Below are 57,161 nucleotides of genomic sequence, written 5' to 3'. Positions count from 1 at the left end.
TCCGCGGCGATATCGAACGGCCAGATCTTCATGGCCGTGATGCCCTCCGACAGGAGGTCCTCGGCGAGTTCGTCCGCCCGTTCCAGAAATCCGTTCAGGTCGTCATAGTCGCGCCGCGGGCCGCCGATGCCGTAATTTGCCGTCTGCTGGCCCTTGGCGTCGCGCATATAGGTGTTGCCGGCGCAGGTGTTGTAAGTGCGGATCTCGCGGCGCGAGAAGCCGCCGAGAAGCTGGGCGATCGGCAGGTTCGTCGCCTTGCCGAAAAGGTCCCAGAGGCCGATGTCCACCGCCGAATTGCCCCGCATCTCGGCCCCGGTCGACCGGAAGCCGAGATAGCCCGTCAGATCCTTCGAGATGCGGTCGATCTCCAGCGGGTCGCGCCCGACGAGTTTCGGGGCCACCACCTCATGGATGTAGGTCTCCACGGTCTGCGCCATGAAGAAAGTCTCGCCAAGTCCGACAAGCCCCTCGTCCGTGTGGATGCGGACCCAGAGAATATTGGGAAAGTCGCGGACGCGGACCGTTTCTAATTCCGTGATCTTCATGCTCAATAAACTCCTGCCGCCAAAAGCGCCTTTACCGTCAGATCGAAATGCTCGACCATCGCCTCCTCGCCTTTCGCCGGATCGCCGTTAGCGATGGCCTGCGCGATGGTCATGTGGCCGTCGATACTTTCCTGCCGCGTCTCATTGCTGCCGCGGCTCGCCCAGCCGATCGGCCAGGTATGGCGCGTCACGACATGGAAGGAGCCGACGATCAGCGCGAACATCGGGTTGCGGGACGCCCTGCCGATCGCTTCGTGAAAGGCGATATCGTGTTCCATCACCCTGACGGGCTGGTCGAAATCCCGCTGCATCGCTTCGGCAAGCGCGACGATTTCGGCGGCTTCCTTGTCGGTGCGGCGCATGGCTGCCAGCACGACGGTACGGCGCTCGACAGTCCGGCGGACATCGAAAATCTGCTGGATCGTCACCTGATCGGTATGCACAGCATGGTCGGTCACCAGTGCAAGCACGTCCGCTTTGGGCGCGGCCACCCGAGGACGCCGGCCATTACCGATATCGATCAGGGTCAGCGCGGCAAGCGAACGATAGGCCTCGCGCACGACGCTGCGGGATACGCCCAGCTTTTCGGCAAAGGTCCCTTCGCTCGGCAGCGAGTCGCCGACCTGAAGACCGTTTTCGCGAATATGGGTCTTCACGGCGGTCATGACGCCGCCGAGCAGCCCCTCCGCGCCGGAACGCCCGGATGAGGACTGTTCCTCCGCCTTTAGCTCTATCAAGTTAACCTCCAACCTATCAGATAGGTCTGCCTTAACCTATGCGTAGATTTGCCTTCGGTTGTTGTCAATGCCGGATTGCAAATTCTGTTTGGGAGGGCTACGGAAGCAACCGCTCGACTGAAGCGCCCTAACGCGCATCGCCTGCGGCATCCAACGCGAAATAGGACGAAAACCGCTGCGCAAGCTCGCCCAGATCGACCATCGCGCGCCGCAGATGCAGCCGCATGATCTCCTGGGCCTGGGACGCGTCCCCTTCGCTCACCGCCTTGAGAACGCGCCAGTGATCCTCGACCAGCTGGTCGAGTTGCCCCGCCTGTATCGACAGACGGCGGACCCGGTCCATATGCTTCTTGGCATCCGAGATGAAGGCCCAGACTCCGTCGCGGCCCGCCAGGCTGCAGTAAAGCGCGTGCATGCGTTCGTCGCACTCGAAGAACAGGTCGGGGTTGTCCTCGAGTATGGCGAGCTCCTGCTCCTCAATGGCCTGCCTTATGCCCAGCAGGACGCGGCGGTTCGGCCGCTCGGCCGCCTCGGCAACGACCGCCAGCTCCAGCTGTTCGCGAACGAACTGGGCGGTCCTGACCGCGTCCATGCGGATCGGCGCCACCACGACGCCCGCCCGTGACCGGAGGTCGACAAGTCCTTCCGCACTCAGCCGCGACAGGGCCTCGCGCACGGGCGTACGGCTGACCCCGAGGAGCCCGGCCAGCGCATGCTCGCCGATCGGCTCGTTCGGCTTCAGTTCGAGCCCGATGATCTTGCGCGAAAGCGTGCGGTAGCAATGCTCCGCGGCCGAGATTTTTATGTCACGCGTCATCGAGAGCCCTGTGTATTTTTGCATGCAATCGTCAATAGCGCGCAGAATACTCGGACAGCGTTCGGTTTGCTACTCGCCATTGAAGCTCCCTTGACGCTTTCTGAGATCTTGCATACAAGAATGCAAACGTGGTTTGGGAGGATACCAATGGCCTATCGCAAGCGGGGACGTTCCGCGACATTGCGTAACGAATTCATGACGCGGCCATGAGTGCCACGGTTTCCCTGCTCCTCGATGCGAAGGACGTCGTCGGCGAGAGCGTTCTCTGGTCCGGGGACGAGAAGGCGCTTTACTGGGTCGATATCGTCCGCAAACGCATCCATCGGCTCGAACCGGAAAACGGCCGTCATGACACGTGGCCGACGCCGGACTTCGTGACGTCGATCGGCATGCGGAAGGATGGCGGGTTCATCGTCGGCCTCTGCCGCAACGTCTGCCTGTGGACGCCCGACGGACCTTTCGAGGAGTTTGCCGTGCCGGAGCCGGATCTGCCGGAAAATCGCCTCAACGAGGGTCGCGTCGCACCGGACGGTTCCTTCTGGGTCGCGACGATGCAGAGCAATCTTGACGCAGGCGGCTCACCGAAGGACATGGACCGGCAATCGGGCGCGGTCTACCGCATCGATCCCACCGGTCACGTGTCGCAGCTCACGCCTAACGAATACGGCATTACCAACACCATGGGCTGGACGCGGGACAACCGCTTCTTCTTCGCCGACACGCTCGCGAACGAAATCTACGTGTTCGATTGCGATCTTGCCGCCCGGAGGATCGACAACCGGCGCACCATCGTGGCCGGCTTCGCACGCGGCCTGCCGGACGGCTCCTGCCTCGATGCGGACGACCGGCTCTGGAACTGCCGGGTAGCGGGAGGCGCAGCCGTCGCGGGATTCGACGGAGCCGGCCGCCTCATGCAACTGATCGAGCTGCCGGCAAGCTGGCCGACGAGCTGCACATTCGGCAGCACTGACCTTTCCACCCTCTACGTGACCTCGGCGCGTTTCACCATGACGAACGATCATCTCGATATGCATCCGCTGGAGGGCGGGCTCTTCGCGGTCGAGGGCGTGGGGCGCGGCGTCGAAGAGCCGAAATTCGGGCAGGCGTCCGACAAGTTCCCCTCTGTTTCGGAGACAGCGTGATGAGCGATTTCAACGGCAAGAGCATTGTCGTCACCGGCGGCAGCCTCGGCATGGGTCTCGCCTGTGCCCATCGCTTTGCTGCGGGTGGCGGCAAGGTGACGATCGTGGCGAACGACAAGGCTTCGGTCGACGAGGCCGTGGCTTCCATCGGGGACAATGCCGCCGGGTTCGTCGGCGACGTCCGCTCCAAGGGCGACATGGAAGCGGCGGTTCAGGCCGCGATGTCGCGCCATGGGGGCGTCGATATTCTTGCCTGCTGCGCCGGCATCCAGCGCTACGGCACCGTGGTCGACACACCGGATGAGGTCTGGGATGACGTTCTCGACATCAACCTGAAGGGCATCTTCCTCGCCTCCAAGTTCGCAATTCCCGAAATGCGCAAGCGCGGCGGCGGCGCGATCGTCGCCATTTCTTCCGTGCAGGCCTATGCTTCGCAGACGGGCGTCGCCGCCTATACGGCGAGCAAAGGCGCGATCAATGCACTCGTGCGCGCCATGGCGCTGGATCACGCCCGGGACAATATCACTGTCAATGCCGTCTGCCCCGCCTCCATCGATACCCCGATGCTGCGCTGGGCCGCCGATCTGTGGAAAGGCGAAGGCACCGCCGAGGCGACCCTCGAAGCCTGGGGCAAAGGACATCCGCTCGGACGCGTCGGCAAGTCCTCCGAAGTCGCCGAACTTGTCGCCTTCCTTGCCAGCGACAAGGCCCGCTTCATCACGGGCGCCGACATCAAGATCGACGGCGGCGTTCTTTCCAAGCTCGGCATCGTCATTCCAGATTGACCGGAAGGCCCGTCATGAAACCGCTTCCCGATTTCCGCTCGAAAGACTTCCTGATCGCGCATATGCGCGAGATCATGGATTTCTACCATCCGATCTGCCTCAACGAGGAAGACGGAGGCTATTACAACGAATACCGCGACGACGGTTTCATCACCGACCGGAAGACCCAGCATCTCGTCTCCACCACGCGCTTCATCTTCAACTATGCGACCGCCGCGGTGCTGTTCGAGCGCCCGGACTTCGCGGAAGCGGCCGCCCATGGCGTAAAATACCTCGACGAGGTTCATCGCGATCCGGTGCATGGCGGCTATTTCTGGCTGATGCACGGCCGCGATGCGGCGGACGCGACGAAGCATTGCTACGGCCACGCCTTCGTGCTGCTCGCCTATGCGACGGCAATGAAGGCCGGAATTCCCGGTATGGACGCCCGGGTTTCGCAGACCTGGGATCTTCTCGAAAGCCGCTTCTGGGAGCCGGACCGCGAACTCTACAAGGACGAAATCTGCCGCGACTGGGGGGCGACTTCGCCCTATCGGGGCCAGAACGCAAACATGCACATGACCGAGGCGATGCTCGCGGCCTATGAAGCGACCGGCGAGATCCGTTACCTGGACCGCGCCGAAACGCTCGCGCGGCGCATCTGCGTCGAGCTTGCCGCCAACACTCAAGACGTGGTCTGGGAGCATTACCGCCAGGACTGGTCGGTCGACTGGGACTACAACAAGGACGATCCGAAGCACCTCTTCCGGCCCTACGGCTACCAGCCGGGCCACATGACGGAATGGGCCAAGCTGCTCCTGATTCTCGAGCGCTATCGCCCTCAGGACTGGATCCTGCCGAAAGCCCTCCTTCTCTACGAGACGGCAATCGCGAGAAGCGCCGATCTCGAATTCGGCGGCATGCATTACAGCTACGGCCCCGACGGCAAGCTCTACGACCTCGACAAATATCATTGGGTCCATTGCGAAACGATTGCGGCCGCGGCCGCGCTTGCCGGGCGCACCGGCCGGGAGCGCTACTGGCAGGATTACGATAGGCTCTGGCGCTACAGCTGGCGGCACCTGATCGATCACGAATATGGCTGCTGGTTCCGCATTCTCTCGCCCGACGGTGTGAAGCAGAGCGACATCAAGAGCCCTTCAGGCAAGACCGACTACCATCCATTCGGTGCCTGCTACGAAATCCTGCGCGTGCTGGGGGAGGCGCAATAGGAGGGGGCCGTTTCCCGCCCGCGCCGACCGGGCGGGCGGTTGCCTGCCGCATTCCGCTCTAACCTCCGCACCAGACAGCCTGCATTGGAGCCTCCCATGAAGCGACCCAAGATCTCCGACATTCGCGCGACCACCGTCACCGTTCCGCTGGAAGCGCCGTTGCGTCATTCCAACGGCGCACATTGGGGGCGGTTCGTCCGTACCATCATCGAGGTGGAAACCGATGTCGGCATCGTCGGCCTCGGCGAAATGGGCGGAGGCGGAGAAAGCGCCGAGGCGGCGTTCCGGGCGTTGAAGCCCTATCTCGTCGGCCACGATCCCTTCGAGCTGGAAAATCTCCGCTTCATGATCTGCAACCCGACCGCCAGCCTCTACAACAACCGCACCCAGATGCATGCCGCCATCGAATTCGCCTGTCTCGACATCATGGGGAAATTTCTCGACGTGCCCGTCTGCGATCTCCTCGGCGGCAAGATGCGCGATGCGGTGCCTTTTGCCAGCTACATGTTTTTCCGCCTTCCCAACAAGGACACTGGCGAGGGCGAAACGCGCACGGCCGATCAGCTCATCGAGCAGACACTGGCGCTGAAAAAGAAGTGCGGATTCACCTCGCACAAGCTGAAGAGCGGCGTTTTCCCGCCAGATTACGAGCTGGAGGTCTTTCGCGCATGGGCGAAGGCCCTCGGCCCCGACAGCGTCCGCTACGACCCGAACGCGGCGTTCAGCGTCGAGGAGGCGATCCGCTTCGCCAAGGGCATCGAGGATCTCAACAACGATTATTACGAGGACCCCACCTGGGGGTTGAACGGCATGCGGCGGGTGCGCGAGAACACGACCATGCCGCTCGCCACCAATACCGTCGTGGTGAATTTCGAGCAGCTCGCCACCAATATCCTCAATCCCGCCGTGGACGTGATCCTGCTCGACACCACCTTCTGGGGCGGCATCCGCCCCTGCGTGAAGGCGGCGGGCGTCTGCGAGACCTTCCAGCTCGGCATTGCGGTACATTCGTCGGGCGAACTCGGCATCCAGCTCGCCACCATGCTGCACCTCGGCGCGGTTCTCCCGAACCTCGTCTTCCACGCGGATGCGCATTATCACCAGCTCACGGACGATATCATCGTCGGCGGCCCGATGCGCTACCAGAACGGCACCATCGAGGTGCCGACGGCGCCGGGTCTCGGGGTGGAGCTCGATCGCGACAAGCTCGGGCAGTACGCCGACCTCCATAAGACGCTCGGCGGCTATCCCTACGACCGGGATCCCTCCCGCCCCGGCTGGTTTTCCGTCGTCCCGAACACGCGATGGGCAGACCCCAAAAACGATCGTGTCGTCGGCTACTGAGTCGGCAGCCTCCCGGACGCAAGGCAGCTTCGATCTTTCTTAGATTGAACGATCCAGGTGACTGGCTCCGAGGATCCTTCATCGTCAGCAGGAAACTTGGCCGCCATGGCTGAGATTGGTGCCATGACGAATGCTCTTCCGCAAACCAATCGCTATAGGTGTGTTGATTTCTGCTCCGCTTCTCGAAGGGGTCACGGCGCAGGTGAAACGAGCAAAATACACGCACTTGGGTGAACGGTTGGCGCTAGACACTGAAGGCTTCATCCCGCTTTGTGACGGGGCTGGCCGTTGCTTGTAGCCGATCTTCTCGCCGTCGGTTCACCTCCGGGTTGACGTCTAGCCTTTGCAGGTGGGCCCCGCTCAAATCTCGAGTTAGTTGCGTCCTGCGCAAGATAACGAATCTTAGAGACCCTTCAGGCAGCAATGCCGCTTCCCGGAAACGCCGTGATACATAGCCTTCGAAAAACAAGGTCATTTCACGCATCGCTATCCAAAATCTCGTCACCCTGACAGTTGTTGGACAGCTAATGGGGCACATCCAGTTCCTGCGAGTGCATCTGCTCGTGATCATTCGAAAGGTATATGAATGGAGAGGCGTGATTTCCTCAGGGGCTTGGCCTTGCTTGCCGCCTGCCCGCTCTGCGTCAAAACGGCCTACGCCGCAGAGGGGGTGCACTGGCGCTATGAGGGCGAAGAGGGCCCTGAGCATTGGGGCTCTTTAGCCACGGAGAACAGTGCCTGTTCGGCCGGCTCGCAGCAATCGCCGATTGACATCCGCGGCGCGGTCAAGGCCGATATTCCGGAGCTCACGGCGGACTGGAAGAGTGGAGGCACGATTCTCAACAATGGCCATACGATCCAGGTGAATGCTGCAGGCGGCACGCTCCGGCGCGGCGACAAATCCTATGATCTGGTGCAGTATCACTTCCATTCGCCGAGCGAGCATTTTGTCGAGGGCAAGAGCTTCCCGATGGAAGCGCATTTCGTCCACAAGAATGACGAGACCGGCACCCTCGGCGTGCTGGGCGTCTTCCTTGTACCCGGTGCGGCCAACTCGACCTTCGCAAGCCTGGCAGCGAAGTTCCCGCGGAACCCCGGCGAAGAATCGCCGCTCATCACCATTGACCCGAAAGGCCTCCTGCCATCCTCGCTTAGCTATTGGACGTATGAGGGATCGCTGACCACTCCTCCGTGCAGTGAGATCGTCGACTGGATGGTGGCGATGGAAGCGGTCGAGGTGGACCCGGGCGACATCAAGAAATTCACCGCACTGTATTCGATGAACGCACGACCCGCGCTTGCCGGCAATCGCCGCTACGTTCTAAGCTCCAGTTGATCAACGGTCACGGGCAAGCATGTATCTCGCTGTCGTAGCTCGGGTCCGGGCGCGGCTTATCGCCATGGCCGGCCTGACCGGTTGCAAATAGCGCTCACGTGACTACCTTCAACTGTGCAGCCTCCCCTGGGTGACAGGGAGAGACATGACCGGGAGCAAATCATGTGCCGAAACATAAAACCCCTGTTCAATTTCGACCCGCCGGCGACGGACGAGGAAGTCCGTGACGCGGCGCTGCAGTTCGTGCGCAAGCTGAGCGGAACGACCAAACCGTCCAAACGCAATGAGGCTGCGTTCGAGCGCGCGGTCGATTCGATCGCGGCATGCGCCCGCGAACTTCTGGACGCGCTGGAGACTTCGCAGCCTCCACGCAATCGTGAGGAAGTAGCGGCAAGAGCGCGCGAAAGATCGGCGATGCGTTTCGCTTGAAGCTATGATTGACCGCTTGCTTGCGCGGGGGCCGGAAGTCGCGTTTCCCGTCAAACGGATACGACGATTTTGCCGAACTGTTCGTTGGACTCCAGAAAACGGTGCGCCTCAACGATCTGGTCGAATGGGAACGTCCTGGCAATGATGGGTCTCAGAGGACCCGACACCAGACCCTCCAGGATGAATGCCTTGGCGGGCTCCAGTCGCTCCGGATCTGTGAGGAGTTCGTGGACCAGGTAACCACGTAGCGTCAGTGATTTGCTTAGCACGGCAAACAGCGGGAACGGAGTCTTCTCCGGGCTCAGCCCGCCATACTCGACAAGTATGCCGCCCGATGCCATCGCGGCCGCCAATGGCTCGAAGATCGGGCCCCCTACGGGATCGAACACGACGCGAATTCCCTGCTGCGCGGAAACTCGCTTCAGCTGCGCTTCCAAATCCTCCTCCATAGAGGCGATGACATGCGCCGCGCCGGCCTCGAGCAAAAGTTGCCGCTTGGCGGAGGTCCGGGTCACGGCTATTGGCATGGCTCCAACCATGTTGGCGATCTGGATTGCGGCAAGCCCGACACTGCTCGACGCCGCGGTGATAGCGACGAAATCTCCCCTGCGAAGCCCTCCGATATCGACCAGGCCGCCGTAAGCGGTGAGATACTGCATCCACACAGCGGCCGCCTCTTCAAAGCTCAGCGACGGCGGATGTCTGACGAGGAGTGCGGCAGGAAATATCGCAAGTTCCCCATATGCGGGCCACCGGGTCATCGATTTCGGCGGCAACAGGCTGACCGGATCGCCGGGAGCGAACCCTTGAACGCCCGGGCCGACCGTTTCCACAAAGCCTGCTGCCTCAAGGCCAAGGCCGGAAGGAAATGTCGCCGTCTCGATATAGGCGCCCGCGCGCAGCAAAGCCTCCGCCCGGTTCAGGCCCAGCGCCTTGACGCGAATGCGAACCTCATGGGGCCCGGGCTCCGGCACGTGCACATCTTCGATCCGCAGCACCTCCGGACCACCCAACTCGTAAAAGCGAACGACGCGCGTCATGGCAAGACTCCGAAACAAATGTATTGAATGAGCTATGACAGCAGTGGTTCAGCCGATAAATGGAGAGAAAGGCAGCACAGTAGAAACGGAGAGTTTTTAATATGGATCGCCTGACCAGCATGGCTGTATTCGTCAAAGCGGTCGATCTCGGCTCGTTCGCCGCCGCAGCGGAAGCCCTTGGACTATCCGGGCCGATGGTCGGCAAGCATGTTCGATCCTTGGAGGATCGGCTCGGCGTGCAGCTTATCAACCGCACCACTCGGCGACACAGCCTGACGGAGTTCGGTCATGTCTATTACGAACGCTGCCGGGTAGTGCTCGCGGAAGCGCAAGCAGCGGATGCGCTTGCGTCCGATCAGCGTTCCGAACCCCGCGGCAAATTGCGTGTGACGATGCCGGTCCATCTCGGTCGGCACTGCGTCACCCCCGTGCTGCTGGAACTCGCCCGAAAATACCCGGCGCTAGAACTTGACCTCTCGTTCAACGACCGCATCATCGACCTTGCCGAAGACGGCTTTGATCTCTCCATACGCACGGGGCCCTTGGGGGACAGGGCCGGATTGATTGGCCGTCGTGTCGCACGCCAGCCGATGATCGTATGCGCCTCACCCTCCTACCTGGAATCCAATGGCCACCCCGAAACGCCGGAGGACCTGGCGCAGCACTCGGCAGTCGTCTATCGCCGATCCGGGCCCGTCCCGCACTGGCTGTTTCCGAGACAGGGGCAATCCCCGGTGGGGGTGATGCCGTTCCACCGGTTCCGCCTCGACGACCTCGATGCGATCGCTGACGCCGCCATACGGGGAATGGGGCTTGCATGGCTTCCCTACTGGCTGGTGCGGGGGCGGATCGAGACGGGCACGCTCGTTCGGCTTCTGCCGGAGCATCCGCCGTTTCTTTATGAGTGCCATGCAGTGTGGCTGCAGACGCCGCACCTGCCGCGCAAAGTTCGCGTTGCCGTCGATGCCTTGGCGGCGCAATTGCCGAGTTTCATGACTCTGAAATAGAGTTGCTCGCCACGCTGCGTGGCAGGACATGACTGTCGAGAGCTGGAATGACGTTGCCGATGCGCTGAAGGCGGATTTTCAAGAATGGGCGCCGCGTATAATCAAGCCTCAGATCGGTCCGCTTTCACGTGGCGGTATACGCCACGTGTCAACCGGAGACGCAGGCCGTGGAGGCGCAGCCCCTCACCCGCGCAGGCCCGGCGCCTCTTGCCCGGTGCGCTCCACATATTCGCTGTAACCACCGCCGTATTGATTGATCCCCTCGGGCGTAAGCTCCAAAACGCGATTGGAAAGTGCCGACAGGAAACGGCGATCGTGCGAAACGAACAGCATCGTGCCCTGATAGGCCGAAAGCGCCTTGATCAGCATTTCCTTCGTATCGAGGTCGAGATGGTTGGTCGGCTCGTCGAGGACGAGGAAGTTCGGCGGGTCGAACAGCATTGCGGCCATCACCAGCCGCGCCTTCTCACCGCCGGAGAGCACCCGGCATCGCTTCTCGACGTCATCGCCGGAAAAGCCGAAGCAGCCGGCCAGCGCTCTAAGCGGCGCCTGTCCGGCCTTGGGGAAGCGGTCCTCCAGCCATTGCAGAATGGTGCTCTCGCCATCGAGCAGATCCATGGAATGCTGGGCGAAATAACCAAGCTTGACGCTGGCGCCGAGTGAGACGCTGCCCTTGTCCGGGTTGGTCGTGCCGGTGACCAGCTTCAGCAATGTCGATTTGCCGGCACCGTTGATGCCCATGATGCACCAGCGTTCGCGCCGGCGTACCATGAAATCGAGGCCGTCATATATCGTTCGGCTGCCATAGGTCTTGTGGACGCTCTTGAGGTTGACGACGTCTTCGCCGGAGCGCGGAGCCGGCAAGAACTCGAAGGCGACGGTCTGGCGACGGCGCGGCGGCTCGACGCGGTCAATCTTTTCGAGCTTCTTCACCCGGCTCTGAACCTGCGAGGCGTGAGAGGCACGGGCCTTGAAACGTTCAATGAACTTGATCTCCTTGGCGAGCATCGCCTGCTGGCGCTCGAACTGAGCTTGCTGTTGTCTTTCGTTCAGCGCACGCTGCTCTTCATAGAAGCCATAATCGCCGGAATAGGTCGTCAGCGCGCCGCCGTCGATCTCGATGATCTTGGTGACGATCCGGTTCATGAACTCGCGGTCGTGCGACGTCATCAGCAGAGCGCCGTCATAGCCTTTCAGGAAGTCCTCCAGCCAAATCAGGCTTTCGAGATCGAGATGGTTGCTCGGTTCGTCGAGCAGCATGACGTCCGGGCGCATCAGAAGGATGCGGGCGAGCGCCACGCGCATCTTCCAGCCGCCCGACAGCTTGGCGACGTCGCCGTCCATCATCTCCTGGCTGAAGCTGAGGCCGGCGAGCACCTCGCGGGCACGTCCCTCGAGCGCATAGCCATCGAGCTCTTCGTATCGCGCCTGCACCTCGCCGTAGCGTTCGACGATCGCATCCATTTCATCCATGCGATCCGGATCCGACATGGCCGTCTCGAGCTCGCGCAGCTCCGCCGCCACGGCGCTGACCGGGCCTGCCCCTTCCATCACCTCGGCGACGGCCGACCGACCGGCCATCTCGCCGACATCCTGATCGAAATAGCCGATCGTCATGCCCTTCTCGACCGAGACCTGTCCCTCGTCGGGCAGTTCCTGACCGGTAATCATCCGGAAGAGGGTCGTCTTTCCCGCTCCGTTCGGCCCGACGAGCCCGATCTTTTCGCCGCGGTTCAACGCTGCCGAGGCTTCGATATAGAGTATGCGGTGACTGTTGGACTTGCTGATGTTTTCGATGCGGATCATGCGGAAGACGGCCTATCTGGTTGCGGGCACCCCTATGCCACGGGTTGGCGTAGCTGTCACGCCGGCCGGACGCATCTTCTCCTCGGCGAGGCTATGCCACGCACGGCGGCTCCCAACTAGCCGACGCATGGTACACGCCGCTCGATATGCCCCCTCACCTCGCTGGCGTGAGCAACCTACAGGTCTAGGCCACCTGGTCTGAGCCCCCCGACCATCAGGCCGAATTAAGGTGTTAACCGAGACGAGCTATAAGCGCACCTGCGGATCAGACCTCGGCGCATCGGACGCGGGGTACTGACCGGACTTCAACCCCGATGGCCTGGGAAAACGATGCCTGCAACGACGACATATGCAACGACTGGTAACGCCTATATCGACGGGCTCCTCGGCGAGTGGAAATGGGCGATCAAGGATTTCACGTTCAGTTTCCCGACCAGCGCTTCATTTTACGGCGCCGGTTACGGCAATAGCGAGCCGCTGAAGGGCTTTGCGGTCTTGAACGCCGCACAGCAGGCCGCCACGCGAGCAGCCCTCGATCAGTTTTCCTCCGTCGCCAACGTCTCATTCACCGAGATCACGGAGAGTGCGACCAAGCACGCCGATCTCCGACTCGCCTCGTCCGACGCCCCGAGCACCGCCTGGGCCTATTTCCCCTCGACCGCGGGGGAAGGCGGCGACGCGTGGTTCAACAAATCATCCGGCCACTACAGCCGCCCGGTCAAGGGAAACTACGCCTATGTGACATTCCTTCACGAGACCGGCCACGCGCTTGGACTGGAACACGCCCATGAGGGTAACGTCATGCCCGTGAACCGCGACTCGATGGAATACACGGTCATGAGTTACCGTTCCTATGTCGGTGCCTCGACCACGACCGGCTATACCAACGAGACCTGGGGATATGCGCAATCGCTGATGATGTACGATATCGCTGCCTTGCAGCATATGTACGGCGCGGATTTCACCACCCACAGCGGAAACACGACATATCGCTGGAGCCCGACGTCAGGCGAGATGTTCACCAATGGTATCGGTCAGGGTGCCCCTGGCGGCAACAAGATCCTGCTTACGGTATGGGACGGCGGCGGAACGGACACCTACGATTTTTCCAACTACGCGACTGCACTGAAGGTCGATCTCCGCCCGGGCGAATGGACGACCACCTCGGCCGCGCAATTGGCGAAGCTGCACTACGACGGTTCGAAGGTGGCGATCGGCAATATCGCCAACGCCCTGCAGTATCAGGGCGACACGCGCTCGCTCATCGAGAACGCGAAGGGTGGCGCAGGCAACGACGCGATCACCGGCAATGCCGCTGCAAATGCTCTTTGGGGTAACGGCGGCAATGACAGGCTGATCGGCGGCGATGGGAACGACAATCTTGCTGGCGGTGCGGGCGCCGACCGGCTCGACGGCGGCAATGGCACGGATCTGGCCAATTATGCCAATGCCACGGCCGGCATCGTTGCCGATCTTTACTCGCCCGGCTCCAACACGGGGGAAGCGGCTGGCGATACATATGTATCAATCGAGCGGCTCTACGGTTCAGCCTTCAACGACACCCTGCGCGGAGACAATCGCGCAAACCTCCTGAACGGCCTTGCAGGTAACGACATGCTGAATGGGCGTGACGGCAACGACACCCTGATCGGCGGTAGCGGCGCCGATCGGCTGATTGGCGGCGGCGGCGCGGACACTTTTGTCTTCGAGACGACGGCGCAATCGGCGCCGGCCTTCAGGGACGTGATCGATGATTTCGCCTCCGGCGTCGATCGGATGGATTTGCGTTCAATCGACGCGAACAGCAATGCCGTCGGAGACCAGGCATTTCTATTTATCGGCAGCAATGCGTTCCACGGCAAAGCAGGTGAACTTAACTTCAGGAGTGGGATAGTGTCGGGTGACGTCAATGGCGACGGCCTTGCAGATTTCCAGATCAAGGTGATGAATCTTTCGGCTCTTTCCGGAAGCGATTTCCTGCTTTGAGGGGGTGGAAAAACCATGAGCGAATGGATCGATTTTGAGCGCTGGTCAGACTGCAAGAGCATGGAGCGGCCCGGGATCGTCTTCGAGGTCACCAACGGAGATCAGACGCTGCTCACTGATTGCGTCGTGCCGCTGCCGTTGCCGTCTGACTGGGTAGTTCATCCTCTGCGCTTTCGCGCCGTGCCGCAGCCTCGGCCTCGGCACTCTTCGCCGTTACCGAAGCCGGCAGGTCCGCAGGAGTAAACACAACACGGACCAGTTGCCGGTCGGCGGCCCGCTTGCGGAGTCGAAGCGCCATGGACGTGCTGCGCCGCAGCTATTAGACTCCTTCGGATCATACGCGGAAGCAATGGTTACCGCTGGCGGCCTGCTGGTCCCTCGCGCTATCCTCAGCATCCGCAAGGTCACGTCGACCATGATCCCAGGACTGACTGCGGCGGCCGTGTTACTCGCGTCGATCAGGTGAGTGAACAAGTCGCGGCTAGCTCAACCACGCTGCTGGAGGATTGATGAACACTCTTGCTCCCCGTCTCACGGACCTCGCTCACGGTGGCGGTTGCGGCTGCAAACTCGCGCCCTCCGTTCTACAGCAGCTTCTTGCCACTCAACCGGCTGCCCGACCTTTTGCCCAGCTCCTCGTCGGCAACGACATGGCCGATGATGCCGCCGTATGGCAGGTGGACGACAACACCTGCGTGATTGCCACCACCGATTTCTTCATGCCGATCGTCGACGATCCGCGAGACTTCGGGCGGATCGCCGCGACCAATGCTATTTCCGATGTTTATGCCATGGGTGGAAAGCCGATCCTGGCATTGGCGATCGTCGGAATGCCGATCAACAAGCTCGATTCGACAACGATCGCGAAGATTCTCGAGGGCGGCGCTTCGATCTGCGCCGAGGCGGGCATTCCCGTCGCCGGCGGCCATTCCATCGATTCCGTCGAGCCGATTTACGGCCTCGCCGTCATCGGCCTCTGTCACCCGAGCGAGGTTCGCCGCAATGGCGGCGTAAAAGCCGGAGACGCGCTCATCCTGACCAAGGGGATTGGCGTCGGCATCTATTCGGCAGCAATTAAGAAGAACGCGCTGCCGGCCGGCTGTTACGAGGAAATGATCGGCTCCACGACGCTGCTCAACCGCATCGGCGCGGACCTCGCCGCCGATCCCGATGTCCATGCGATGACCGATGTCACCGGTTTCGGAGTCCTCGGACACGGACTTGAGATGGCCCGTGCGTCTCAGCTTTCCCTCACCCTGAGCCTTCCCGCGATTCCCTTCTTGTCACAAGCTTACATGCTTGCCGAACAGGGTTTCATCACGGGTGCGTCGGGGCGCAACTGGGCAAGCTACGGCGCCGACGTCGTGCTTCCCGACGACCTCCCGGACTGGCAGCGACTGCTGCTTGCCGACCCGCAGACCTCGGGCGGTCTGCTGGTCGCATGTGCGCCGGAAAAGGCTGGCGCATTGGTCGAGAGTATCCGCCTCGCGGGTTACCCGCTTGCGGGCATTGTCGGAACCGCGGAAGCAGGCGCGGCTCAGATCAACGTGATTTCCTGATATCGATTGCTCGGGGAACAAGCGTTCCCGAACATCGTTGGTGGCGATGAAAAGGAGATCGCCATGAGCAACCTCGCACCGACCCGGCCTTCCGCACGTGTTCTGGCCGCTTTCTGCCTGCTGATCGCCCTCGCCCCCAACCCAGCATCGGCACAGAACGCGAATGAGAAAGCCGATTGCGCCGCGGCTGCCGGCAAGGCGGAGCCGGCAACGCCCCCCGACCGCGCCAGCGCTGACGGCACCGCGCCCGGCAACAGCGGGTCGACCGGCTGGACCGGAGGAACGGGCGGCGCGCATATCGGCACCAATCCCCAAGGGGGGACTGCGAGCTCGACAACCTGGCAGCCGCCGACGGCGCGCGGCATCGATCTCGCCGCGGCAGCCGAAACTCCGCCACCGAAAACCCAGGCACCGGGAGCCCAGACACCGACCGACTGCTGAGGTTACCGCCGTGGCGATCGTTAATTCTGTTTCCAAGCGTCGAGCATGGTAGTAATTTTGTCGGCGAGCGCATTTCACGCCGCTATCAGACGGGAGCTGAGGCCATGCTGAACCGCCGCCGATTTCTGACGAATGCTGCGACAGCAGCAATCGCGACTGCCTGGGTTTCAAGAGGCGGCACGCGAGCCCGTGCCGAGGAGGCCGGAAATGGTTCCCGCTGGCGTCGTTTCGAGATTATCACCAAAATCGACCTTCAGCCGGCTGAAGGCCCGGCGCAGCTCTGGCTGCCGGTAGTCCGGTCTGCCGGTGACTATCAGAAAGCGGACGCTCCGCGCTGGGTATCGAACAGCACCGACATCCGTATGGAGAAAGACCCCTCCTCCGGCGCCGACATTCTGCGCGTCATGTGGCAAGACGAGCCACGGCGCGCCATCGAGGTTACTCAACACGTGGCCACGCGCGATCGCCGCGTGGCAAGCAAGATCGCCGCAACGGAGGCGGAACTGCAGCATGAGTTGCGCGGCACTCCCAGCATGCCCGTAGACGGCATCGTCAAGACAACCGCCATGCGCATTGTCGAAGGCCGGGATCGAGCCGAAGATCGCGCTCGGGCGATCTACGATTGGGTGATCGACAATACGTTCCGCGATGCGAACATCGACGGCTGCGGCGTCGGCAACGCCAGGGACATGCTGGAAAGCGGCTATTTCGGCGGCAAGTGCGCAGACATATCAAGCTTGTTCGTGTCGCTCGCCCGAGCCGCCGGCCTGCCTGCCCGCGACGTCTTCGGCATCCGAGTGGCCGATTCCGCCGATTTCAAGAGCCTCGGCCGTTCCGGCGACATCACCAAAGCGCAGCACTGTCGCGCCGAAGTCTATCTCGACGCTCATGGCTGGGTTCCGGTCGATCCGGCTGATGTCCGCAAGGTTGTGCTCGAAGAAAACCTGCCGCTCGATAATCCCGCCGTCCGCGCTTTCCGCGAAAAAGCTTACGGCAACTGGGAAATGAACTGGGTGGGCTACAACACGGCGCGAGATCTCGTTCTGCCCGGAGGAGAGCTGCGACAGGGGTTCCTGATGTATCCTGCAGCAGTTACCTCGCGCGGCGAGCTGGACTGCCTCAATCCGCAGACCTTCGCCTATTCGATCACCTCCAGGGAAATAGCAGCCTGAGGGCCAGGCGACGTCCGAAAACGAAGCCGCAGGAAGATCGATCACTGCGGCTTGATCTCCTCGATCGTTAGCCGCAATCCATCGGCGTTGAACAAATCCCCCTCCCTGATCAGGGAACGATCCTCGTTGAGTTTGAAAACCAGCGAAGCGAGCCTCGACTTCGCCTCCCCGTCCTCCACTAGGCCTTCGCGGCCAGCCCGGTAGAAGACGGCGCCCGACCAGTCGACGCCGGCGCCGCGGAAAAGCCGCACCATGTCCGGCCAGCGCAATTCGTCCCCGACAACGTGAAGATAGGCTGAGCGCAGCAGATCGACACTGGTGTCGTTGATCCGGAGCAGCACGAACAGCATGGTGAACGAGCCGACGTCCCTGTAAATCGAGACCACCCAGTCGTCAAAATCGGTCCCATGCGTTTCGGCGGTCACGAAGGGTCTCCTGATGGCGGAAGAGAATGGGAGTCGAACCCACCCAAGACAGCCTCGCTGCCCCACCCGGATTTGAAGTCCGGACATGCCACCGGGCATGATTCTCTTCCAGGCGTCGAATTTGTTGCCATTTCACCGGAGACAATCTTTGCAAACGCGAGCGATTGCTGCCGCTTTGCTACCCTTTGCCATCACTCCTGTCCACTACAGCACGACTGATCATGTCGTCAATCTGCGCTGCGGCATGGGCCTGTATCCCGGGCATCACATGCGAGTACAGGTCGAGCGTAATGCCGATCTTCGAATGTGAAAGACGCTCACTCGCGATCTTTGGATGGACGCCGCCGGCCAGCAACTGCGTTGCATGGGTGTGGCGCAAGTCGTGGAAGCGCATCCGCGGGTGGGTCCACTGGGTCGCCACTCGAAAGTGACAGCTCCAATCTTGTCTACGCTCGGCGGCTTGCCTAAGACCTTTGTCGTTGATGAGCTGGTCTAAGGTCCGGCAAGCACATGTCGGGCGTGTAATTGGAGCTGCAGCTGGTCGGCCCGCTGCAGCTCTGTTTGTTCCTACACACCCGCCGCGATGTCTCTCTGCAATCTGAACTCTCGGCCACTCGCTTTGCGGGGCTGCCTCCGCATTTCTCACTCAACATCATCTGGCAACGGTAAGTCCGCCATCGCTCACCGCACAAAATACCTCTTCCTATAAACAAAAGACGGAACCGGGCTCTGATCTGCGCGTTCGGAGCAAACATCATCGTGCGAGGAGGCGGACATGAAACCGGCGACAATATTGCTTGCCGATGATGAAGCGCTGCTCCTTTTGGATTACGAGGCTGCCCTTGCCGAGGCGGGGTTCGTCGTTGTGGCGGTAGCCAGCGGAGGGAAGGCGATAGAGGTTTTGAGGTCCGCAGACTCCGAAATAGCAGGGGTGGTAACCGATATTCGGTTTTTTGGACTTCCCGACGGTTGGAGCGTCGCACGTGTTGCCCGTGAGATTGATCCTGATATGCCGGTCGTCTACGTCACCGGACATGGCGCTCTCGAGTGGCCCTCAAGGGGTGTCGCGAACAGCATCTTGCTCGAAAAGCCCTTCGCTCTCGCACAACTGGTGACGGCCGTATCCCAGCTGCTCAACGCACCCGTGCTCCTCAGTGTGGCGCCTGATCCGCAGCCCCGGAGCTAGCACAGATTATTCCCAGTCAGTTCTGGCGCAAATGGACAATTCCTGGCTCTCTAGGCCGCCGCTCTGAGCATTTCGCGCAAGCTGTCCTTGTTCCTGACGCCCCTTTGACAAAGCTCTATTAGCCTAGCTGCCAGAACGGTCGCCTCAGGGCAATCATAGGTCATTCTTCTGGCTTTGATCTCCTCGTCGAACAGGCTCTGCAGCAATTTGATATCGCTCGGAGTGAGAATCCTAGGATCGATTGCATGGAACTGAGAGGTCATTGGCCGATCTCCTCTCTGGGGGCGTAATTGCGGAAACTCCGCAGGGCGCCCCGGGTAAATTCGGCAGTGCAACGAGCATTGTAGACCGAAGAATGGCGATTGCGAGTCGCGAAAATTCACGGCACGGCTGATAAGCAGTGATCCGATCAACATCTCGTGCGTTATTGGCTTCATGGCCAAAGCACCTTCAAAGAAGCCATCCTCAGAGCCGTCTGATCCCATGCCGGCGCGTGTCTATCCCTGCCTTGCGACGCTCGTCGATAAGCCGCCGACCGGGCAGGACTGGGCCTACGAGGTGAAGTGGGCCGGCTACCGGCTGGCCGTGCACATCGAGCCCGGCTAGGTGAGAATTCTCACGCGCGGCGGCTACGACTGGACCGACAGGCTCCCGTCGATTGCTGACGACGCGCGACGGCTCGCCGTGCAGACGGCCATAATCGACGGAGAGGCTGTCGTGCTCGATGAAAAGCATGCTCCAGCGAGCCTTGGGCCATCTGCCGTCTATCCTCGAAGCGGGCGCCATCGTCTGCTATGCCTTCGACCTGCTCTATCTCAACGACGCGACGTTCGCCGGCTGCCGCTGCGGGAGCGCCGGAGACTGCTGCAACCGATCATCGCCAGACAGGAAGCGGCGGTTCGGTGTTCTGAGGAAGGCGATGCGGGGGCGAAGATTTCCTCCGTGCCGCGTGCGCGCACGGCCTCGAAGGCATGATCGCCAAGCATGTCGAGAAGGCCCATCGTTCCGGCCGGGGCGAGTGGTGGCGAAAGATCGCCTGCAAAAGTCGAAATAGCTTTGTGGTGATCGGCTTCGAGCCGTCGACTGTGCAGGCCATCTCGGTCGGCTTGTGCTCGCCGCCGGAAGGGCGGAGCTCTGGTTTATGTCGGCGGCTGATTACCGGCTGGTCGAACCAACTGTCGCGCGAGCTGCGTAACCTGCTCGAAGGAATGGTGACGAAAACGCCAGCGTTGGCCCTGAGGCGGATAGGCGCCGTCTTCGTGGAGCCGGTGCTCGTCGCAAAAGTCGAGTATCGGGCCTGGACCGATGACGGAAATTGCAAGCATGCGTCCTTTAAGGGGAGAAGGCCGCGAGAGGATGGCCCCCTCTTTTCGGGATGGGCTAGATCTTGTGACAACCTAGAGGGCGTTGCCAACCGTAAGCCGAAGGCGCAAGGTCCAACCTTCAGTAGAAATGTCACGGGCGCTGCTGCTTAAGGGCTAAAAGCCTTGGCCCCCTTTGAAGGAGCACGCAATGTCTTCCAACGTATCCATCATGTCACCTTCGGACCTGCAATTCATCAGGTCAGTTTTGGGCGAAGCCGGCTATAACGCCAAACTTCTCGTTGACGATCCTCGATCTTTTGAAACGGCCGAATTGCTCGTAACTAAGTTGTTCCTGGCGGGTGAAGACTCCCGACCGGGCCTGGCGGCGAAGCTAGAGTGTCAGTTGGGCAAGGCTGGCAGGTACAGACGGCCTCCCGGGTCGTCGCTGGCGCGGTATGCAATCCAAGGTCTTCCAAGCGAGCTACAATTTTCATAAGCACGACGATGCCCGGAACGATCGTAGCCCGGTTTGCAAGTTGTAGAACAGCCCAAGAATGCGCAACTCGCGGTTTCCAATTCACGAAGCGTTCCGCGCTTTATCGTGTCGTTGTTAGGACCGATTGGAAACCACATTTCGCTCCACCCCTTCGTAGAACCGCCGCACCGCTCATTCCTTTCCATCCAACTCAATCTTCAGCGTTCTGATTATGTCGGCCGCGTCCAGCATGACGTCTCTGGTCTCCGCGGGAGATAGGTCACGGGCGCGTGACGAGGCCAACTGGAGATCAATCACAACGTCTCGGGCGCGGTGGCTGGCAGCAATGCTAGCCTGCCTGCGCATATCACGGATCGTGTCAACCGAACGATCCAGCAGCCGGCTGATCTCATAGGGCGTAAGTCTTTCGACCTCGTTCGCGGCTCTGATCAGTTCGGCAATGAATGCGGTCGTGAGGCTCATGGTCTTCTGACGCCGGCCCCATGCGGAGCGTTTCGAGCGGCTGTTTTCTCCGCCATCTTCGCTCGGAATTTCTCTCCCAAGCGCGGTACAGCATCCACTCCGAGATTCATTACTCGGTCCAGGTCCTCCCGATACCAGAATTTCCGCGTGGCGCTTTCCAATACGCATGGCTCCGGATAGGCGGTTCCTACGGGCTCGAGGAAGTCCTCGACGTGCTTTTCGCTGACGCAGCCCGCCTCCATTTCTGCCGTCATCCGCGGCGGCCAACTACTCGGCGGTACAATGGCTGCGCGATGCTTTCTATTCGAGATAGCCATCAAAGCACCGGGGACTTCGGTCGATGGGCGCTTAAGTTGCGCATTGCCATATGCCCCGCCTTCCTTAGATTTCATCTGGGCGGCCGTGCCGGCCACGTGCGAGCTCGCCTTGATGAACCCTCGCTCCTTCCAATTTCTTCTGGCAGGGACGCAACCTCGCACATGCCTTTACGGATCAGACCTTCTAAGTATTGAAAGGGATGTTCAAGAGCCGGCGCGATAGAATTTGAAGTCCGGACGCCCCACCGGGGACGAGTCTCTTCCCTCATCTGCCTCAGGAACGGGCCCTTCGTAAAGATCGAGCCTGTGCGGGTTAACCCGGCGCACGTCGCCATGCCGGAGCGTCACTCCCTGACGATCGAAGAATTCCAGGATCTCGATCGCCACCTTTCTACCGTTGTTGACACGGTCGCGGAAGAGACCTGCGGAAAATTCACCCCGCTCGGCATTGGCCGCGACTTGCCTGATGATTGCGACCATTTCCGCTGTCGTCTGACGGGTGAAGAAATGGTCATGCCGAATCTGGTCGACGCGGCCGAGCCGTGCACAAAGTTTGAGGATGCGGCGTATCTCTCGCTCGTCTACGCCCAGCGATTCGGCGAAATCGCGGACTCGAGGCGGACGGAATCTCTCCTCGCCTTCCAGATGCGGAAGGATTCGTGCATAGAGCTCCTCCTCCTTCTCGCTCAACCGGACCTCGTGACCCGGCAATCGGACGAAGGCGCCTTCGAGCACCAGGCGCCCGCCCGTCTGTTCGGTCCTAAGCGCAACCAGAAAGGCCGGCGGAGGAAGTCGTGGCGTGACCTGCAGCCGAAGGCGCTCGCGACCGATCCCCTGCAGATCGGGGTTCTCCACATGAAAGGCGCTCAATACGCGCTGGACCTCGTCGGAAAATGCGACTCGCTGGCGCTTCGACAGCGCATGGCGCACCGCCAGGCCCTCGATGAGTTCGGCCGAGGCAAACATGAGCGCGTTCTGCAGTTCCGGCTCGGACAGGGCCCGGTCGCGTGCAAAGACGTCAAGATCGACAAGAAATGGCGGAACATCCAGCAATGCCGCAAGCGCTTCGCCAGCATGGGACAGAGATGCGGCTTTCAAGAAGCTCAGCCGCTGGGGAGAGCGCCGCTTGCGCAGGGGCGCCCGCAGATCCAGGAGCCGTCCTCCACCGATCGTGCGCCGGGCTGAAACGTCGCGCAGTATGAACCGGTCGCCGACAGCAGCCGCGATCGGACGGTCGAGCACGAGTTGAACCCGCCGCCGCTCGCCCGGCAACAGCGGTCCCTCGAGCGGCACGATACGAACACCGGTCTCGGCGCTCGCGTGGTGAAAGCGGGCCGAAAACCATTCCCCGATCGGCTTCGTCTCACTTTCAAGCACAGAAAGATCCGCGTCGAGCCTGTCGCTCGGCGCGTGCAGATGGGGATCGACCACCATGTCGCCTCGGGTGATTGCGTTCTTCGAGATCCCCTCGCCCGCAAGGTTGAGTGCACAGCGTTGCCCGGCAAAGCCGCGCTCGGCCCTCTGGTTCTGAGCATGTATGGAACGTACGCGCGCAGCGCGACCCGCTGGCGAGACCGTCACCTGGTCGCCCACGCCGACGGACCCTGAAAGCACGGTTCCAGTGACCACGGTTCCGGCGCCCGAGAGCGTGAAGCTTCGATCGACGGCGAGCCGGAAACGGCCACCGGCAGTCGATGCCACGGTCGCACGCTCGGCAGCCGCCAGGCGTGCCTTCAACAATTCAATCCCCTGCCCCGCCGCCGCAGAGACGGGAAGTATCTCCGCATCGCGGAGGCTCGTCGACGAAAGCACCGCTCCTATTTCATCCGTCAGGCTCTCGAGGCGGTCAGGATCGGCAAGGTCTGCTTTTGTGATCGCGACCAGTCCGCGGCTGACGCCGAGCAGATCGAGGATCGCGAGATGTTCGAGCGTCTGGGGTTTGATGCCATCGTCTGCCGCAACGACCGGCATGGCATAGTCGATGCCGCCCGCGCCGGCGAGCATGGTATGAATGAAGCGCTCGTGACCGGGGACGTCGACAAATCCGGTAACTGCGTCCTTTGCAAACCGGGCATAGGCAAAGCCGAGATCGATGGTGATGCCGCGCGCCTTTTCTTCCTTGAGGCGATCGGTGTCGACACCGGTCAGTGCCTTGACGAGCGTCGTCTTGCCATGATCGATATGCCCGGCCGTGCCGACGATCATGGCGCCCGCCTTGAAAGCGGCTCTTGCGCCCGACGTTCCGCTTCCTGGATCTCCGCCGGCGAAAGGCTGTCACGAACCGGTCCCATGAAGGGCTTTGCCAGGGTGCTGCCGCCTTCCGTCGCCCGGATCAGCCAGACCAAGGCAGTCACACCATTGCGTATCGTGCCCGCCCCCATATGGCAGGCCGCTCCCAGCATGGCCTGGGCGTCTGCGTCGCCCCTCTCTGCAGCCTTCAGCCACCAGTAGACGGCCTTTTGCGCATCGCGTTCGACACCGAGTGCGTTGTGGTGGAGCATGCCGAGCCGCGTCATCGAGGACGCGATGCCGGCCTCGGCGGCACATTCCGCCCAGCGTCGCGCCTCGAGCGGGTCGGCCGTCATGATCTCGCCTTCCAGCAGCAGCCAGCTCAACATGTCCTGGGCCGGCGCGTCGCCCTTTTCAGCGGCGCGTCGATAATATTCGGCTGCGATGCCGTAGTCGGCATCGGTGCCGGCGAGCCCTTGCATGTGCAGGGCGGCATAGTTGCGTTGCCCGACGGGATCCCCGGCTTCGGCCGCCAGGCGCAGCCATTTGCACGCCAGTTCTCGATTCTCCGGCACCCCGAGCCCTTCTGCGAAGCAGGCGCCGATATTGTTCTGCGCCCGCGCGACGCCGGCACGCGCCAGAGGCTCCCAGATGCGCAGCGCCGACCCGTAGTCGCCGGCTTGGGCGCGTGCCAGGGCCTCGGCCATCGGATCGGCCACAGGCGCCGTCTGGGGCTTATTGCCTCGAAGGCGTTCAAGCCACCGCATTGCCGCTACCCTCGGACAGGGTTTTGAGGAATTCCGCCTCATCGGACAGACAGCGCAGGTCCAGAACCAGCGCACCATCCCGCAGGCGCCCCAGGATCGGGCGGGACAGAGACCGGAACAGAGCTGCGAGCGCTTCGAGTGCGCTCCCGCTCGACCCAACGATCCTCAGGCCGGCGCTCGGGATCGTGTCTACGGGAAGCGCCCCGGAGCCTATCTGGCTCGAACAGCTGCAGACCTCGACAGCGTAACCGCTCGGCGCCAGCATCGCGCCGACCTGCGGCGCGAGCCGCTCCGCCTGTGCCCGCACTTCCGCTTGCACGCGGGACAGCATGAAAAGTGTCGGCAGGCGCGAAGCCAGCCGATCCGGATCGCGATAGAGCTTCAAGGTAGCAGCCGTCGCCGCGATACGGATCTTGTCGACACGCAGCGCCCGCTTCAGCGGATTGCGGTTGATCTCGGCGATCAGGTCCCTGCGCCCGACGATGAAACCCGCCTGCGGACCGCCCAGCAGCTTGTCGCCGGAAAAGGTGACCAGATCGGCTCCTTCGGCGACTGCCTCTCGCACCGTCGGCTCCCTGCCGAGACCATAACGCGACAGGTCGACCAGGCTGCCCGAACCGAGATCGTTGAGAAGCACCACACCTCTTTCATGGGCGATTGCCGCAAGCTCGGCACCCGGGACCTCCGCGGTGAAGCCCTCGATCCTGTAATTCGACGTATGGACCTTGAGGATCAAAGCCGTCTCAGGCCCGATCGCCTTGACGTAGTCCTTCGCGTGGGTGCGGTTGGTCGTGCCCACTTCGACCAGATCGACGCCGGCGCGCTCCATGATGTCCGGCATGCGGAAAGCGCCGCCGATCTCGATCAATTCACCCCGCGAAACGATCGCCTGACGCCCGGCACCGACCGAGTTGAGAGCGATCAGGACAGCCGCGGCATTGTTGTTGACGACGGTGGCATCCTCCGCTCCCGTCAGCTCGCACAGCAGTTCCCGCAAATGGCTGTCGCGTTCGCCGCGCCCACCGGAATCGAGATCGAATTCAAGCGCGGCCGCTTCGCGCATTGCATCGACGGCGGCATCGACCGCCTCCTGCGCAAGCAGCGCCCGGCCGAGATTGGTATGAAGCACCGTCCCCGTCAGATTGAACAGCGGGCGAAGGTTCGAGCGGCTGCGGTCATCGAGCCGGCTCAGCAGAGCGGCAACAATGCCATCCTTGCCTGGCAGCGCCCCACCGCTCCGCACGGCAAGGCGGACTTCGCCCAGTACTTTGCGCAGTTCGTCCGTCACCACGGCGCGGCCATGCTGCTCCACAAGCGGCGACACGGCCGCCGCGTTCAGCATCTGGTCGACGGAGGGCAAGGCACGAAGATCGACAGGTCCCGACATTGGATCAATAGCCCATCAGGAACGGGTCAAAGCCCGCCCGCTTGTATTCCGTGTCCTTCATCAACAGGTCGAGCCCGAGGCTCGCAACATCATCGGCGACGACGTCGAGCGAAGGGTTCTTGTTCTGGTAGAGGATCTTCATCCAGCTGTTGCAGGTGTCGCAGACTTCCGCCTTGACCGTCGCCTCTTCGTCTCCCGTCTCGACGGCCTGGTAGCCGATGCCCTTCGTGGAACCGCAGGCGAGACATTTGACCCGAACCTCATTCCACATCGTGGCGCAGCAGGAACATGAGGCATAGCGCGCGCCCTCGGCACCATGAAAGCCGATGACCATGGATGCGACCGGCCTGCCGCGGCAGGCGGGACAGACCCCTACCCGGATCGGCACGAGCCTGCTGCCGTCGAGACCGGCAGCGAGGCGCGCCGCCTGGATTTGCATTGCGGCAGCAACGTAAAGGTGGTGAGCGAGGCTCTCGACGGGCAGGTCGTCAGCCATGACGTTGCCGATCATCCAGGTCAGCATTTCCTCATCCGCCGTCCGGACCTGTGCAAGCGCTTCTGCGGCGGCAGCCGGCTTCTCCAGGGCTTCAGCCTTCTCAAAAAATTGCTGCAACACTTCGCGGCAATCCGGCGACCCCCCCATCGCTGCGCGATCGATGGGGGGCATGGCATTCGCACGCGCACGCTCAACCCGATCGGCCGGGACCGGCTCCGGCGGCGGCAATGCGGATACGAGCTCGCTCTGGATTCGCGTGATCCCCGCCAGGAAATTGAGATAGGGAGCGAGGTGGCTGCCTTGGGCGAGTGCCTCGAAGCGACTGGCGCGATCGTTGAAGAGGCGTGCCAAATTCGGCTTCAGGACAAACGGTGCCTTGGGAACGCCGCCGATCACCGATGGATCGGGCTGTACAGGGGATACGGACATTTCACCTCGCGGGCCGACCGGCCACAGCTCGTTTCCGGTTATTCTGCAGGATCGATCCGGCCGCGTCCAGCCAGTTCCTTGAGCCACTTGCGATGGTGCCGCCACGCCCAGCCACCGGTGACCGAGCCCTTCGTCATCGCGCGGAACGTCCCGCGGGTCCAGAAGGCCGCATAGACATGAACGATGAAGACGCAGATGATCAGCACCGCCGCCACGGCATGGGCGAGCACCGCAAAGCGCTTCGTCTCGATCGACGTATAGCTGTAGAAGTACTGATCCCAGATGATGACGCCGGTTATGATCAACGCGACGATCAGCAAGGCCATTGCCCAGAAGATCACCTTCTGGCCGGCATTGTACTTGCCCATTTCCGGCAAGCGGTCCTCGTGCCCGCCGATCACGTCGCGAATGCCCGTGAACCAGCCCATGTCCGCTCTGGTGAAGAGGTTGGCCTTCCAGAGCTGGAAGAAGAAAATGTAGAAACTGAAGAAAAGCACCACGCCGATCCACGGGTGCAGCATGCGCGTGTTCTGCCCCCCACCGAACAGGCCGGTCAGGAAAAACAGGGACGGGTGGAACATTGCAAGGCCGGAAAGCGCCAGCAGGATCAGGCTGGAGGCCGTGATCCAATGATTAACGCGCTTGCCCGGCCCATAGCGGTCGACTGTGACCGGCGGTCCGCGATGGATGGCATCTTCCGGTTCAAGATCGCTGGCCTTTGTCATCAGGCGTCCTCCCTGCGGCTCCGGCGCTATCGACGAGCCTTTCCGCACTCTCTTCGTCTTCCGGCTGCACACGATTGGCCCGGCCGAAGACGCCGTGGAGAATTGCCCCGGCGGCCACGAGACCCATTGCGGCGAGACCTGTGTATTTGGTCACACCCTTCCATGCCTGGACCACGGCGGAAATCTTCGGATCGTCGGGCAGATCGGAGTAGATGTGCGGCTTGTCGTTGTGATGCAGCACATACATCACATGCGTGCCGCCTACGCCCGGCGGATCGTAAAGGCCTGCATTCGTATAACCGCGGGATTTGAGATCGGCGATGCGGTGTTCCGCATGCTTCTTCATATCCTCCTTCGTGCCGAACACGATCGCCTGGGTCGGACAGGCCTTGGCACAGGCCGGTCCCTGGCCGACGGCGACCCGATCGGAACAGAGGGTGCATTTGTAGGCGCGGTGATCGACTTTCGAGATGCGCGGAATGTTGAAGGGACAGCCCTTTATGCAATAGCCGCAGCCAATGCAGTTCTCGTGAACGAAATCCACGATGCCGTTCGAATACTGGACGATTGCGCCCGGCGCCGGGCAGGCTTTCAGGCACCCCGGATCGGCGCAGTGCATGCAGCCGTCCTTGCGGATGAGCCATTCGAGATTGTCGGTCTCGGGATTGACCCACTCGGTAAAGCGCATGAGCGTGAACATGTCCTCGGTGAGGTCATGGGGGTTGGTATAGTAGCCGACGTTTTCGCCGATCCCCGGATGCGTATCGTTCCACTCGACGCACGCAGACTGGCAGGCCTTGCAGCCGATGCACTTTGAGACGTCGATCAGCTTGGCGACGGGCGTGAGCTGCCGCTCGGGCGGCGGCAGCTCGGTGGTTGCCGAGCGGCGTACGAGATCCCGCTCGGTAAGGTTGCTTTCCATCGGCTGGACCGGCGGATTGCTGACGGCGGTGCGAGGACTGTCCATCATACTCTAGCCTCCTCGGGCGCCGTCGATGATTCGATATTGACCAGGAATGCTTTGTATTCCGGCGTTTCGATATTGGCGTCACCGACGAAAGGCGCGAGCGAGTTGGGGCCGAGGCCCTTTTTCGCCGAGCCGGTGAACCCCCAGTGAAGCGGAATGCCCACCACATGGACCGGCTTGCCGTCGCACATCAGCGGCCGGATGCGCTTGGTCACCACCGCCTTCGCCTTGACCGAACCACGCTTCGACCACACCCGGACCCAGCCGCCGTTTTCGATATTCTTCTCCTCTGCCAGTTCCTCGGAGATCTCGACGAAGAATTCCGGCTGAAGCGCGGAATTCACGCGGTTATGCTTGGTCCAGTAGTGGAAGTGTTCCGTCAGCCGGTAGGAAGTAGCCGCGTAAGGGAACTCGTCCGACAGCCCCATCTGCGCCACGTCCGTCTGAAAGACGCGGCTGACCGGGTTGCCCCGCATCTTCGGATTGAAGACGTTGGCGACGGGTGATTCGAAAGGCTCCATATGGGCCGGGAACGGCCCGTCCCGCATCAAACCGCGTGAAAACAGGCGTGCAGTCCCCTCCTGGTTCATGATGAACGGGCCGATTTCGTCCGGCTTTGCCGTAGGAGCAATATCGGGCACATCGTAGCCCGCCCACTTCGTGCCATCCCACTCGAGCAGCTTACGTGAGGGATCCCACGGCTTGCCCTGCAAATCGGCCGAAGCACGATTGTAGAGCGTGCGGCGATTAAGCGGCCAGGCGAATGACCAGCCGAGATAAGCGCCAGTGTCGTCCGGATCGTGGTTGTCGCGGCGGGCCATATTGTTGCCCTGCTCGTTGAAGTTGCCGGAATAGATCCAGCAACCGCACATGGTCGAACCGTCGTCCCTGAGTTGCGAGAAGTTCAGGATCTGCTTGCCGGCCGCGACCTGCACCTTCATCGGGTTGGCAGGATCCATGAGGTCCGTCAGTGCCCGACCGTTGATTTCCTTCGCCAGCTCCTCCGGCGTAGGTTCGTTCGGATCGGCATAGTCCCATGACAAGTTCAGGATCGGATCGGGGAACGCGCCACCCTCGTTGCGATACATCTCCTTCATCCTGAGGAATATCTGGGCGACGATGTAAGTGTCGTGCTTTGCTTCGCCGGGGGGTGTTCCACCTGCCCAGTGCCACTGCAACCATCGGCCCGAGTTTGTCAGCGAGCCCTCTTCCTCCGCAAAGCAGGTCGTGGGCAGCTGGAACACCTCGGTCTGGATGGATGCGGTATCGACAGGGTTGAAGTCGCCATGGTTTTCCCAGAACCGTGCGGTCTCTGTGTCGAGCGGGTCCATCGTGACGAGCCACTTCAGGTTCGACAGCGCCTTGGTGTTCTTGTCCCGGTTCGGGAAGGCAAGAAGTGGGTTGAAGCCCTGGCAGATGTAGCCATTGACCTTGCCGGCATACATCAGCTCGAACACGCGAAGCACATCATAGGCCGGCACGTCGAGCTTGGAGAGGTAATTGAAGGCCCAGTCGTTGTCGATCCGGGCGGCATCCCCCCACATGGCCTTCTGGAAGGAGACCATGAACTTCCTGTAGTTCTGCCAGTAACTTGTCTGCCCTGGACGCAATGGTTTGAACTGGCGTGTCGACATATAGGTCGTGAAATCCACGTCCTTTTCCGTCGGCATCGTCAGATACCCCGTGAGCAGATGCGACATTAGACCGAGGTCAGTCAGTCCCTGGATGTTGGAGTGGCCGCGAAGCGCGTTCATGCCGCCGCCGCGCACGCCGATATTGCCGAGGATGAGCTGCAGCATGGCCATGGCGCGGATGTTTTGCGAACCGCTGGAATGCTGGGTCCAGCCGAGCGCATACATCGACGTCATCGTCTTTGTCGGAGACGAGCATTCCGAGATCATCTCGGCAACCTTGAGGAACTTGTCCTTGGGCGTGCCGCAGATCCGTTCCACCATTTCCGGCGTATAGGGGGCGAGGTGCGCCTTCAGCAGATTCCAGACACAACGCGGGTGCTGGAGCGCCGGGTCAGTCACGACGAAGCCGTCGTCGCCGAGGACATAGTCCCACGTCGACTTGTCATAGTCGCGCTTTTCCGCGTCGTAGCCCGTGAAGAGGCCGTCCTGGTAGCCGAAGCCGTCCTTGACGAGATAGGAGGCGTTGGTGAACGCCTTCATATAGTCCCACTGCACCTTGTCGTTGTCGATGCAATACTTCATCACCCCGTTGAGGAAGGCGATGTCGGTTCCCTGACGGATGGGAGCGTAATAGTCGGATACGGACGCGGTGCGGGTATAGCGCGGATCGACCACGATCAGCTTCGCGCCCCGCGTGGCCTTCGCCTCGGTCACCCATTTGAAGCCGCAGGGATGCGCTTCGGCCGCATTGCCGCCCATGACGACTACGAGGTCGGTATTTTTGATGTCGGTCCAGGAGTTGGTCATCGCTCCACGGCCAAATGTTGGGCCCAAACTGGACACCGTAGGGCCGTGTCAGACGCGCGCCTGATTATCGAAACCGACTATTCCCAGAGCCTTGGCGAATTTGAAGGTCGCCCAAGCCGTTTCATTGGTGGTCGCCGACGCGGCGAGCATGCCGACCGTCGTCCAGCGATTGACCGGAACGCCTGCGGCATTCGCCGCGACGAAATTGGCGTCGCGGTCATCCTTCATCAACCGTGCGATGCGGTCGAAAGCATCCTCCCAGGAGATACGCTCGAACTTATCCGAGCCCGGCTTGCGGTGCATCGGATACTGGAGACGGGTCGGGGACTTCACGAAGTCCTTGAGCGCCGCCCCCTTGGGACAGAGCGTACCGCGGTTGGTCGGATGATCCGCATCGCCTTCGATGTGAATGATGTCGGCAGCCTCACCCTTGCGGAGGTCGCCCTTCGAATAGATGATGACGCCACAGGCGACGGAACAGTAGGGACAGGTGTTGCGCGTTTCGGTGGTCGTCGTCAGCTTGTGAGGCCGGACATGCGCGACGACCGCCGCCTCAGCCTCACCAAACCCCATCGCACCGAGTGACGTTGCCGCAGCCCCTGCTCCAGCCAGCTTCAAAAAGCTGCGCCGTGAGAGGTCTACATTCATGGGAACAGCCTCCATCTCGTGTCAGCAACAATGGAGTCTATGCCTCGACACCAGCAAGTCAAGGTGGAGTGATATCGTCAAAGAAAGCCGCCGCAGCGAGCGGAGGCGGGCATCCAGAGAGAGGACGCGCCTGTGTTGCGCGTCAGTTGCCGAATAATGTTCCCCGCGGGGAATTCGGAGAGTGTTCCCCGCGGGGAACATTGGAACCGTGGGACCAGTTCCGGTCCTAGCCGAGTGGTGGGTTGCCGCGCTCAGGAGTGGCGGAAGTTATCAGCACGATAGCTTCCATAAGGCCGTAAAATGTGTTTTTCTTCAATAACTTATAGCAGCCTCAGAAAACACTCGTCATGCCCGTCCGACCAGCATCACAAACCTTACCTTAAGTCGGCCGGCTCCCGCAAACTGTAATTTCTCGGCCACTAATGCCACGGCTTTTGGAGCTGTCAGCGCGACCATTGCGCATCGCCGCAGTCGGATCTGCCGCTGTCTCGCTGTTTAGCTCGAAAGCCGAAAGCCGAAAGCCGAAGGCATATGTCTGGCCCTGCTCTAGCTCGCCGAGCGACTTGAGAGACAAGCTACGATTGGAATGATCAAAGTAGGTTCACCGCCGGTTCGCCGCCACGGATACACGCACCCAGCCGTGCGGCCTGACCACCCATGACGCCCTGCCCTCCTCTGTCAGCGGTCCGAGCGACCAGCGTCCTTCGCAAAGGCATGGGGTTCTTCGGGGGCCGATTAGAGGCAATCCTTCACGGGAAGGCTTCTACAGCAAAAGCCGGCTGCCGGGCCAATCGGCGCCGAGCGTGACTCTCGTCTTGCGGCGTTGTCGAGATCTCCTCCAAAGTTCCCCGCGGGGAACAGTTGAAGCTTGGCATTCGGCCGCACCTGAAGCGCCGGGAAAGTCAGACCCGCGGCAAAGTCGATCACCGTCTATTGGATCGCCACCTGGCCGCGAGTAGTGTTCCCCGCGGGGAACACAGTCGTGCACGACGTTTTGCGCGACGGCGAATGAAGCCTCGGCAAGACCGTGAGAGAACGCCAAGTGAACCGTCGAGTTCCACCGCGGCGGTCGAGCAGGGCGGTAGTGCCGCGGCGACCGGCTTAAAAGAAGTTCCTATCGCAAGACATCGTCAGCCGCTCGACACGATAGTCCGTCCAAAGGATACCGACACTCGTGCAACCAGCGTGTCCTTTAATGCGGCCGCACTTTCCCGCCTCAACAGGAAGTTTGCCTTTCACCGAAGCAACCGGGCCCGACATTTCGTCCTCTAGCGGCATCTCACACCCGCCGTAGATGATCGCATCAACGGAGCTACGGTTGGCACGCCGCCAAGTTCCTCGCGGGGAACGCTTGGCTTCACTCTTGTCTGAGGCAATCGTCTGGACGAAATCATATTACGGGAACAGGTCCTGCCGATTGCGAAATCTACGCAACCTTCACCGCTACTCTAGTCTCGAGGCGCGGCCTATGCATTGTGTATCTCCGGCAACCTGTTCGCGCCAGAACGCCGCCGGCTTTCCGGCGGAGAATCATCCGATGCAGTCGTTGCTCGGTCATGGCCCACGAGATTGAGGCAGGCCGGAGCGCAGGCGAGCACCGAGATGCCGAGCTGTTCCCAATACGGCACATATGTCTCGCCTTGGCGAGCAGTCGGTACTGCGCGCCAGCGTCCGTCGCTTCGAGAGTTCCCCGCGGGGAACTCTGCGAAGAGTTCGGCAGATCTCCATTCAAAGCAACGGCCAACCATTTCCGCAGTGAACCACTATTGCGTCTCGGCCCAGCGACGTCTGCGCACATCTTCGTCCAAAAAGACGCGGGGAGGGTCGAGGACCGGCATGCACTGGCGCCTTCCCACCGGCTCCGTGCGTCATCCACAGCGCGCATTGATGGCCATAGCCGAATCGGAGTACGTCTTAGTTGCGGAAATTTTTCGAATTTGCGTGTTTTCGAGTAGTTACGTGGCGATTAGCAAGCGGTTAACCACTTCACTGCTTAAGTGACGGAAACGATCACAGGGATTCTTTCGATGACGCGACACCTAAGCAGCCTCGCTTTCATGGAGAATTTTTCCAGTAAGCTCGAAATGGCACTGAACAACTTGAGCATGGCGCAGTTCCCCCCGAACGCGCGTCGCACAATGCGCAAGTTCACCTCTACCGAAGTTGCCACCCTGCTGGGCGTAACCGAGGCCTATATCCGCCAGGTTGCCGCCAAGGAACAGGGCCCTGAGCCCGAAATCGCCAACGGCCGGCGCTTCTACACGCTCGAGCAGGTTCTTGAACTACGTATGGCTCTTGCGGCAAACGGCCGGAAGAAATGGATGAATCCCCGCCGGACAGGCGATGAGCAATGCCAGATCGTTGCGGTCACCAACTTCAAGGGCGGCTCCAGCAAGACCTCTACCACAATCCATCTCGGTCACTATCTGGCACTCAAGGGCTATCGCGTGCTGGCGGTCGATCTCGACCCCCAAGCATCTCTCACCGCGCTCCATGGTAGCCTGCCGGAATTCGATTACCGTGGCGGTGATACACTTTTCTCAGCCATTCGTTTCGACGATCCCGTCCCGACGAAATCCATCATCCACAAGACCCACATCGTTGGTTTCGACGTCATCTGTGCCGGCCTCGAACTGACCGAGTTCGAGACGGCCGTCGCACTCGAGATGCGGCGGTCAGCAGGAACCGGTTTCTTGCTTCGCGTTTCTCAAGCTCTGGAGCAGGTCGCCGATGACTACGACTTCGTCCTTATGGACTCGGCTCCGTCGCTGAACTTCCTGACACTTTCGTCGCTGACCGCCGCGACTGGGGTCATCATCCCGGTTCCGGCACATATGCTGGATGTGGACTCGACCGCAAAGTTTTTGGAGCTTGCCGGGTCGTACATGCAGATCCTGAATGAGGTGGGGACCGCCGCTCAATGGGACTTCGCCAAGTTCCTGATCACAAAGTTCGAGCCGAACGATCATCCGCAAGCGAATATGTCCGCGCTGATGAGACAGGTGTTCGGCGAGGATCTGCTCCTCAACTCCGTCATCAAGTCGACCGCGGTGGCCGATGCTCTGACGTGGAAGCAGAGCCTTTACGAGGTTCAGAGGTCCCGATTTTCGGCGCCGAAAACCTACGACCGCGCCATCGAGTCGATCAATGCTGCCAATGCTGAACTCGAGGGCCTCTTCTGGAAGGCATGGGGGAGAGAATGAGCCGCAAGGATTCCAAGGGCCTTTTTGCCAATGTCCTGGGACAGCTGGAAAATTCTGCAGAGAAGGGCGGGATGCAGCGGTCGACATCGCCACATCTTCTCAAAGTTGCAGCCGGCGTCCGTCAGATGCAGGAACGCAGCGAACTTGCCGAACGCCTTCTCAAGGATGGTGGCCAGATCGTCGAGATCGATCCAGACGAGATCATGGAATCGGCCATCCGGGATCGCTTTGATTCCGGCTACAGCGAAGCCGGTATTGCGGATTTGCTCGAGTCGATGCGCGAGCATGGACAGAGTACTCCTGGCTTGGTCCGCCCGGTTCGAGGGGCCGCAAGGCCGTTTCAGATCGTATTTGGCCGGCGCCGGCTTGCCGCTGCCAAACTCCTCGGCATCAAGTTCAAGGCAATCGCCCGGGAACTTAGCGACGAAGATGCGATCGTTCTCCAAGGGGAAGAGAACAGCAACCGCAAGGACCTGTCCTTCATCGAACGATGCCTTTTTGCGCAATCGCAGGAGGCTGCCGGCTATCGCCGCGACGTGATCTGCAAGTCCCTGAGCACCGGCAGGTCGCATATCTCCGAAATGATCCGGATAGCGGCAGCATTGCCGCGCGAGATCCTGATGCAGATTGGTCCGGCTCCTGAAATCGGACGGCGCAGGTGGATCGAGTTCGAAGTGCGCTGGGCGGCTCACCGGGAGCCCGCGAAGGTGGCGCAGTTGGTTCTGGAGCAAGACCAGATTCAAGCCTCTTCCAGCGAGCTACGCTTCGCTGCGGTTTTTGAAGCGCTTACCAAGGCGGATGTAAAGGCTGCAGCGTCTTCCACAACCGATCTGATCTCTCATGGCCTCGTGCTTGGCCAGATCCAACACGGCAAGTCGGCTGCGAAGCTGACATTCAACAAGTCTGTGCCTTCAGGCTTTGTCGATTTCATTGCAGGTCAGATCGAAAGCCTGCACGACCAGTTCATGCAAAAGCAGAATTCGAAACAAGGAGACTAACCCGCAAAAGAAAAAGGCCCCCAACGAACAAGCCGTGGAAGCCTTCCTCAGATTTGTAGCAAGATCGAGAATCGCATTTCCACGAATCACAGTCAAGAGTCCTTGGCACCGTTTTTGGTGAGCTGCTTTCTTTTGCCTAATCGAAGGTGAAGGAAATGGAAAGTGGAAGTGTGACGACGCCCTTTGGGCGGCGGTCGATGTCGCTTGCCTTGTTGGCAGGCCAGTTCATCTCCCGCGACATCGAACCTGGAAAGTCGGTCGACAAGTGGAAACTGTTTCGCTCGCTTTGTGCGGCCAAACGCCGGCTCGGCATCAGCGATCGGACGCTGGCCGTTCTGAACGCGCTGTTGAGCTTCTATCCGGAGAACACGCTAAGCGGAGAGACCAGTCTGGTCGTCTTTCCCTCGAACGTTCAGCTGTCACTGAGAGCTCATGGGATGGCCGAGGCTACGCTCAGAAGGCATCTGGCCGCCCTCGTCGATGCAGGCCTGGTCGCTCGCAAGGACAGTCCGAACGGCAAGCGCTATGCACGCAAGACTCGCGATGGAGCGATCGGCACAGCATTCGGCTTTTCGCTCGCACCGCTTTTGGCCCGCTCCGGCGAAATAGAGCGACTCGCGGCCGAAGCCGAGGCTGTTCGGATCGAGCTGCAGCGGCTACGCGAGCGACTGACGCTCTGCCGCAGAGACATCGCCAAGTTGATAGACGTGGTGCTCGAAGAACTGCCCGGCGACTGGACGTCGCTGCAGGAAGATTTCCGAAGCCTCGTCCAGGCTATACCGAGGACGCCCGATATCGCTGATCTCACCGCTTTGGTAGAGGCGTTCGAAACGCTGCGCGAACAGGTGGCTAACCAATTGCAAACGCGCATAAAACTCCAAGAGATGAGCGGCAATCCCGATCAAACTGAGCGGCACAAACAGGAATCAAAACCCGAATCTATTATTGAACTTGAACGTTGCCCTCGGAATGAGCGGTCAGACGGCCAGGCCGGTGAACCGGCTCACGAGGCAAAAAGGGCCTTTCCGCTGGGAATGGTACTGAAAGCCTGCCCGGAAATCATGAACTACGGTCCTGACGGTGCGGTGAGAAGTTGGCGCGACCTTATGATCGCTGCGGTTACGGTACGATCTATGCTTGGCGTTTACCCCTCGGCCTATCAGGAGGCCTGCGAGGTCATGGGACCGGAAAACGCCGGGGTCGCCGTTGCCTGCATCCTGGAGAGGGCAGGGCATATCAACTCTGCTGGCGGGTATCTGCGCGATCTGACCGGCAAAGCGCGGCAAGGGAAATTCTCGCTCGGCCCGATGCTGATGGCGTTGCTCAGGGCGAATGGCTTCGACAGGCGGGGGGTGTTGTGATCCCGGCCTTCTAGCGGAGTAACGCCTGGGGACGCAATGGCACGAGCATATTGCCGACCCGCGGGTGCCGAGCGACTCCACTCAGGCGAAATCGTCAGCGGCAACCCGTGAGCGTCTGAGCGTGCTCCAATTTCGTCGGTGGCCTTGCTTTGAGATCAGCGCGGCCTCCTTGGCTACCTTCCAGTGAGATGCCTACATCCGGGTACAATTTCGGCGGTTTCGCAAACATCCCGGATACGCCGCCCAGGCACAACACACGTCGTCAAATGTCGCGATTGTGCGACGCAACGAACGGAGTGTCTGATGACAACACAGAAAAAGGTTCTCTACACCGGCAAGACTCACACGACCGGTGGCCGTGAAGGGTTCGCCCGCAGCGACGATGCCCAACTGGAGGTCAGGCTTTCGCCGCCGGGCAGCGGCAAAGCCGGAACCAATCCCGAGCAGCTCTTCGCCGCCGGCTGGTCAGCCTGTTTTATCGGCGCACTAGGTCTAGCCGCGGCGAAGCACAAGTTGTCGCTCCCGGCCGAAACGGCAGTCGATGCTGAAGTCGATCTCGCCAAATCGGAAGGCGGCTTTTTTCTTCAAGCCCGGCTTGCCGTCAGCCTCCCCGGCATCGACGCGGACCTTGCGCGATCGCTCATCGCCGAAGCGCATCAGACCTGCCCCTATTCAAAGGCAACGCGGGGGAACATCGAGGTCGATCTGACTCTCGCCTGACCGCGTTCTTGATCCAAGGAGGTTTCTATGAAGCGCCTCATAGTCGGCATACTGACATTCGCCGTTGTTGCAGCGCCTTGCGTCTATGACATATTTTCCGCGGAACCATCGGCGCTGGCCGGCCTCCTCGCGGCGTCTGTGCTGCCACTTTAAGGCAGGGGAAGGCCGCCAATTCGATGAGGGATCGGCTGCGAGACCAGCGGATCCTTCACACGTCCAGCGGTCGATTGGATCCGGGCCTCATTGCAGTCTGGAAGATGGCCCAGCGGCTTTCGAACAGGCGAAGACTGTCGGCGGCGTCCGGACTTTCGGACAGGCCGAGACGGACACGGTTATTTGCGCCTTCCAGCAAATCGATGAGGACGTGGCAAATCTCTATGGCAGGTCCCGGCACGACCAGGCCGGCGGCCTGAGCCGATATGATCGCCTGCACAATGGGTTCCAGTGCAGCACTCGACCATACCGCCAACCTTTCCCGCAATGGCAGCGAAAACACGGCCTCGGCGGTAACCGACAGATAGAAAGCGGAATAATCACGGTCCGTGCCGAAGCGGAAATACCTGAAAGCCACATCGCGCAACGCTGCGAGAGGTGCATCACCTTGTCCCGCTGCTTCGGCAAGCGTCTTGCGGAAGCGCACGAGGTCACGTTCGACCACGGCTTCCAGAAGCGCCTGCCTGTTGGGATATCGCCGATAAAGCGTGTGTTTCGAGATTCCGAGCTCCGCGGCAATCTCTTCCATGGAGGCGTTCGCAATCCCCTTGCGGGCAAAGGTCGAGCGGGCGCTATCCAGAAGACGACGGGTCAGAGCCTCGGCCTCTTCCCGAGTGGGACGTCCGCCGCCACGTGTGCGAACTCTAATCATGGATGTCCGACGCCGGCCGATGGGCGGGATGGACAACGCCATTGCCCGCACCGCTGATTGCTGATAACAGCACGATACCGTGCTGTTATTAACATTGCAACAGGTTCGCCATGCCCTCCATCACTCTCTCCGCTCTCTCCTGGTCGAAACCCGACGGGGGGCATGTTTTTACCGATCTCGACCTGGCGTTTGGTCCGGAGCGGACGGGGCTGGTTGGAAGAAACGGCATAGGAAAAACGAGCGTGCTCAACATTCTTGCCGGTACATTAAGGCCTTCCTCCGGCACGGTTGCCATCCAGGGACGTGTCGCGCTGGCGAGGCAGATACTTCGGGCCGGCGCCGATGAAACCATCGCCGATGTGTTCGGTGTGACGCAGGCGGTTGCGGTGTTACGGCGCGCCGAAAAAGGCGAAGCGAGTCTTGAAGAACTCGAAACTGCGGATTGGACAGTGGAAGAGCGGATAGTTTCCGCCCTTGTCCGGCTTGGACTGGAGGCGCGGGCGGATACGCTCCTGAAGCAGCTCTCCGGGGGCCAGCGCACGCGGGCGGTGCTCGCGGCGGCAATATTCTCCGAGCCGGACTTCCTCCTTCTCGACGAGCCGACCAACAATCTGGATCGTGACGGCAGACGGGCGGTTATCGACCTTCTTTCCGGCTGGCGCAGCGGGGCAATTGTCGTTAGCCACGATCGTGAACTGCTCGAAGAAATGGACGCGATTATCGAACTGAGCTCGGTCGGGACAAAGCGCTACGGCCGGGGCTGGAGTTCCTATCAGGCGGCGAGGGCGGTTGAGCTGGAAGCGGCGCAACAAAGCCTCGCACATGCACAGAAGACCGCCGACGAAATCGACCGCAAGGCACGTGCCTTGGCAGAGCGGCTGGACAAGCGTGGCGCGTCTGGTACCCGAAAAGCGGCAAAGGGCGACATGCCGCGGATTCTAATGGGCCGGCGCAAGAGCAATGCGGAAGAAAGCCGGGGCAAGGGTGTGGAACTCGCCGAGCGACAGCGCGCAGCCGCGCTCGACGCCGTCACAGCGGCCAAAGCGCGGATCGAGGTGCTGCAGCCGTTCTCTATCCGTCTTCCGCGAACCGATCTTCCCGCCGGCCGGCAAGTCCTCGCGTTTGACCGCGTTACGGCGGGCTACGATCCCGCCCGTCCGGTCATTCGGGATCTATCCTTCTCGCTTGTCGGCCCGCGGCGCCTTTCGGTCACCGGCCCCAACGGGGCGGGCAAAACGAGTCTTCTGAAGGTAGTCACCGGAGAATTGCGACCCTTTAACGGAACCGTTTCCGTAAATGTTCCCTTCTCTCTGCTGGACCAGAGCGTCAGTATTCTGGAGCGCGGCGAGACGATCCTCGATAATTTCAAGCGGCTCAATCCCGGTGCCAGCGACAACGCCTGCCGGGCGGCCTTGGCCAGCTTTCGCTTCCGCGCGGATGCGGCCTTGCAAAGGGTGGAGACGTTGAGCGGCGGGCAGGTGCTGCGCGCCGGCCTTGCCTGCGCACTCGGCGGTTCCGATCCCCCATCGCTGCTCATTCTCGACGAGCCGACCAACCATCTGGATATCGACTCCATCGAGGCGGTCGAAGCTGGGCTGCTCGCCTATGACGGCGCACTCGTCGTCGTCAGCCACGACGAGACATTCCTTGCAAACATCGGGATAGGCACGCGTCTGGAGCTTTCGACCTCCTGGGGCTGATGCCGATCGAGATAATCGATGGGCACCCAATTCAGGGCACACTCAAAGCACAGCGCCTCGTCTGTGATGGGGCTGGCGCCGGCCATGAACCCCGCGGCCGAGTGCGGCAATTCCACCGGCTAACCGACCCTCTTCAGAGGCATTCCATCACGTTAAACGACCATGGCTGCGGTCATGCCCGTGTCGGTTGGCGCTCCGAGATATAGTTCATGCGTTGCTCCTTACGGGATCAAAAGCAGTTTTCCGGTGGTTGCACGGCTTGCCATCGCGGCATGGGCGCCGGCGGCGTCGGCAAGGCGATAGGTTTCGCCGATCGTCACCGTGATCGATCCGTCCTCGATCCAGTCGAAAAGCTGCTTGGTGCGATCGAGAAGGAGTTCGTGCGTGTGGATGTGGTCCATGAACGTTGCGTAGCCGATCTTGATGCTCTTCGGCAGGTTCATGATCTCGAGCGGTCCAGGCCCGCCGAGCACTGGTCCGTACCAGCAGAAGGTACCGGACCGGCGAAGCGCTTCGATCGACCCCTTGAAGGTCTTGGGACCGGAGCCATCGTAAACGACGTTCACGCCCTCGCCGCCAGTCAAGCGCAGGACTTCGTCGGCAAACCTTCCGTCGGTATCGACGATGACGTGCTCGGCGCCAGCCTTTCTGGCGATCGCGACTTTGTCTTCGGACGATACGCGTCCGATTACTCGGCCACCCCTTAGCCTTAAAATCTGTGTCAGCAGCAGGCCGACCCCGCCGGCCGCCGCATGAACAAGGGCGATGTCGCCCGGCTGCACTGGATAAAAATCCGTCGCGAAGTGACTGGCTGTGAGCCCCTGCATCATAATGGATGCGGCCGTTCGGTCGTCCAGGGTATCGGGAATTTTCACGAGGGAGGCTGCCGGTATCGACTGGCGCTGAGCATAACTTCCGGGAGCATAGACCCAGGCGACGCGATCGCCGATTGCAAACTCGCCCGCTCCGTCGCCGACGGCGAGCACTCGACCAGCGCCTTCGACACCCAGAACCTTCGGGTTAGGGATGTCGGTCCAGGCCATACCTTGGCGCACGCCGATATCCATGAAGTTCACGCCGGCCACGGCGACCTCGACCACGACATGTCCCGGCCTTGCGACGGGCTCAGGGCGATCGACGAACTCCATCACGTCGGTACCACCAACGTCTTTCATCACAACGGCTTTCAATGCATATATCCTTTTTTGACTACTCATTCCAGAAAGGGGCACGGTTTTTTGCCTGCTAGGTGACTGCGCGAAGCGCCAACCGGCTGAGGGACTGCAGATGTTCCCGACCGGCTCCACCACGTGCGGCTATCCTGATACCGGCGATATTGGCAACGAGGAAATCGGCCACCGCCTCAGCGGGCAATGAAACGGCTAAGTCACCTGCAGCCTGAGCTTCTCTGATGCGTTCAACGACGACGTTCTTGAGCCGACGATCGGCGGCGTGATGCAGTGCCGCCAGGTCCGGCCGGCTTTGACCGAACTCGCAGATCGAGTTCACGCCGAGACAAGCTTGGCTTGCATTGTCCACAACGCGCTCCATCACCAAGCGGATACCCTCCAGTGCACGCGGTTTGCCGCGCAGCAAGGCGATATGAGCACTCGTCTCACTCGCCGAATAGCGTTCCACCGCGAGGCAGTAGAGCTTCCACTTGTCACCGAAGGTGTCGTACAGGCTCTGGCGGCCAATTTTCATCGCCCGTACCAGCATCTCCGTCGAGGTGCCCTCAAAACCATGCTCGCGAAACACACCGATCGCAGCGTCCAATGCCTCGTCCCTGTCAAATTCCTTGATCCGCGCCATAAAGCCTATTTAAGAATAATGGAACGATCTGTCAAGAATGGACTGCCGGTTATTCCTCAGGAGATTACCGCACGGGGCTCGAGGAAGGCTTCCAGGCCGAAGACGCCGAACTCGCGGCCGAAGCCGGATTGCTTGAAGCCCCCAAAGGGTGCAAGCGGCTCGTGCGGTGCGCCATTGATGATTACGCGACCTGCCTCGATGCGATCAGCAGCGCGCTTTGCCCGTTCGAGGTCGGAAGAGAAGACATTGGCCTGCAGGCCGTAGTCGGTATCGTTGGCGATCGCGATCGCTTCTTCCTCGTCGCGATAAGAAAGGACGCAGAGCACCGGGCCGAAGATCTCCTCGCGGGCGATGCGCATGTCGTTGCGGACGCCGGAGAAGATAGTTGGACGAACGAACCAACCTCGTTCGAGGCCTTCGGGACGCCCTTCGCCTCCGATCAGGAGAGTTGCACCCTCTTCCTGTCCGAGACGCAGGTAGCCTTGCACGCGGTCCCATTGCTTCTGGCTCACCATCGGCCCGATCCGCACCTCGCTATCACCGGGATCACCGAGCGTGAACACCTTTACCTCCTCTTTCAGGCGTGCCTCGATCTCGTCGCGACGATATTCAGGAACAAGGATGCGGCTCCCGGCAATGCAGGCCTGTCCGCTATTGAGGAAGCCGGCAGCCAGAACCTGAGGAACCGCAACTTGGAGATCGGCATCGTCCAGGATGATGCTGGGACTCTTGCCGCCAAGCTCCATGGTGACCCGCTTCATTGTCGTCGCCGCCATCTGGGCGATGGCGCGGCCCGTGACGGTAGAGCCCGTGAATGTGATCTTTGAAACATCCCGGTTTGCGGTGAGCGCTGCACCCACGACATTGCCGTAGCCAGTGACGATGTTGAACACCCCCTTTGAGAGATCCGCTTCATGCAGGCATTCCGTGATGACCTGCGTTTGGATGGCGCTCATCTCGGAAGGTTTGATGACCATCGTGCTGCCCGACGCGATCGCTGTCGACAGCTTTCCGCAGATGAAGCTATAATTGCTATTCCATGGTGTGATCGCCACCGCCACCCCCGAAGGACGCATCTCCACGTCGGCACGGCCGATGCGTCGCCGGAAATCGTAGCTCTCCAATATTTCCGCCATATCGAGGAACACGTTTCCGGCTCGCCGCGCTGCAAAGTCGATGAAACTCGGCGGCGCTGCGTATTCCACCCGCATGGCCTCTACGAGATCGCCCGCGCGCTCAGAGACGGCCGCATGCAAGCGCTTCAGCATGGTGATCCGCTCTTCCTTCGACGTATTGGAGAATGCGGGAAATGCACGCCTGGCCGCTGCAACGGCGCGGTTTGCGTCTTCCTCATCCGCTAGGCGCACCTTTCCAATCTGTTCCTCGGTCGCCGGATTGAAGAGCGGAGCCCATTGCTCGCCGTGCGGTTCGACGAAGCTGCCGTCGATGTAGACTCTGTCGATTATACGCATCGACTCTCTCCCGTTATGGCTTCACCACAAAGATGGAATGCATTATCTGTTGCGGCTAGTCGGACAAAATCGGACACGCTGATGAGCTACATCGCGCAATGAGGGCAAGCTTGAGCGAATTGGAAGCGGTTGCCGCGGTTGCCCGGCATGGCGGCTTTCGCGCTGCCGCCCGCCAGCTCGGCATGTCATCATCGGCATTGAGCCATGCAATAATAGCGCTAGAAGAGCGCTTGGCGGTCAGGCTCTTCAACCGCACCACGCGCAGCGTCGTGCTCTCTGCTGCGGGAGAACAATTCCTCTCTGAGATCGCACCGGCTTTGCAAACAATCGATAATGCGATCGAGCATATCGGCGAGCATTCGAGTAGGCCCTCGGGAAGGCTTCGGCTCAATATGGCGCCGGGAGCGGCACGCATGCTGCTGGAGCCGCTGCTACTCGAATACGGCCGCCGCTATCCGGAGGTCGAGCTTGAGGTCGTGACGGAGGATGCGCTTGTCGATGTAATTGGTAAGGGCTTCGATGCCGGGGTACGACTTGCCGAAATGATTTCGCCCGATATGGTGGCCATTCCGATCACCCCGACCCTCCGTTCCCTGGTTGTCGGATCGCCTGAATATTTCAAGGGGCGTTCCAAGCCAATCGTCCCGCTCGATCTGGTGCAGCATCGCTGTATCCAGATGCGCATGGCGAACGGCAGATTGTATCGGTGGGAGTTCGAGCGGCGGGGTGAAGCCCACGTGATTGACGTTCCCGGCAATCTGACGCTCGACGCGACGGACCTTATCCTGGCGGCCGCCCTTTCGGGCGCTGGACTCGCTTATATCGGCGAATATTCGCTCGCTGCGCATATGGCTGCAGGGCACCTTATTCCGGTGCTGGAAGAGTGGTGCCCCGCCTATCCCGGGCTCAGTCTTTATTTTTCGCAACGCCGCCGCATGCCCGCCAAATTGCGCGCCTTCATCGACCTGATCAGGGAACAAGCTGTTTGACCAATAGGGTAAAATTGCGCCAAATCATGGGGAGCATGCGCCGACCCAATTGATGCAGCTCAATCGACTTAGCGGACAGGCTGCTTTGGACGCGCCCAATCGAGGAAGAGGAGATTATCATGGATCAGAAGAGCGATAGTGCGGGCAAGTGTCCCGTCGCACATACGGCACCGAGAGGCAGATCGAACCGCGACTGGTGGCCGGATCAGTTGGACGTCCAGGTTCTGCACCGGCATTCCGGTCTTTCCGATCCGTTGGGCAATACGTTCAACTACGCCGAGGAGTTCAAGAAGCTCGACCTCGATGCGCTGAAGCGGGATCTGCATGCACTGATGACGGATTCGCAGGACTGGTGGCCGGCCGACTTCGGCCACTATGGCGGGCTCTTTATCCGCATGGCCTGGCACAGCGCTGGCACCTACCGCATTACGGACGGCCGTGGCGGCGCCGGCCAGGGTCAGCAGCGTTTCGCGCCGCTCAACAGCTGGCCGGACAACGCCAATCTCGACAAGGCCCGACGTTTGCTGTGGCCGATCAAACAGAAATACGGCAACCGGATTTCCTGGGCGGATCTATTGATTCTGACCGGCAATGTCGCGCTCGAATCCATGGGCTTCAAGACCTTCGGTTTTGCCGGGGGCCGGGTGGACGTATGGGAACCCGAGGAACTGTTCTGGGGACCGGAAGGCACCTGGCTGGGCGACGAGCGCTACAGCGGCGAACGGCAACTCAGCGAGCCGCTTGCCGCCGTGCAGATGGGCCTCATCTATGTTAACCCGGAAGGCCCGAACGGCAATCCCGACCCGGTTGCCGCTGCCCACGATATCCGCGAGACCTTCGCGCGCATGGCTATGAACGACGAAGAGACGGTGGCGCTGATCGCCGGCGGCCACACTTTCGGCAAGACGCATGGCGCCGGCGATCCCTCGTTCATCGGTGCAGACCCGGAAGGCGGCGCGATCGAAGATCAGGGTCTTGGCTGGAAGAGCACCTTCGGCACGGGCGTCGGCAAGGATGCAATCACGGGCGGGCCGGAAGTGACCTGGTCGCAGACGCCGACCCGTTGGAGCAACCACTTCTTCGAAAACCTGTTCAACCACGAGTGGGAACTGACCAAGAGCCCCGCCGGCGCGCATCAATGGAAGGCGAAGAACGCCGAGGCCACCATCCCGGATGCCTATGATGCCTCCAGGAAGCATGTTCCGACCATGCTGACCACGGATCTGTCGCTGCGCTTCGATCCCGCTTACGAGAAGATTTCGCGCCGCTTCCTCGAAAATCCGGATCAGTTCGCCGACGCCTTCGCCCGCGCCTGGTTCAAGCTGACCCACCGCGACATGGGGCCGAAGGTTCGCTATCTCGGCCCTGAAGTCCCGGCCGAGGACCTGATCTGGCAAGACGTGATCCCGGCTGTCGACCACAGGCTGGTCGACGAGACGGACATCGCCGGCCTCAAGGCGAAGATCCTCGCTTCCGGCCTGTCGGTGCAGGAACTTGTCTCGACCGCTTGGGCTTCCGCCTCGACCTTCCGCGGCTCCGACAAGCGCGGCGGCGCCAATGGTGCGCGCATCCGTCTGGCGCCGCAGAAAGACTGGGAGGTCAACCAGCCGACTCAGCTCGCCAGGGTTCTCTCTGTGCTTGAAGGCATCCAGAGGGACTTCAACGCCGCCCAGACCGGCGGCAAGAAGATCTCGCTTGCCGACCTTATCGTGCTTGCAGGTGGCGCCGCTGTCGAGAAGGCGGCCAAGGCCGGCGGCCACGACATTTCCGTGCCGTTCACACCGGGTCGCATGGATGCCACGGAGGCACAGACCGACGCCGCATCTTTCGCGGCGCTGGAACCTCGTGCCGACGGTTTCCGCAACTATGTGAGCACCACCCGTCAGCAATTCATGAAGCCGGAAGAGGCTTTGGTGGATAGGGCTCAGCTGCTGACGCTGACCGCACCGGAAATGACCGTTCTCGTCGGCGGCCTGCGCGTGCTGAAGGCGGGCGAGCCCAAGCATGGCGTGTTCACGTCCCGCCCTGAGGCGCTGACGAACGACTTCTTCGCCAACCTGCTCGATATGGGCACGCAGTGGTCACCTATCGAAGGCGAAGAAGGCGTATACGAAGGCCGCGACCGCAAGACGGGCGCTGCCAGGTGGACCGGCACCCGAGTCGACCTGATCTTCGGCTCGCATTCGCAGCTGCGCGCCTTTGCGGAGGTGTACGCGCAGTCCGATGCCAGGGAGAAGTTCGTGAAGGACTTCGTTGCGGCCTGGACCAAGGTCATGAACGCCGACCGCTTCGATCTGGTGTGATCGGCGAGGCCAGGACGTGGCTTGAGCCATGTCCTGGCCTCCCCCGGATGGTCGTGAAGCGCTCTAACAGTCTTCAGCTTCCTCCGCCGTGCTGCCGATCAGCGTAAGACACAGCAAAGCCAGTAGCGCAGCGAGGCTACTCGCCAAGGCTAGCGGCCACCAGCCTATGTTGATGAAAGGCGCCGCGGCGGCCGTACCTCCGGCAGTGATCCCAAGTATAGCGGCAACGACCAATGCGGCGCCGCGTGAATGATCGCCTCTTGAGGCAAGGATTGCCTGGTGGAAACCGATTGGTCCCCGGATGCCGAACGCGCCGTTGGCGGTCATCCACAGGGGCACGAGCACGGACAAACTGCGTCCGCCAAGGGATGTGTAGAGAAGAATCAGGAAGAAGCCGAGAACCAGACCTCCTGTACCAATCATGATCATGCGTTCGGTACCAAATCTTCGGGCAAGTCCATTGGACGCGTTCGACGCAAGAATAAAGAGGGCAATGCCGAAAACTTGAAGGAGAATGAAGTCTCCGATGGTCATGCCCAATGCCCCTGTCATCACTGCGGGGGCGCCGAATACAAAGATGAGAATACTGCCGAGGGAAAGCGCCTGGCTTAAGCCGTGCCGAAGAAAATCGCCATTGCGGATGATCGACATATAGCTTTGATGGACCTCAAGAGCCTCGAGCCGGTCTGGAAGTGATTGACGGTAAGCCCAGCTGCCGACGGCGCAGAGAATTGCAAGTCCGGCCAGCATGAGGAAAGAAGTCTGCCAGCCGCCCAACGTCATAAGATAGGCTCCGGCGATGGGGGCAAGAGCCGGCGTCAAGGACTCGATGGAGCCCAGCCTGCCGAACATGGAAGGCGCTTTGTCCCCAGGGTAAAGCCCGTGAATAAAGCCCGGCGCGAAAACCGCCGGGCCCGAGCCGAACGCGCCTTGCGCGAAACGCAAGATGACGAGCCATTCCAATGTCGGCGCGTAGGCAGACAGAAGAGACGTGACGGCAAACAGGCCCAGCGACCAGACCAACAGCTTGCGGCGAGAGTACCTCGCCCCGAGTTCGCCGAAGGTAAGCAATCCCATGAGCGTGCCACCGGCATAGGCTGCGAGGACCATCTGCGCCAATGCCGCAGTCCCGCCGAGTGCGGTGGGCGTGGCCGGAATTGCAGGCAGCACCAAGTCAGTCCCCGCGATTCCGAGGACGGTGCCGAATGAGATCAGCAGGAACATGACGGTTGGCGAAACATTCACGGTCATAGCTGCCCATAACATGCAGACTTCGCTCAACCAATTGCACTTTGCTTATCGGTTTCACCAAAAATCTTGATGGAACACTGCGGGTGCTCGACGAACAGCAACGGCGGCCCGCGCTCTACAGCGCCGCGCGTCTTATCAGACGCGCTAAGAGGGAAACCGTGCAGCGCTTTTCCGTCCGGCCCCGCCTAGCGTTCAGGGTAGCTGCAGTACGTCGGGATGCTGCAGCGGTGCATCCTTGATCCAGATCTCAGCGCCTTTGGGTCCGGTGATCGCTTCGAGCGCCTCTCCTGCGGGCAACCTGCCCCAACTCTGCGGCTCCAGTTGCTCGCCCCCGACTGCGAGGCCGCCGGAGAGGACGAAGAACTCGAGCCCACGGCGATTCTCGACGCTCACGGCTGAACCCGGCAGCCAGTTTTCTACCGACACGCGCTCTTTCCCGTCGTCAAACAGAACCCGCGCTGCCTCGACCCCCTCACGCAACGGCGCTGGTTCACCCTCTCCAGGGTGGCGAACGATTTGCGTGCCGTCGCCCTCACGATATTGCCAGAGCCGCACAAAAATCGTGCACCCATTCTTCGAGGCAGGTACATGCGAGGTGCCGGGCGGATTGCGAAAATAGCTGCCCGCAGGATAGTCGCCGTGCTCGTCCTCAAACGTCCCCTCGAGCACGAGGATCTCCTCGCCGCCGCTATGGACGTGGCGTGGGAAGGCGCTGCCCGGCGCATAGCGTACGATCGAAGTTGCGCGCGCAACTTCGCCGCCGACACGGTAGAGCATGCGGCGATCCACCCCTGCGGCGGGGCTCGGAACCCAGTCGAGTTTAGCCGAATGGACGATTACCTGTTTCGTCAGGTCTTCATTGATGCGCATCTGACTGGTCTCCCATTGTCACGACTATATGGAACTTCGCGTCACCGGACCTCATTTTCTCAACAGTTCTGTGGTCCGCTCCAGCGGTTTGGGATCAGCGCTGCAACACCGGGGGAACGTAGTCGCGTCCCATGTCGATCGAGGCAGGACGCCCGGAGAGGAAAAGCTCGCCGACGCGCGGCGCGGTTCTGGCGATAACCTTGCCCGCCTTGATGACGAACAGCCGGTTCGGCTTCAGCCGCAATGCCTCGGTGACATCCGCCGCCTGCAGCACGACGAGATCTGCCTTGCAGCCAATGTCGAGGCCGTAGCCCTCGAGCTCCATAGTCTTTGCCGAATTGACGGTGATCGCGTCGAAGATCTTGCACTTGTCCTCGATGCCGGCCATTTGCGCGACGTGGATCGCCATATGGGCGACCTCCAGCATGTCGCCCGAGCCCATTGAGTACCAGGGGTCCATGACGCAGTCATGCCCGAAGGAGACGTTGAGGTCGGCCGCCATCAGCTCCCGCACCCGCGTCATGCCGCGCCGTTTGGGATAGGTGTCGTGGCGGCCCTGCAGCATGATGTTGATCAGTGGGTTGGGGATCACGTTGATCTCCGCCTCGGCCATCAGCGAGATGAGCTTCGAGACGTAGTAGTTGTCCATCGAGTGCATCGAGGTGAGATGCGAACCAGCCACGCGCCCCTTGAGGCCGAAGCGCACCGTCTCGGCCGCCAGCGTCTCGATGTGGCGCGACATCGGATCGTCGGTTTCATCACAATGCATGTCGACCGGGAGGCCGCGGTCGGCGGCGAGCCGGCACAGCGCCTCGACGGAGCGGGCGCCGTCTTCCATCGTTCGCTCGAAATGAGGAATGCCGCCAACGATGCCGATGCCCATGTCAAGCGCACGCTCGAGGGAGGCGACGCCGCCGGGCGCGCGGAAATATCCGTCCTGCGGAAAGGCGACGAGCTGCAATTCGATATAGGGTGCGACCTGTTCCTTGACCTCGAGCAGCGCTTCTGCCGTCACGAGGCGCGGATCGGACGTGTCCACGTGGCTGCGAATGTAGAGAAGGCCCTGGGTGACGGCGAGGTCGCAATAACGAAGCGCTCGCTCGACGAGGGCTTCCTTCGTCAGCAGCGGCCGCAACTCGCCCCAGAGCGAGATGCCCTCGAGCAGCGTGCCGGAGATGTTCATGCGCGGCAAACCGAGCGAAAGCGTCGCATCCATGTGGAAATGCGGATCGCAGAAGGGCGGGCTGACCAGGCGGCCGGCCGCGTCGATCTCCTCGCCGGGGCTCGCAGTTATCGACTTCTCGATGGCGGCGATCTTGCCGCCGGCAAGGCCGATATCAAAGCCCTGCCGGCCGTCCGGCAGGTTCGCATTGCGGATGATCAGGTCGAACATGAGTCAGTCCTCGGGTTTTCTTTAGCGCTCGCCGCGCCGGTAGGGTTGCATCAGCGCCTGCGGAACGCGGGCGCGACGGGCCATGAGCGCCAGCGCTGCGATCGACAGCAGATAGGGGATCATCAGGAAGATCTGATAGGGGACGACGCCGCTCAGCCGCGTCTGCAGGCGCAGCTGGAAGCCGTCGAACAGTGCAAACAGGAGCGCTCCGACAAGGGCGCGGCCCGGCCGCCAGGAGGCGAAGACGACGAGCGCTATGCAGATCCAGCCCCGCCCCTGCACCATGGTAGGGAAGAAGCTGTTGAAGGCGGAGAGCGTCAGGAAGGCGCCGCCGATGCCCATCAGCGCGCTCCCGACGATGACGGAACCAAAGCGGATCGCCATCGGGTTGATGCCCTGCGCCTCGGCCGCGTGCGGATTTTCGCCAGTCATGCGGATCGCCAGGCCGAGCGGCGTTCGGAAAAGCACGTAGCCGAGTACCAGCGCCAGCAGGATCGCCACATAGGTCGGCGGCGTCTGTGTGAAGAGCGCCGGGCCTAGAAAGGGGAGGGATGAAAGCGCCGGGACGTCGATCGGCTGAAACGGCTCGATCGTCGGCGGTGTGCCCGCGACCGGTACCAGCAGACGGAAGACGTAGTAGCTGAAGCTCGAGGCGAAAAGCGTCACCCCGAGACCGGACACGTGCTGGGACAACCCGAGCGTCACCGTCAGGCCCGCATGCAAGAGGCCGAAGATCCCGCCAGAGAGGCCCGCGACGAGAATGCCCGTCCACAGGTCGGCGCCGTTATAGACCGCAAGCCAACCGATCATCGCGCCGAAGGTCATGATGCCTTCGATGCCGAGATTCAGGACGCCCGAGCGCTCGCACAGGAGCGCGCCGAGCGTGCCGAGGATCAGCGGCGTGGCGATGCGCAGGACGGCCGCCCAGAGGCCTGCGGAAGCGAAAATGTCGGTGACGGCGTTCATCGGCGAATCCTGTACTGGGTGAAGAAGACACCGGTCAGCATGCTGATCAGCGACAGGGCGACTGTGACATCGGCTATGTAAGAGGGAATACCCATGCTGCGACTCATCCCGTCGGCCCCGACGAACATGACGGCCGTGAACAGGGCGGCAAGCACCACGCCCAGCGGGTGAAGATTGGCGAGCATGGCGACGACGATGCCGGAATAGCCGTAACCCGGCGACAGGTCCGTCGTCACATAGCCCTGCACGCCCATGACTTCGATAGCGCCCGCAAGGCCGGCGAGCCCGCCTGAAATGCAGGCCACCGTCACCAGGGTGCGGCCGAGCGGCACGCCTGCGAACACCGCCCCGGCCGGATTGAGGCCGGCTGCGCGCGACTGCATGCCGAACACCGTGCGCGACTGAACGAGATGGACTGCAACGGCGAGTACGAGCGCGATCATCAGCCCGACATGGAGGCGGGATCGGGCAAAGAGCTTTGGCAGGACCGCTGCGTCGGCAACCGGTTGAGACTGCGGCCACCCGAAGCCCATCGGGTCCTTGAGCGGGCCGTCGATCAGCATGGAGACGAAGAGCACGGCGACGAAATTAAGGAGAAGCGTGGTAACGACCTCGTCGACCGAAAAGCGCAGCCTCAGCCAAAGCGGCACGAGCAGCAGGACGATGCCGGCTGCCGCGCCGGCGACGAGAAGCAGCGGAACCTGGAGGGGCGGGGAGAGGCCGCCGAAAAGGTGCGAACTGGCGGCGGCGACGGCAATCGCTCCGAGATAGAACTGACCCTCGGCGCCGATGTTCCAGAGCCTCGCGCGGAAAGCGACCGCTGCGGCAAGGCCGGTTAGAATGAGCGGGCTTGCGCGGGTTAAGGTCTCGGTCGCCGAAAGCCGCGAGCCGAAGGCCCCGACGAGAATGCGCCAATAGGCCTCCATGACCGGGGCACCGGCGATAGCGATGAGCAGGCCGGCCAGCGCCAGCGCGCAGAGGATTGCAAGCACGGGTGTCGCGATCACCAGTGCGAACGAACGATGTTCGCGTCGCTCAAAACGCATGCGGAACCTCGTGCTCTTCATTCCATTCGCCGGCCATCATCAGGCCGAGTTTCGTAGCGGTGGCGCTGTCGGCGGCGATCGGAGGCGAAAGCCGGCCATTGACGATGGCCTGAATGCGGTCGGCGAGCGCCATGACTTCTTCCAGGTCCTCGGAGATGAGGAGCACCGCGGTTCCCGCGCGCCGCGCTTCGAGCAGTCGCTCGTGCACCGCGGCGACAGCCCCCTCGTCGAGCCCCCGCGCTGGCTGCGCCGCGAGCAGGATGCGCGGTCGGTCGATCAGATTGCGTCCGAGGATGAGTTTCTGCATGTTGCCGCCCGAAAGCAGCCGCGTGCGCGTCGTCGGCCGGCCACCGCGCACGTCGAAGGCATCTATGATCTGGCCGGCGAATGCCTGGCCGGACGGCCGATCGACGAGGCCGTAGCGCGAAAATCGCGGCAGGCGCTCGAGAACGGCGTTTTCCCAAATGGCCATTTCGCCGATCGCACCTTCCTTGTTGCGATCTTCCGGAATGCGGCCGATCCCCGCCCGGACCGCGTCATCAACCGTGAGGTCGCCGATCGGCTCACCGAACAGCAGGAGATCGCCCTTGTCGCGCCTGAGCGTACCCGACAGGAGATGCGCCAGCGTTGTCTGGCCGTTGCCAGAAACTCCGATAATACCGAGAACCTCGCCCGCGCGGAGGCTGAAATCGATGGACTTCAGCCGTTCCACGCCGTCGATGCTGACGCTCACATCCGCGACCTTCAGCACCACCTCGCCGGGCGTCGAGGGCTCGCGCACCGGCCTGGCAACCCTGCGGCCGACCATCAGTTCGGCAAGCTCGGCCTTGTTCGTCTCTTTCGCAAGACGCTCGGCCACCTTGCGGCCGCCGCGCAGCACGACGATCCTGTCGGCCGCGGCCATGACCTCGTCCAGCTTGTGCGAAATGAAGATCAGCGAAAGCCCCTCGCGCGCCATGTCCTTCAGTGTCGAGAACAGCCGCTCGGCCTCCAGGTTCGTCAGCACCGCCGTCGGCTCGTCGAGCACCAGGATATGTGCATCGTTGTAGAGCGCTTTCAGGATCTCGACGCGCTGCTGCTCGCCGACCGAGAGGTCGCCGACGCGCGCGTCCGGCTCCACCGTCAGGCCGAACCGCTGGCAAATGCGGTGCAGCTTCCGCCGTGCCGCGCTGGTGCCGGATCGGAGATGCCAGAGGCGTTCCGTCCCGGCCATAACGTTTTCCAGCACCGTCAGGTTGGGGGCGAGCGAGAAATGCTGATGCACCATGCCTATGCCGGCGCGGATCGCCGCGCGTGGCTTGCCCGGAGGCAGTTCCCGTCCCTCGACCAGTACCTTGCCGCTGTCCGGCACATAATGGCCGAACAGGATGCTCATCAGCGTGGTCTTGCCGGCGCCGTTTTCGCCGAGGAGGGCGACGATCTCGCCCTTTCCGAGGCTCAGCGAGATGTCGTCATTGGCGAGATTGTCGCCGAAGCCCTTGCTGACGCTGCAAATGTTGAGAATGGCTTCGCTCATTCCGGAATTCCCGCGACCGCAAAACGGTGCTGCCAGCGGCCCTCTCTTTCCAGGCGTGCCGCAAGCTCGATGAGGAGGCGGTCGCCGCCCATGGGCGCCAGGATCTGCACCGGCAGCGGCAATCCGGCGTCATCCGCGCCGAAGGGGAGCGTGAGGGCCGGAAAGCCGGTCGCATTGGCGAGTGTGGCGAGTGGCGCAAATGCAGTCATGCGGCGAATCTGAAGGTCGATATCGTCGTGGTCGAAAGGAAAGGATCCGATCGGAAGGGGTGCCGAAGCAAGCATGGGCGTCAGAATACAGTCTACCCGGTCGAAAAGCGACCAGACCGCGTGGCTCGCATGGACGGCGTCGCCGAGCGTCGCCCAGAGCGCGGTCGCCTCGAGTTGCGATCCATGGTTGATAAAAGCCTGCGTCAGCCGTTCCGAGCGCCCGGCATCGAGACCGGCGGAAACGACGAAATTGGCAAGGTTGACGGCAATGATGTCGCGCAGAGCCCGGCCGCTCGTCGCAACGCTTGCGGCAAATGCATCCCAATACATCGGAACGACGCTGTGGCCGTCTGCCTCCAGTGCGCGCGCGGCCTCTTCGACAGCCTCGCTGCGCGCCGGTTCGGTCGGGTATTGGTCGCCGGTCTCGAGAAGAAGACCGACACGTAATGGGCCGGGCGGGGAGGGGGCGAACCACGGATCGGCAAACGGTCCCCTGGCGCGTCCGGCTGCCGCGTTGAAGATCACCGCAAGGTCGCGGACGGAGCGGCACAGCGCCAGTTCACTGGCAATGCCGCCGAGATGATTGCCGAAGGATGGTCCAGCCGCGATCGCACCCCGGCTCGCCTTGAGGCCGAAGAGACCGCAACATGCCGCGGGGACGCGCATCGACCCGCCCGCATCCGTCGCATGGGCGATCGCCACTATGCCGGCGGCAACGGCAGCCGCCGCCCCGCCGGAGGAGCCGCCGGGCGTCCGGCCGGCATCGAGGGGGTTGCGGCAGATGGGGCCGGCCGCCGGTTCGCTTGCGAGCGACAGGCCCATTTCCGGCACGGTAGTCAGTCCGAAGAAGCAAAGGCCTGCTCCGCGCAGCCGCTCTGCCAGATCGCTGTCTTCCGCGACGGCGGCACGGCGCCCGAGCATGTTCGATCCGGCCGCAACCGGAAGGCCGGCAAAGGGGCCGCCCAGATCCTTGGCAAGGCTCGGGACGCCGAGGAATGGTGGAATCCGCCCGCCGCCCGGCAGGTGGCGCAGGCGGGCGTCCGCATTTTCTGCGGCCGTTCGTCCGAGCGTTGGGTCGACGTGGACGATTGCGCCTGTTTCTGCCAATCGGCAGGCCGCCGCCAGGGATGCTTCCATCGCTTCGGAAGCGGTGAGGCGGCCCATTTGGATCGCCTGACCGAGAGAAGTTGCATCACCTGCCATAGACAAGCCGGTTACTTAGGCTCGTCAGTGATGCGCGGAACCTCGAAGGCGCCGGACTTGATCTCGGCGCGCTTGGCTTCCATGGCCGCTTCGGCATCCGCCGGGGCGACGCCCTTGACATAGGCAACGTCGCTGCCGCCTTCCTTGAGCAGGCCGAAGGCTGTGTAGTCCTTGCCGACCGGCTTGCCGGCGGACACGTCCGCAATTGCGGCATTGAGGATCGGGCGGAAGCCCCAGAGCGCGTTGGCGAAGACCGTGTCGGGATAGCGCGGCGTGTAGTCGATCAGCGAACCCACGGATTTGAGCCCGCGTTCCTTCGCGGCGTCGGCGGTGCCGATGCGCTCGCCGAAGAGGATGTCGGCACCGGCGTCGATCTGGGCGAGGCCCGCTTCGCGCGCCTTCGGCGGGTCGAAGAAGGTACCGATGAAGGTGACGAGGTGCTTGGCGTCGGGATTGACGGCCTTCACGCCCGCAGCGAAGGCATTGATCAGCATGTTGACTTCCGGGATCGGCATGGCGCCGACGGAGCCGACGACGTTCGACTTCGTCATCTTGCCGGCGAGCATGCCGGCGAGGTAGGCGCCGTCGTGGTTCCAAGTGCCGAAAACGCCGAAGTTGTCGCCCGATTCCTTGCCGCTCGAACCGAGAACGAAGGCGGTCTCCGGATAGTCGGCGGCGACTTCGCGGGCCTGCTTTTCGACGGCATAGGCTTCGCCGATGATGAGCTTTGCACCCTGCTCGGCATATTCGCGCATTGCGCGGGGATAATCCGTGCCCGAAATACCTTCGGAGAAGACATACTCGATCACGCCTTCGGCGGCCGCATCCTGCAGCGCCTTGTGCAGGACCGAGTTCCAGGCGTTCTCGACCGGGGAGGCGTGGACACCAGCAACCTTGATCGGCGCGCTGGCGCGCACGGCGGGCGCCAAGGCGCTCACGCCAAGCACCAAGCCCGACGCAAGCACATTGCGCCGGCTCATCATCAAATCTCTTGTCATGGATGGTGTTCCCCTTTTTACCGATTGGTAGAATCTTTATTTTGTACAAAGTTTTGTCAAGCAGCCCGGATGAGTAGAAAAGCGGCAACGGAACACATGCTGAGTTATCTCGCAGAAGTTTCATTTCTGCCGCGTGAGCGCGACAGGCGTCGTATTGCCTTCGCGGAACAAGCCCGACGTGCGTTCGTTTTCCAGCTTGCGAAGGAGCAATAAGACAGAAGCGCCCAAGGAAGCCTCCGTGTGCCAAGGCACATGTGAGGCTTCCTTGTGCGGGGGCGGTCGAGCCCCCTAACCCGGAGCTGTCCATGGAAGATTTCATCCTGTTCGCATTGGTCGGCTTTCTCGCGCAGGTGATCGATGGCGCTCTCGGCATGGCCTACGGCGTCATCTGCTCCACGGTGCTTCTTGCCTTCGGCGTGCCGCCGGCCCAGGCGTCGGCGTCAGCCCATGCGGCGGAATTGTTCACCACTGCCGCTTCCGGATCGGCCCATCTCTATCACCGCAACATCGATTGGAAGCTGTTCTGGCGCCTCATTCCCTTTGGCATCGCCGGTGGAATGCTGGGTGCCTTCGTAGTGACCTCGTTTGACGGCGATCAGGTCAAGCCTTTCGTCACGGCCTATCTTGCAGTGATTGGAGCCTGGCTGCTT

The 57,161-nt window shown here is 61.6% G+C and carries 51 protein-coding genes, 1 tRNA gene and 1 pseudogene (2 of these 53 running past the window's edge); 23 read left to right on the top strand and 30 right to left on the bottom strand.

All coding sequences use genetic code 11. The features are described 5' to 3' along the window. The 3 genes from PZL22_RS28330 to PZL22_RS28320 all read right to left on the bottom strand — a co-directional run. Positions 1-545, bottom strand: the beginning of a protein-coding gene (locus tag PZL22_RS28330) for a mandelate racemase/muconate lactonizing enzyme family protein (protein WP_014532123.1). It extends 646 nt beyond the left edge of the window; the window shows 545 of its 1,191 coding nt (coding positions 1-545); its start codon is at positions 543-545; the stop codon falls past the left edge of the window. A 2-nt stretch (positions 546-547) separates the two neighbouring features. After that, on the bottom strand, positions 548-1,282 hold the full coding sequence (locus PZL22_RS28325; protein WP_010967030.1) for a FadR/GntR family transcriptional regulator: 735 nt from the start codon (positions 1,280-1,282) through the stop codon (positions 548-550). Between the two features lie 127 nt (positions 1,283-1,409). Continuing rightward, positions 1,410-2,099, bottom strand: coding sequence for a GntR family transcriptional regulator (locus PZL22_RS28320; RefSeq protein WP_127701663.1), 690 nt, complete (start codon positions 2,097-2,099; stop codon positions 1,410-1,412). Between the two features lie 206 nt (positions 2,100-2,305). Between PZL22_RS28320 and PZL22_RS28315 the strand changes: the two genes are divergently transcribed. From PZL22_RS28315 to PZL22_RS28290, 6 genes are all read left to right on the top strand, one after another. Further along, positions 2,306-3,241, top strand: a complete 936-nt coding sequence (locus PZL22_RS28315; protein WP_014990361.1) for an SMP-30/gluconolactonase/LRE family protein — start codon at positions 2,306-2,308, stop codon at positions 3,239-3,241. Beyond that, positions 3,241-4,026, top strand: coding sequence for an SDR family NAD(P)-dependent oxidoreductase (locus PZL22_RS28310; RefSeq protein ID WP_013845151.1), 786 nt, complete (start codon positions 3,241-3,243; stop codon positions 4,024-4,026). Before PZL22_RS28315 ends, PZL22_RS28310 begins: the two co-directional genes overlap by 1 nt. A gap of 14 nt (positions 4,027-4,040) precedes the next feature. After that, positions 4,041-5,237, top strand: a complete 1,197-nt coding sequence (locus tag PZL22_RS28305; RefSeq protein ID WP_014532125.1) for an AGE family epimerase/isomerase — start codon at positions 4,041-4,043, stop codon at positions 5,235-5,237. Positions 5,238-5,333: 96 nt separating this feature from the next. Then, positions 5,334-6,581: an enolase C-terminal domain-like protein gene (locus PZL22_RS28300; RefSeq protein WP_003525374.1), complete on the top strand. Its 1,248-nt coding sequence runs from the start codon at positions 5,334-5,336 to the stop codon at positions 6,579-6,581. Positions 6,582-7,167: 586 nt separating this feature from the next. Further along, complete coding sequence (locus tag PZL22_RS28295; RefSeq protein ID WP_014990362.1) at positions 7,168-7,917, top strand: carbonic anhydrase; 750 nt, start codon at positions 7,168-7,170, stop codon at positions 7,915-7,917. 162 nt (positions 7,918-8,079) lie between these two features. After that, positions 8,080-8,346, top strand: a complete 267-nt coding sequence (locus tag PZL22_RS28290) for a DUF2277 domain-containing protein (protein WP_003525378.1) — start codon at positions 8,080-8,082, stop codon at positions 8,344-8,346. Positions 8,347-8,396: 50 nt separating this feature from the next. Here PZL22_RS28290 and PZL22_RS28285 read toward each other — a convergent pair whose 3' ends face one another. Continuing rightward, positions 8,397-9,386 (bottom strand): zinc-dependent alcohol dehydrogenase family protein, encoded by a 990-nt coding sequence (locus PZL22_RS28285; protein WP_003525379.1) that lies wholly within the window; start codon positions 9,384-9,386, stop codon positions 8,397-8,399. 101 nt (positions 9,387-9,487) lie between these two features. Between PZL22_RS28285 and PZL22_RS28280 the strand changes: the two genes are divergently transcribed. Continuing rightward, positions 9,488-10,393, top strand: coding sequence for a LysR family transcriptional regulator (locus tag PZL22_RS28280; protein ID WP_003525380.1), 906 nt, complete (start codon positions 9,488-9,490; stop codon positions 10,391-10,393). Positions 10,394-10,576: 183 nt separating this feature from the next. Here PZL22_RS28280 and abc-f read toward each other — a convergent pair whose 3' ends face one another. Continuing rightward, positions 10,577-12,199, bottom strand: a complete 1,623-nt coding sequence (gene abc-f, locus PZL22_RS28275; RefSeq protein WP_003525382.1) for a ribosomal protection-like ABC-F family protein — start codon at positions 12,197-12,199, stop codon at positions 10,577-10,579. Positions 12,200-12,529: 330 nt separating this feature from the next. Between abc-f and PZL22_RS28270 the strand changes: the two genes are divergently transcribed. From PZL22_RS28270 to PZL22_RS28250, 5 genes are all read left to right on the top strand, one after another. Continuing rightward, positions 12,530-14,185 (top strand): M10 family metallopeptidase, encoded by a 1,656-nt coding sequence (locus PZL22_RS28270; protein ID WP_013845154.1) that lies wholly within the window; start codon positions 12,530-12,532, stop codon positions 14,183-14,185. Positions 14,186-14,200: 15 nt separating this feature from the next. Next, positions 14,201-14,428 carry a hypothetical protein gene (locus PZL22_RS28265; protein WP_013845155.1) on the top strand — a complete coding sequence of 76 codons (228 nt, stop codon included), beginning with the start codon at positions 14,201-14,203 and terminating at the stop codon, positions 14,426-14,428. A gap of 266 nt (positions 14,429-14,694) precedes the next feature. Next, on the top strand, positions 14,695-15,744 hold the full coding sequence (selD, locus tag PZL22_RS28260; RefSeq protein ID WP_003525386.1) for a selenide, water dikinase SelD: 1,050 nt from the start codon (positions 14,695-14,697) through the stop codon (positions 15,742-15,744). 63 nt (positions 15,745-15,807) lie between these two features. Beyond that, a complete protein-coding gene (locus tag PZL22_RS28255; RefSeq protein WP_013845156.1) occupies positions 15,808-16,185 on the top strand; it encodes a hypothetical protein in 378 nt (125 codons plus the stop codon). Between the two features lie 104 nt (positions 16,186-16,289). Then, positions 16,290-17,357 carry a transglutaminase-like domain-containing protein gene (locus tag PZL22_RS28250; RefSeq protein WP_013845157.1) on the top strand — a complete coding sequence of 356 codons (1,068 nt, stop codon included), beginning with the start codon at positions 16,290-16,292 and terminating at the stop codon, positions 17,355-17,357. A 41-nt stretch (positions 17,358-17,398) separates the two neighbouring features. Here the strand turns inward: PZL22_RS28250 and PZL22_RS28245 are convergent, their stop codons facing one another. The 3 genes from PZL22_RS28245 to PZL22_RS28235 form a co-directional block, all read right to left on the bottom strand. Beyond that, the gene (locus PZL22_RS28245; RefSeq protein ID WP_014532129.1) at positions 17,399-17,782 is read right to left on the bottom strand and encodes a hypothetical protein; all 384 of its coding nucleotides are present in this window, start codon (positions 17,780-17,782) and stop codon (positions 17,399-17,401) included. A gap of 14 nt (positions 17,783-17,796) precedes the next feature. After that, positions 17,797-17,892: transfer RNA gene (locus PZL22_RS28240), tRNA-Sec, on the bottom strand. Between the two features lie 68 nt (positions 17,893-17,960). Continuing rightward, entirely contained in the window at positions 17,961-18,176 is a 216-nt protein-coding gene (locus tag PZL22_RS28235) for a tyrosine-type recombinase/integrase (RefSeq protein WP_014990364.1), read from the bottom strand. Positions 18,177-18,557: 381 nt separating this feature from the next. On the opposite strand from PZL22_RS28235, the gene PZL22_RS28230 reads away from it, so the two are divergent. Further along, a complete protein-coding gene (locus PZL22_RS28230) occupies positions 18,558-18,968 on the top strand; it encodes a response regulator (RefSeq protein WP_127641183.1) in 411 nt (136 codons plus the stop codon). A 50-nt stretch (positions 18,969-19,018) separates the two neighbouring features. Here PZL22_RS28230 and PZL22_RS28225 read toward each other — a convergent pair whose 3' ends face one another. After that, positions 19,019-19,231: a hypothetical protein gene (locus tag PZL22_RS28225; protein WP_013845158.1), complete on the bottom strand. Its 213-nt coding sequence runs from the start codon at positions 19,229-19,231 to the stop codon at positions 19,019-19,021. A 172-nt stretch (positions 19,232-19,403) separates the two neighbouring features. Between PZL22_RS28225 and ligD the strand changes: the two are divergent. Both ligD and PZL22_RS28210 read left to right on the top strand, forming a co-directional pair. After that, positions 19,404-20,443 (top strand): annotated as a pseudogene (gene ligD, locus PZL22_RS31700) (non-homologous end-joining DNA ligase). A 37-nt stretch (positions 20,444-20,480) separates the two neighbouring features. Continuing rightward, positions 20,481-20,768, top strand: a complete 288-nt coding sequence (locus PZL22_RS28210; protein WP_003525393.1) for a hypothetical protein — start codon at positions 20,481-20,483, stop codon at positions 20,766-20,768. Positions 20,769-20,939: 171 nt separating this feature from the next. Here the strand turns inward: PZL22_RS28210 and PZL22_RS28205 are convergent, their stop codons facing one another. The 9 genes from PZL22_RS28205 to fdnG all read right to left on the bottom strand — a co-directional run bounded on the left by PZL22_RS28205 (position 20,940) and on the right by fdnG (position 31,636). Further along, on the bottom strand, positions 20,940-21,230 hold the full coding sequence (locus tag PZL22_RS28205) for a hypothetical protein (RefSeq protein ID WP_003525394.1): 291 nt from the start codon (positions 21,228-21,230) through the stop codon (positions 20,940-20,942). Further along, positions 21,227-21,472 carry a hypothetical protein gene (locus PZL22_RS31495; protein WP_324280234.1) on the bottom strand — a complete coding sequence of 82 codons (246 nt, stop codon included), beginning with the start codon at positions 21,470-21,472 and terminating at the stop codon, positions 21,227-21,229. Before PZL22_RS31495 ends, PZL22_RS28205 begins: the two co-directional genes overlap by 4 nt. Before the next feature lie 279 nt (positions 21,473-21,751). Continuing rightward, positions 21,752-23,752 (bottom strand): selenocysteine-specific translation elongation factor, encoded by a 2,001-nt coding sequence (gene selB / locus PZL22_RS28200; protein ID WP_127701286.1) that lies wholly within the window; start codon positions 23,750-23,752, stop codon positions 21,752-21,754. Then, entirely contained in the window at positions 23,749-24,543 is a 795-nt protein-coding gene (locus tag PZL22_RS28195; RefSeq protein WP_013845161.1) for a tetratricopeptide repeat protein, read from the bottom strand. The genes selB and PZL22_RS28195 overlap by 4 nt, the downstream gene beginning before the upstream one ends. Then, positions 24,530-25,930, bottom strand: a complete 1,401-nt coding sequence (gene selA, locus PZL22_RS28190; protein WP_127641184.1) for an L-seryl-tRNA(Sec) selenium transferase — start codon at positions 25,928-25,930, stop codon at positions 24,530-24,532. Before selA ends, PZL22_RS28195 begins: the two co-directional genes overlap by 14 nt. A 4-nt stretch (positions 25,931-25,934) precedes the next feature. After that, positions 25,935-26,855 carry a formate dehydrogenase accessory protein FdhE gene (gene fdhE, locus PZL22_RS28185; protein WP_284718724.1) on the bottom strand — a complete coding sequence of 307 codons (921 nt, stop codon included), beginning with the start codon at positions 26,853-26,855 and terminating at the stop codon, positions 25,935-25,937. Between the two features lie 38 nt (positions 26,856-26,893). Beyond that, positions 26,894-27,580 carry a formate dehydrogenase subunit gamma gene (locus tag PZL22_RS28180; protein WP_010967002.1) on the bottom strand — a complete coding sequence of 229 codons (687 nt, stop codon included), beginning with the start codon at positions 27,578-27,580 and terminating at the stop codon, positions 26,894-26,896. Beyond that, on the bottom strand, positions 27,558-28,550 hold the full coding sequence (gene fdxH / locus PZL22_RS28175; protein WP_013845162.1) for a formate dehydrogenase subunit beta: 993 nt from the start codon (positions 28,548-28,550) through the stop codon (positions 27,558-27,560). Before fdxH ends, PZL22_RS28180 begins: the two co-directional genes overlap by 23 nt. After that, on the bottom strand, positions 28,547-31,636 hold the full coding sequence (fdnG, locus tag PZL22_RS28170; protein WP_164826862.1) for a formate dehydrogenase-N subunit alpha: 3,090 nt from the start codon (positions 31,634-31,636) through the stop codon (positions 28,547-28,549). The genes fdxH and fdnG overlap by 4 nt, the downstream gene beginning before the upstream one ends. A gap of 2,027 nt (positions 31,637-33,663) precedes the next feature. Here fdnG and repA point away from each other — a divergent pair. From repA to PZL22_RS28150, 4 genes are all read left to right on the top strand, one after another. Then, complete coding sequence (repA, locus tag PZL22_RS28165; RefSeq protein WP_013845165.1) at positions 33,664-34,839, top strand: plasmid partitioning protein RepA; 1,176 nt, start codon at positions 33,664-33,666, stop codon at positions 34,837-34,839. Next, positions 34,836-35,837, top strand: coding sequence for a plasmid partitioning protein RepB (gene repB, locus PZL22_RS28160; RefSeq protein WP_013845166.1), 1,002 nt, complete (start codon positions 34,836-34,838; stop codon positions 35,835-35,837). The genes repA and repB overlap by 4 nt, the downstream gene beginning before the upstream one ends. Positions 35,838-35,992: 155 nt before the next feature. After that, positions 35,993-37,198 (top strand): plasmid replication protein RepC, encoded by a 1,206-nt coding sequence (repC, locus tag PZL22_RS28155; protein WP_127701287.1) that lies wholly within the window; start codon positions 35,993-35,995, stop codon positions 37,196-37,198. Positions 37,199-37,501: 303 nt separating this feature from the next. Beyond that, positions 37,502-37,918, top strand: coding sequence for an organic hydroperoxide resistance protein (locus PZL22_RS28150; RefSeq protein WP_013845168.1), 417 nt, complete (start codon positions 37,502-37,504; stop codon positions 37,916-37,918). A gap of 208 nt (positions 37,919-38,126) precedes the next feature. On the opposite strand, the gene PZL22_RS28145 is transcribed toward PZL22_RS28150, so the two are convergent. Then, on the bottom strand, positions 38,127-38,783 hold the full coding sequence (locus tag PZL22_RS28145) for a TetR/AcrR family transcriptional regulator (RefSeq protein ID WP_164843069.1): 657 nt from the start codon (positions 38,781-38,783) through the stop codon (positions 38,127-38,129). A 110-nt stretch (positions 38,784-38,893) separates the two neighbouring features. Here PZL22_RS28145 and PZL22_RS28140 point away from each other — a divergent pair, with 110 nt between their 5' ends. Further along, positions 38,894-40,483: an ABC-F family ATP-binding cassette domain-containing protein gene (locus PZL22_RS28140; RefSeq protein WP_284718723.1), complete on the top strand. Its 1,590-nt coding sequence runs from the start codon at positions 38,894-38,896 to the stop codon at positions 40,481-40,483. A gap of 221 nt (positions 40,484-40,704) precedes the next feature. On the opposite strand, the gene PZL22_RS28135 is transcribed toward PZL22_RS28140, so the two are convergent. The 3 genes from PZL22_RS28135 to PZL22_RS28125 are packed head-to-tail and all read right to left on the bottom strand — an operon-like array spanning position 40,705 to position 43,767. Then, the gene (locus tag PZL22_RS28135; RefSeq protein WP_127701280.1) at positions 40,705-41,673 is read right to left on the bottom strand and encodes a quinone oxidoreductase family protein; all 969 of its coding nucleotides are present in this window, start codon (positions 41,671-41,673) and stop codon (positions 40,705-40,707) included. A gap of 55 nt (positions 41,674-41,728) precedes the next feature. Then, entirely contained in the window at positions 41,729-42,295 is a 567-nt protein-coding gene (locus PZL22_RS28130) for a TetR/AcrR family transcriptional regulator (RefSeq protein ID WP_013845173.1), read from the bottom strand. A gap of 56 nt (positions 42,296-42,351) precedes the next feature. Then, the gene (locus PZL22_RS28125; protein WP_127641188.1) at positions 42,352-43,767 is read right to left on the bottom strand and encodes an aldehyde dehydrogenase family protein; all 1,416 of its coding nucleotides are present in this window, start codon (positions 43,765-43,767) and stop codon (positions 42,352-42,354) included. 98 nt (positions 43,768-43,865) lie between these two features. Between PZL22_RS28125 and PZL22_RS28120 the strand changes: the two genes are divergently transcribed. Further along, on the top strand, positions 43,866-44,756 hold the full coding sequence (locus PZL22_RS28120) for a LysR substrate-binding domain-containing protein (protein ID WP_127641189.1): 891 nt from the start codon (positions 43,866-43,868) through the stop codon (positions 44,754-44,756). A 119-nt stretch (positions 44,757-44,875) separates the two neighbouring features. After that, positions 44,876-47,059 (top strand): catalase/peroxidase HPI, encoded by a 2,184-nt coding sequence (katG, locus tag PZL22_RS28115; protein WP_013845176.1) that lies wholly within the window; start codon positions 44,876-44,878, stop codon positions 47,057-47,059. Between the two features lie 63 nt (positions 47,060-47,122). Here the strand turns inward: katG and PZL22_RS28110 are convergent, their stop codons facing one another. The 8 genes from PZL22_RS28110 to PZL22_RS28075 all read right to left on the bottom strand — a co-directional run bounded on the left by PZL22_RS28110 (position 47,123) and on the right by PZL22_RS28075 (position 56,511). Further along, complete coding sequence (locus tag PZL22_RS28110; protein WP_164843068.1) at positions 47,123-48,325, bottom strand: multidrug effflux MFS transporter; 1,203 nt, start codon at positions 48,323-48,325, stop codon at positions 47,123-47,125. 177 nt (positions 48,326-48,502) lie between these two features. Beyond that, entirely contained in the window at positions 48,503-49,180 is a 678-nt protein-coding gene (locus PZL22_RS28105; protein WP_284718722.1) for a cupin domain-containing protein, read from the bottom strand. A 94-nt stretch (positions 49,181-49,274) separates the two neighbouring features. Further along, a complete protein-coding gene (locus tag PZL22_RS28100; RefSeq protein WP_127701275.1) occupies positions 49,275-50,573 on the bottom strand; it encodes an amidohydrolase family protein in 1,299 nt (432 codons plus the stop codon). 21 nt (positions 50,574-50,594) lie between these two features. Next, positions 50,595-51,539, bottom strand: a complete 945-nt coding sequence (locus PZL22_RS28095; RefSeq protein WP_010968225.1) for an ABC transporter permease — start codon at positions 51,537-51,539, stop codon at positions 50,595-50,597. Beyond that, complete coding sequence (locus PZL22_RS28090; protein ID WP_127628874.1) at positions 51,536-52,585, bottom strand: ABC transporter permease; 1,050 nt, start codon at positions 52,583-52,585, stop codon at positions 51,536-51,538. Before PZL22_RS28090 ends, PZL22_RS28095 begins: the two co-directional genes overlap by 4 nt. Further along, positions 52,575-54,101 carry an ABC transporter ATP-binding protein gene (locus PZL22_RS28085; RefSeq protein WP_127657839.1) on the bottom strand — a complete coding sequence of 509 codons (1,527 nt, stop codon included), beginning with the start codon at positions 54,099-54,101 and terminating at the stop codon, positions 52,575-52,577. The genes PZL22_RS28090 and PZL22_RS28085 overlap by 11 nt, the downstream gene beginning before the upstream one ends. After that, the gene (locus PZL22_RS28080; protein ID WP_127700934.1) at positions 54,098-55,513 is read right to left on the bottom strand and encodes an amidase; all 1,416 of its coding nucleotides are present in this window, start codon (positions 55,511-55,513) and stop codon (positions 54,098-54,100) included. The genes PZL22_RS28085 and PZL22_RS28080 overlap by 4 nt, the downstream gene beginning before the upstream one ends. An 11-nt stretch (positions 55,514-55,524) precedes the next feature. Continuing rightward, complete coding sequence (locus PZL22_RS28075) at positions 55,525-56,511, bottom strand: BMP family protein (RefSeq protein WP_010968221.1); 987 nt, start codon at positions 56,509-56,511, stop codon at positions 55,525-55,527. Between the two features lie 305 nt (positions 56,512-56,816). Between PZL22_RS28075 and PZL22_RS28070 the strand changes: the two genes are divergently transcribed. Next, positions 56,817-57,161, top strand: partial view of a sulfite exporter TauE/SafE family protein gene (locus PZL22_RS28070; RefSeq protein ID WP_017277348.1) — the 5' end (the start) only. It continues 432 nt past the right edge of the window; 345 of the gene's 777 nt are visible here — the first part of the coding sequence; it begins with the start codon at positions 56,817-56,819; its stop codon lies beyond the right edge, outside the window.

The organism is Ensifer meliloti (assembly GCF_030064585.1).
Lineage (GTDB): Bacteria > Pseudomonadota > Alphaproteobacteria > Rhizobiales > Rhizobiaceae > Sinorhizobium > Sinorhizobium meliloti.
This window is presented reverse-complemented; position numbering and strand designations above follow the sequence as displayed.

Excerpts from the sequence above, each read along its gene's own strand:
- PZL22_RS28320 (WP_127701663.1), bottom strand. The coding sequence starts at position 2,099 with ATGACGCGTGACATAAAAATCTCGGCCGCGGAGCATTGCTACCGCACG.
- PZL22_RS28315 (WP_014990361.1), top strand. The coding sequence starts at position 2,306 with ATGAGTGCCACGGTTTCCCTGCTCCTCGATGCGAAGGACGTCGTCGGC.
- PZL22_RS28310 (WP_013845151.1), top strand. The coding sequence starts at position 3,241 with ATGAGCGATTTCAACGGCAAGAGCATTGTCGTCACCGGCGGCAGCCTC.
- PZL22_RS28305 (WP_014532125.1), top strand. The coding sequence starts at position 4,041 with ATGAAACCGCTTCCCGATTTCCGCTCGAAAGACTTCCTGATCGCGCAT.
- PZL22_RS28300 (WP_003525374.1), top strand. The coding sequence starts at position 5,334 with ATGAAGCGACCCAAGATCTCCGACATTCGCGCGACCACCGTCACCGTT.
- PZL22_RS28295 (WP_014990362.1), top strand. The coding sequence starts at position 7,168 with ATGGAGAGGCGTGATTTCCTCAGGGGCTTGGCCTTGCTTGCCGCCTGC.
- PZL22_RS28290 (WP_003525378.1), top strand. The coding sequence starts at position 8,080 with ATGTGCCGAAACATAAAACCCCTGTTCAATTTCGACCCGCCGGCGACG.
- PZL22_RS28285 (WP_003525379.1), bottom strand. The coding sequence starts at position 9,386 with ATGACGCGCGTCGTTCGCTTTTACGAGTTGGGTGGTCCGGAGGTGCTG.
- PZL22_RS28280 (WP_003525380.1), top strand. The coding sequence starts at position 9,488 with ATGGATCGCCTGACCAGCATGGCTGTATTCGTCAAAGCGGTCGATCTC.
- abc-f (WP_003525382.1), bottom strand. The coding sequence starts at position 12,199 with ATGATCCGCATCGAAAACATCAGCAAGTCCAACAGTCACCGCATACTC.
- PZL22_RS28270 (WP_013845154.1), top strand. The coding sequence starts at position 12,530 with ATGCCTGCAACGACGACATATGCAACGACTGGTAACGCCTATATCGAC.
- PZL22_RS28265 (WP_013845155.1), top strand. The coding sequence starts at position 14,201 with ATGAGCGAATGGATCGATTTTGAGCGCTGGTCAGACTGCAAGAGCATG.
- selD (WP_003525386.1), top strand. The coding sequence starts at position 14,695 with ATGAACACTCTTGCTCCCCGTCTCACGGACCTCGCTCACGGTGGCGGT.
- PZL22_RS28255 (WP_013845156.1), top strand. The coding sequence starts at position 15,808 with ATGAGCAACCTCGCACCGACCCGGCCTTCCGCACGTGTTCTGGCCGCT.
- PZL22_RS28250 (WP_013845157.1), top strand. The coding sequence starts at position 16,290 with ATGCTGAACCGCCGCCGATTTCTGACGAATGCTGCGACAGCAGCAATC.
- PZL22_RS28235 (WP_014990364.1), bottom strand. The coding sequence starts at position 18,176 with ATGCGCTTCCACGACTTGCGCCACACCCATGCAACGCAGTTGCTGGCC.
- PZL22_RS28230 (WP_127641183.1), top strand. The coding sequence starts at position 18,558 with ATGAAACCGGCGACAATATTGCTTGCCGATGATGAAGCGCTGCTCCTT.
- PZL22_RS28225 (WP_013845158.1), bottom strand. The coding sequence starts at position 19,231 with ATGACCTCTCAGTTCCATGCAATCGATCCTAGGATTCTCACTCCGAGC.
- PZL22_RS28210 (WP_003525393.1), top strand. The coding sequence starts at position 20,481 with ATGTCTTCCAACGTATCCATCATGTCACCTTCGGACCTGCAATTCATC.
- PZL22_RS28205 (WP_003525394.1), bottom strand. The coding sequence starts at position 21,230 with ATGAGCCTCACGACCGCATTCATTGCCGAACTGATCAGAGCCGCGAAC.
- PZL22_RS31495 (WP_324280234.1), bottom strand. The coding sequence starts at position 21,472 with ATGGAGGCGGGCTGCGTCAGCGAAAAGCACGTCGAGGACTTCCTCGAG.
- selB (WP_127701286.1), bottom strand. The coding sequence starts at position 23,752 with ATGATCGTCGGCACGGCCGGGCATATCGATCATGGCAAGACGACGCTC.
- PZL22_RS28195 (WP_013845161.1), bottom strand. The coding sequence starts at position 24,543 with ATGCGGTGGCTTGAACGCCTTCGAGGCAATAAGCCCCAGACGGCGCCT.
- selA (WP_127641184.1), bottom strand. The coding sequence starts at position 25,930 with ATGTCGGGACCTGTCGATCTTCGTGCCTTGCCCTCCGTCGACCAGATG.
- fdhE (WP_284718724.1), bottom strand. The coding sequence starts at position 26,855 with ATGTCCGTATCCCCTGTACAGCCCGATCCATCGGTGATCGGCGGCGTT.
- PZL22_RS28180 (WP_010967002.1), bottom strand. The coding sequence starts at position 27,580 with ATGACAAAGGCCAGCGATCTTGAACCGGAAGATGCCATCCATCGCGGA.
- fdxH (WP_013845162.1), bottom strand. The coding sequence starts at position 28,550 with ATGATGGACAGTCCTCGCACCGCCGTCAGCAATCCGCCGGTCCAGCCG.
- repA (WP_013845165.1), top strand. The coding sequence starts at position 33,664 with ATGACGCGACACCTAAGCAGCCTCGCTTTCATGGAGAATTTTTCCAGT.
- repB (WP_013845166.1), top strand. The coding sequence starts at position 34,836 with ATGAGCCGCAAGGATTCCAAGGGCCTTTTTGCCAATGTCCTGGGACAG.
- repC (WP_127701287.1), top strand. The coding sequence starts at position 35,993 with ATGGAAAGTGGAAGTGTGACGACGCCCTTTGGGCGGCGGTCGATGTCG.
- PZL22_RS28150 (WP_013845168.1), top strand. The coding sequence starts at position 37,502 with ATGACAACACAGAAAAAGGTTCTCTACACCGGCAAGACTCACACGACC.
- PZL22_RS28145 (WP_164843069.1), bottom strand. The coding sequence starts at position 38,783 with ATGATTAGAGTTCGCACACGTGGCGGCGGACGTCCCACTCGGGAAGAG.
- PZL22_RS28140 (WP_284718723.1), top strand. The coding sequence starts at position 38,894 with ATGCCCTCCATCACTCTCTCCGCTCTCTCCTGGTCGAAACCCGACGGG.
- PZL22_RS28130 (WP_013845173.1), bottom strand. The coding sequence starts at position 42,295 with ATGGCGCGGATCAAGGAATTTGACAGGGACGAGGCATTGGACGCTGCG.
- PZL22_RS28125 (WP_127641188.1), bottom strand. The coding sequence starts at position 43,767 with ATGCGTATAATCGACAGAGTCTACATCGACGGCAGCTTCGTCGAACCG.
- PZL22_RS28120 (WP_127641189.1), top strand. The coding sequence starts at position 43,866 with ATGAGGGCAAGCTTGAGCGAATTGGAAGCGGTTGCCGCGGTTGCCCGG.
- katG (WP_013845176.1), top strand. The coding sequence starts at position 44,876 with ATGGATCAGAAGAGCGATAGTGCGGGCAAGTGTCCCGTCGCACATACG.
- PZL22_RS28110 (WP_164843068.1), bottom strand. The coding sequence starts at position 48,325 with ATGTTATGGGCAGCTATGACCGTGAATGTTTCGCCAACCGTCATGTTC.
- PZL22_RS28105 (WP_284718722.1), bottom strand. The coding sequence starts at position 49,180 with ATGCGCATCAATGAAGACCTGACGAAACAGGTAATCGTCCATTCGGCT.
- PZL22_RS28100 (WP_127701275.1), bottom strand. The coding sequence starts at position 50,573 with ATGTTCGACCTGATCATCCGCAATGCGAACCTGCCGGACGGCCGGCAG.
- PZL22_RS28095 (WP_010968225.1), bottom strand. The coding sequence starts at position 51,539 with ATGAACGCCGTCACCGACATTTTCGCTTCCGCAGGCCTCTGGGCGGCC.
- PZL22_RS28090 (WP_127628874.1), bottom strand. The coding sequence starts at position 52,585 with ATGCGTTTTGAGCGACGCGAACATCGTTCGTTCGCACTGGTGATCGCG.
- PZL22_RS28085 (WP_127657839.1), bottom strand. The coding sequence starts at position 54,101 with ATGAGCGAAGCCATTCTCAACATTTGCAGCGTCAGCAAGGGCTTCGGC.
- PZL22_RS28080 (WP_127700934.1), bottom strand. The coding sequence starts at position 55,513 with ATGGCAGGTGATGCAACTTCTCTCGGTCAGGCGATCCAAATGGGCCGC.
- PZL22_RS28075 (WP_010968221.1), bottom strand. The coding sequence starts at position 56,511 with ATGACAAGAGATTTGATGATGAGCCGGCGCAATGTGCTTGCGTCGGGC.